Here is a 45714-nt window from a genome sequence, read left to right on the forward strand (position 1 = left end):
CGCGGCGGCAGCCGAAGACAGCTCCGTCAACCCGCCCGAAGGTGAAGCGAAGGAACTGCCCTCCAGCCAGCCGGTGGACCTGCTCGCGGAAATCGAGGCCATGGTCACCGCCGCCAGCCAGCTCGGCGTCAATCAGCCTATGCCGATCGCGCCCATGCCGCCGGCGCCGGTCGCGACTCCATCCGAAACAGCGGCCACCAGCGTCGCCACGACCGTCGCCCTGCCAGCGGACATTGCGACCGCCACGGCCAAGTCCATTACAGCGATGATGCCGACGGCGTCCGATGGCCCGGCCAGATCGATCGGGGCCGACACCAATACCGCGCGTGCCGCCGTGACGACGCCGGTCGCGACGACCTCTACGCCAGCGGCGCCGATCCCGGAAACAGGCAGCCCGGTGGAAACTGCGGAATCTTCTTCCGCCGCGACGCCATCGACGATGGTCGAAGATGGCGGATCGCCACGAACTGGCGACGGCCTCAGGAGCGGCTCCGCTGCGCGAAGCGACATCGCCGCGCTGCTCGCCTCGCTCAAATCGGTCTACCAGCCTGCCAAGCCTCGCGACGCCGTTGCGGCCGAGGCTGCGCCCGTCCCATTGCCGGCCCAAAAGCTGGCTGAGCTTGCGGCCGGCACCGCCCCCGCCGCTGTCGCGGCTGCCATCGTGCCCGCCGCGCAACCAACCACCGCCGCCGTGGTTCAGCCGGTCCTTGCCGCCGTCATGCCAGCGGTGACTACGCCGAAAACCGCGAGGCCCGCCGCAGGCGCGGCCGCTACGTCCATCGTCGATGCGAACGTCCCGAGCGCGACACCGCTGCCCGACACCACGATCAGCCAGGACGGCAACGCACCGCTTCCGCAGGCAAGGACGGCCGAGGCTGATACCTCTACGCCGCCTCCGGCCGACCCGGCAGCCGGCCCTGCGCTTGCCCCGGCCGATACGACACCGGCTCCAATCGCCAGCAGCACGCCCACGACTTCAGCAGCACCCCATGCTGAGGGAGTCCCGGTAGCGACCCAGGCCGAACAGAGCGTCGCCCGGCATCTCGATCTCGCCCGCGACAATCAGTGGCTGGATCGACTGGCGCGGGACATCAGCCAGGCGGCCAGCCAGCAGGGCCACCTGAAGTTCCAGCTCAATCCCGAACATCTCGGCGCGTTGACCGTGGAAATCGCCAACAGCGCGTCGGGGACCGCGATCCGCATGACCGCGGACACCGATCAGGCCCGCACGATCATCGCCGACGCCCAGCCGCGCCTGCTCGCCGAAGTCCGCGCGCAGGGACTGCGCGTCTCGGAGTCGCATGTCGACCTGAGCCAGCAAGGCGGCGGCAGTTCGGCTTCGGCGCAGGGACAGCAGCGCCAGTCGTCAGAAAATCATAAACCTTTTGCCGCTACACAGGCGGCGATCCGTGACGATGCCGGCGAGTCGGCATCGCGCGACGATGGTGAACTTTACGCCTGATCCATAGGATTTGAACGATGAGCAGTGCCGCCGCACCCGCCGCCGAGGCGCCGAAGAAGAAGGGCAAGATGAAGGGCATCCTGATGATGCTCATGATGGCGATCGTCTTCGCGGGCGGTGGCGTCGGCGCGGGCATGTATGCTGCCGGTGCGGGCCTGGCCGGCGAGCACGAGAAAGCGGTGGAGGAAGACCCCAACGCGCCGAAGCTCGTCGTCAAGGAAGGCCTCGAAGAAGGCGGGCATGCCGAGAAGAAGACGCTTCCGCTCGGCATCGAGACGGACCAGTCGCCCGATCCGACCAAGTACAAGGCCACCTATTACACCTTCGAGCAGCCGTTCACCGCCAACCTGCGCGACTCCGACGGCTTCACCCAGATCGGCCTGGGAGCATCGACATTCTACGATCAGAAGGTGCTCGATAATCTCAAGGACAACGAAATGCCGATCCGCTCGGCGATCCTGATGGTCATGTCGCAGCAGGACAGCTTCACCATCTCGACGCCGGAAGGCAAGCTGACGCTCCAGAAGCAGCTCAAGGACGCGATCAACGACGTGCTCAAGCAGCGCACCGGCTTTGGCGGCATAGACAATGTCTATTTCACCTCGATGGTCGTGCAGTAGCGGCAGGGTCGCCGCGTTTCACTCGGCTACGTCGATCGGCGATATATCCGAGGCTCAGGGGCCAGGGTCAGCCGGATTATACTTCTGGACGAAGTCGAGTGCGGCCTGCAGCATCGTCCGACGGGTCACGCTACGTGACATCCAATGATCTTCGGCGGGAAGCGTCACCAGCTCCACCGGTTTCTTCGCTCGCCTCAGCGCGTCTGCCATGCTGGTGCTCTGCTGGTACAGTACCACCGTGTCGTCCTTGCCATGGACCAGCAGGATCGGCGCATCCGCGGCGGCCGCATAGCGAATAGGCGAGATGTCCTGCAGGTCGCGGCCCGATCCGATCTCCGCCTTAAGTGATCGCATCAGCGTGCGGTCGTTGCCGCTTTCGGACATCTCCGTCTGATAGAATCTGCTCACGTCGCTGATCCCCGACACCGACACGGCGCAGCGATAGAGCCCATGCTGAAGCGTAACCCCGGCAAGCGCCGCATATCCGCCATAGCTTGCGCCCATGATGCAGGCTCGCTTCGGATCGACGATGCCCTGTCGGGCGAGCTCTGCCAGACCGTCCGACATGTCGGTCTGCATCTTGCGCCCCCACTCGCCATTGCCGGCCATCCTGAATTCCGCGCCATATCCGGACGAACCACGAAAGTTGGGCTGAACCACAGCATATCCGCGCGACGCAAACGCCTGCGCCCACCAGTCGAATATTGGATAGTCGCGCGCAGTGGGGCCGCCATGCGGCAGCACTATCACCGGAAGATTGGTGGGCTTGCGTCCTGGAGGAAGCGACAGAACAGCATTGAGGTCCAGCCCGTCCGAGGCCTTGTAGCGGACCATTCGAACCAATCCGACCGCAGATTCGGCCAACGGATACGCGGTTCCCAATTCCTTGGCGCTGCGCCCTTTGATGTCGACGATCCACCATGTCTGCGGATCGCCGCTTCCGTCCGTGCGTATGATCAACCGATCGAAATCGTCGTTCCAGTCAACGAGCTGGACCTGACGCCCCGGAAACGCACGACCGACCCTCTCCACCGCCTTTTGCCGCGCGGCATCGTAGAAATAAGCTTCCGGCACGTCGCCCTCGCGCGCATGACCGATCAACAAGCGCGTCCGGCCGTCGAAATAGGGCGCAGAGATATTTTCGCCCGACAAGATCTCGACCGGAGCACCGCCCTTGAGGGAAACCTCCATCCACCGATCAACGCCGGTGACTTCGTCGCTCTCGCTGTAAATGAGCGTATCCGGAGCGCGCCCAAGGCTTAGCAGGCCGATTCCTCCCTGCCGTGCGCGGCCACTCGCGATCGTGGCGCCCTTGCCGTTCCGGATCAGCCAGTTCCCCTTCAGCGGCGAAAAGTCGAGGCTCGCCGCGACGTCACCATGTGCATCGACCAGCCAATCTCGGTCGGTGTCTTGCGTGCTGCGTTGCGCGATCGACCGTGCCTTTCCTGTGTCGAGGTCCACCTGATAGAGATCGGGCCTTATCTTGCCGGACGGTACGCCGTTCTTGGTGTCGAGACCGCCGAAATACCCGTACCGGTGGCCGTCCTTTTCGACCGTGCCGAAATACCCGAAGACGCCACCGGTGATGGTCTGGCTACGCTCGAAAACGGCGAAAGGCGTTCCACCAGGAACCGGCATCACGATCACCGAGGACAGTTCGGCTTTCGACGAGGTGAACTCCTGCCCCAATGCGACAGTGCTGCTCAGCTTGATGAGGAGCTTGCCGTCACCGGCCCAGTCGATCCAGCGCACCTTCTGATCGTCCAGCGGCACCGCTTGGATTACCCGCTGATCCTTATCCAAGACGATCACCCGCCGCCGCCCTTCGACGACGCCGACCAGAGCTATATAGCTTCCGGTGGGCGAGATGGCCGCCATCTCCAGTCCCGGCAAGTTTCCGTATAGCGAAACGGGCGGTGCGCTCGCAGCGTGGATCTTCGCCGTCAGCAACAGCAGCAACAGGGCAGCGATCGACGACCATCGCAATGACTTCAGCGGCAAAACCACAACTCCCCCCGGCCAGGCTCGACCAGGAGAAAGCTATCGTTCCGGCGCCGGTTCAGCCAGCATCAAAGCATCAGATATGGATGGGTTTTCCCGTCACCGCCATCGCCGCTTCCTTGATCGCTTCCGAATGGGTCGGGTGCGCGTGGCAGGTGTAGGCGATGTCTTCGCTGGTCGCGCCGAACTCCATGGCCTGCGCGGCCTGGGCGATCATGGTTCCTGCCAGCGAAGCGATGATGTGGACGCCGAGCACCCGGTCGCTCTTCGCATCGGCGATCACCTTCACGAAGCCGTCTGGCTCATGATTGGTCTTGGCCCGCGAGTTGGCCATCATCGGGAATTTGCCGACCTTGATCTCGCCGCGCTCCCTGGCCTGCTCCTCGGTCAGGCCGACGCTGGCGATCTCGGGCATGGTATAGACCACGCCAGGGATGACATCGTGGTTTACGATCCCGGTCAGACCGGCGATGTTTTCCGCGACAGCAATGCCCTCGTCCTCGGCCTTGTGGGCGAGCATCGGGCCGGGCACCACATCGCCGATCGCCCAGATGCCAGGCACCGCGGTGGCGAAGTCGTGGTGAATTTCGATCTGGCCGCGCTTGTTCGTGATGAGCCCTGCGCGCTCGAGGGCGAGGCCCTCCGTGTTCGGCCGCCGGCCGATCGACACCAGCACCGCATCCGCCTCAATCGTCTCCGACGCGCCGCCGGCAGCAGGCTCCACCGTGACGATCGCCTTGCCGGCCTCGACTGCGACGCTGGTCACCTTGGTCGACAGCTTCAAAGCCATCCCCTGTTTCTTGAACAGCTTCGCGGATTCCTTACGGACCTCCTCGTCCATGCCGGGGAGCAACTGGTCCAGGAACTCGACGACTGTCACTTTCGCCCCGAGCCGCTTCCAGACCGATCCGAGCTCCAGCCCGATGACGCCGCCGCCGATCACGACGAGATGGTTCGGAACCTTGGACAGCTCCAGCGCGCCGGTCGAGGAGACGACCGTCTTCTCGTCGATCTCGACGCCAGGAAGCGGCGTGACGCTCGACCCGGTGGCGATGACGATGTTCTTCGCGCGATAATGTTTGCCGGCGACATCTATGCTGTCCTTGCCGGTGAAGGAGGCCAGCCCCTTCAGCCACTCGACCTTGTTCTTCTTGAACAGATATTCGATCCCGGCGGTCAGGCCCTTGACCGCATCGCGGCGCTGGCCGTGCATCGTCTCCAGGTCGAGCTCGACGGTCGTCTCGATCCCGAGCTTGGCAAGCTTGCCGCTCGCGGCCTCGTCATAGAGCTCCGAGGCGTGGAGCATCGCCTTCGACGGAATGCAGCCGACATTGAGGCAGGTTCCGCCCAGGGTGTCGCGGCTTTCGGCGCAAGCCGTCCGGAGGCCAAGCTGCGCGGCGCGGATCGCGGCGACATAGCCGCCCGGCCCCGCGCCGATGACGATCACATCGAAATCATAGTCGGACATTGGTCACTTCCTCATTCCGTCATCCCGGCAGCGCCGGGATCCGAGGCGATGGATCGCTCTCTCGCCTCCAGAGATCCCGGCTCGGGCAGGGGCGGCGCAGACTTCTACAGGTCGATCAACAGCCGCGTCGGATCCTCGATTGCGTTCTTGAGCGCGACCAGGAAGGTCACTGCCTCGCGACCGTCGATCAGGCGGTGGTCATAGCTCAGCGCCAGATACATCATCGGCCGCGCGACGATCTGGCCATCACGCACCACCGGACGATCCTCGATGCGATGCAGGCCGAGAACGCCCGACTGGGGCGGGTTGATGATCGGGGTCGACATCAGCGATCCGAACACGCCGCCGTTCGAGATGGTGAAGGTACCGCCCTTCATCTCTTCCAGCTTGAGCGTCCCGGCCTTGGCGCGCGCGCCGAAATCGCCGATCGTCTTCTCGATATCGGCGACCGACAGCGTCTGCGCATCGCGGATCACCGGAACGACCAGCCCGTTTGGCGCCGACACCGCAACCGACACGTCGACATAATCGCGATAGACGATCTCATCGCCCTCGATCGAGCCGTTGACCGCGGGCACGTCGCGCAGCGCCATGCAGGCCGCCTTCACGAAGAAGCCCATGAAGCCCAGGCGCACGCCGTGCTTCTTTTCGAACAGGTCCTTGTATTTGTTACGTGCCTCGATCACCGCCGTCATGTCGACGTCGTTGAAGGTGGTGAGCATCGCCGCTGTGTTCTGCGCCTCCTTGAGGCGGCTGGCGACCGTCTGGCGCAGCCGGGTCATGCGAACCCGCTCTTCCTTGCGGCCATTCGCCGGGGCAGCAGCCGGCGCCGACGGCGCAGCCGCAGGCACGGCGGGCTTGGGGGCGTTCCGGGCGGCGGCGATGACGTCGTCCTTGGTCAGCCGGCCATCCTTGCCGGTGCCCCTGATCTTGCTCGGGTCCACGCCATGCTCGAGCACGGCGCGACGCACCGATGGGGACAGGGTGACCGGATCGCCCGATTCGGTGTCCACCGGCGCCGCGGCGGGCTCGTGCGGCGCGGCGGCCTCGGCCTTGCCGACGGCGGTGCGATCCTCGACCGCGGGCGTCGCCGCGGTCGCCGCGGTAGCGCCAGCCTCGATCCGCGCGATGACCGCGCCGACATTCACCGTATCGCCTTCGTCGACGACCAGTTCGCCGATCACCCCGGCGACCGGCGACGGCACTTCGACCGCGACCTTGTCCGTTTCGAGACTGGCGATCGGCTCGTCGACCTTGACCGCGTCACCCGGCTTCTTGAGCCACTGGCCGAGGGTTGCCTCGGTGATCGATTCGCCGAGCGTCGGTACCACCACATCGGTAGCCATCTTACTTACCCTTTAATTCGTGGCCGAGCGCCTCGGCGATCAACATCGCCTGTTGCACGGCATGATTACGAGCGAGGCCGGTTGCGGTCGCTGCCGCTGCCTTACGGCCGGCATAGACGGCACGTGTCACCTTGCCGCCGACTTCGGTCAGCACCTTTTCGACATAAGGCTCGGCGAACGACCAGCTTCCCTGATTTTTGGGCTCCTCCTGAGCCCAGACCACCGTCTCGATATTCGGCATCCGACTGAATGCCGCGATCAGGGCGTCGGCCGGGAATGGGTAGAGCTGCTCCACCCGCAAAATCAGCGTGTTGGCGTCGCCAGCGGCATCGCGCGCCTCGGCAAGCTCGTAGAACAGCTTGCCCGACACCAGCACGACACGGCGCACGTCCTTGTCCGCCGGCGCTCCCGGATCGCGCAACACCCGCTGGAACCGGCTCTCACCGGTGAAGTCCTCGATTGTCGACACGGCCGCCTTGTGGCGGAGCAGCGACTTCGGGGTCATTATGATCAGCGGCTTACGGAACTTGCGCACCATCTGCCGGCGCAGGATGTGGAAGTAATTGGCCGGCGTGGTGCAGTTCGCCACCTGCATATTGTCTTCGGCGCACAGCTGCAGATAACGCTCCAGGCGCGCAGAGCTATGTTCCGGCCCCTGCCCCTCATATCCGTGCGGCAGCAGCATCACGAGCCCGTTCACGCGCAGCCACTTGGCTTCGCCCGACGAGATGAACTGATCGACGATCACCTGCGCGCCGTTGGCGAAATCGCCGAACTGCGCTTCCCACATCACCAGCGTGTTCGGTGCCGCGGAGGCATAGCCATATTCGAAGCCGAGCACGCCGAATTCGGACAGCGGACTGTCGAGCACCTGGAAGCGCCGGTCCATGGCGGAAAGCGGGATATATTTATGACCATCGGTCTGATCGACCCAAACCGCATGCCGCTGGCTGAACGTGCCGCGTCCTGAGTCCTGACCCGACAGGCGAACGGCATAGTCGTCCTTGAGCAGCGAGCCGAAGGCGAGCGCCTCGCCGGTCGCCCAGTCGAAACCGGCGCCGGTCGCGAACATCTCCTTCTTCGCATCGAGGATGCGCCCGAGCGTCTTGTGGATCTTCAGGCCTTCGGGGACGGTGGTGAGGTGCCGGCCGATGTCCGCCACCATGTCAGCCGTGATCCCGGTTTGAGCGGCGCGACGCTCGGTGATCGCCTCGCGCGGCGATGCAAATCCGGTCCAGTCGCCCTCGAACCAGTCGGCCTTGTTGACCTTGTAGCTTTTTGCCGCCGCGAATTCCCCTTCGAGATATTCGACGAATGCGGCTTCCTTCTTGGCGGTATAATCGGCCTCGATCACGCCTTCCTGGATCAGTCGTGCGTTATAGACCGCGCTGATCGGCGGATGTTGGCGGATCGCATCATACATGAGCGGCTGGGTGAAGCCCGGCTCATCGCCTTCATTGTGGCCGAAGCGGCGATAGCACCACATGTCGATCACGACATCGCGCTTGAAGGTGTGGCGGAACTCCGTGGCCACCTTGCATGCGAAGGTCACGGCCTCGGGATCATCGCCGTTCACGTGCAGGATCGGCGCCTGCACCATCTTGGCGATGTCGGACGGATAGGGCGACGAGCGCGCGAACTGCGGCGAGGTCGTGAAGCCGACCTGATTGTTGATCACGAAGTGGATCGTGCCACCGGTATGATAGCCGCGCAGACCGGAGAAGCCGAAGCACTCCATGATGATGCCCTGGCCGGCGAAGGCGGCGTCGCCGTGCAGCAGGATCGGCAGCACCTGCTCGCGCTCCAGATCGTCGAGCTTGGTCTGCTTGGCGCGTGCCTTGCCCAGTACGACCGGATTGACCGCTTCGAGATGCGACGGGTTCGGCGCAAGGCTGAGGTGGACGACGTTGCCGTCGAACTCCCGGTCGGTCGAGGTGCCGAGATGATATTTTACGTCACCCGAGCCGCCGACGTCTTCCGGATTGGACGATCCGCCCGCGAACTCGTTGAAAATCGCGCGATAGGGCTTCGCCATGACGTTCGACAGGATGTTGAGGCGACCGCGATGGGCCATGCCGATCACCACCTCGTGAACACCATAGGCACCGGCATATTTGATCACCGCTTCAAGCGCGGGGATCATGGATTCACCGCCGTCGAGGCCAAAGCGCTTGGTGCCGACATATTTGCGGCCGAGGAACTTCTCCCACTGCTCCGCTTCGATCACCTTGTTGAGGATCGCCAGCTTGCCCTCTGGCGTGAAGGATATCTCGGCATCCTTGCCTTCCATCCGCGCCTGGAGGAAGCGTCGTTCCTCGACATCGCCGATGTGCATATATTCGAGGCCGACATTGCCGCAGTAGTTGCGGCGCAGGATGCCCAGGATCTCCCGCGGCGTGGCGCGTTCGACGCCCAAGAAGCCGCCGACATAGACCTCGCGGTCCATGTCGCTTTCCTTGAAGCCGTGCCATTCCGGAGTGAGGTCCGCGGGCTCGTCGCGCTTGGACAGCCCCAGCGGATCGAGGTTGGCGAGAAGATGGCCGCGCACCCGGTAGGTGCGGATCATCATGATCGCCCGGATCGAATCCAGCGCCCGCTGTTCGATCTCCGCCTGGCTCGTCGCAGCAGCGGCAGGCGCGGCTGCCGGCGCGACCGCTGGCTTGGCAGGCTTTGGCGGCGCGGCCATCTGCATCGGATCGAGGGCGGCGGTCAGCCCGTCGGTGGCGGAGGGTGGCCAATCCGCCCGGGCCCAACTGGGGCCCGAGACGACCGATTCAACACCGGCAAAATAATCCTGCCAGCCCTGATCTAGGCTCGACCTATCCGTACGATATTGACGATAAAGCGATTCCACGAAGGAAGCACTGACTCCCTCCGGCCCGTCGAATCCGACGCCTTCGATACCCATCACACCATCCTTGATGCACCCACCCCGGGACTAAGGCCCGAAGCGCAGCAATTGCGGTTGATAAAAACTAGTTCGTGGTGGCCCGCTTGCTGACGGGCTCACCTCTTACCCTTTAAGCACTTCCGCCAATGTGGTGCCGAGCTCCGAAGGGCTCGCCGCCACCTTGATGCCTGCGGCTTCCATTGCCGCAATCTTGTCTTCGGCGCCGCCCTGACCGCCCGAGACGATCGCCCCGGCATGGCCCATGCGACGGCCCGGAGGCGCCGTACGGCCCGCGATGAAGCCGGCCATCGGCTTCGAGCGGCCGCGCTTGGCCTCGTCGCGCAGGAACTGCGCGGCTTCTTCTTCGGCCGAGCCGCCGATCTCGCCGATCATGATGATCGACTTGGTGGCATCGTCCGCGAGGAACAGTTCGAGCACGTCGATGAAGTTCGTGCCGTTGACCGGATCGCCGCCGATACCGACAGCGGTGGTCTGGCCGAGGCCGATCGCGGTGGTCTGGAAGACCGCCTCATAGGTAAGCGTGCCCGACCGCGAGACAACCCCGACGCTACCCTGCTTGAAGATCGAACCCGGCATGATGCCGATCTTGCACTCGTCCGGAGTCAGCACGCCGGGGCAGTTCGGCCCGATCAGCCGCGACTTGGAGCCTTGAAGCGCGCGCTTGACGCGGATCATGTCGATGACGGGAATGCCTTCGGTGATGCAGACGATCAGCGGCACTTCGGCATCGATCGCTTCAAGGATCGAGTCCGCGGCGAAGGGCGGCGGAACATAGACCACGCTGGCATCCGCTCCCGTGGCGGCCACCGCCTCGTGGACAGTGTCAAAGTTCGGCAGGCCGATATGGGTGGTGCCACCCTTGCCCGGCGTAACGCCGCCGACCATCTTCGTGCCATAAGCGAGCGCCTGCTCGGTATGGAAAGTGCCGGTATTGCCGGTCATACCCTGGGTAATGACCTTGGTGTTCCTGTTGACGAGGATACTCATAGGGCTGTCGAACCTTGTTTAACCGGGGAGGCTGAGTGGGTGGGCGGCCTTAGGCCAGCGAGCTGTCGATGCCCTTGCAGGCGACCAGCAATTCCTTGACCGCGTCGACCGAGACCTGGAGGTTGGCCTTGGCTTCGTCGGAAAGCTCGATCTCGACGACCTTCTCGACACCGTTGGCGCCGATGATCACCGGAACGCCGACATAGAGATTGTCCACGCCATATTGGCCGGTCAGATAGACCGCGGCGGGCAGAACCCGCTTCTTGTCCTTGAGATAGCTCTCCGCCATCGCGATGGCCGAAGTGGCGGGCGCATAGAAGGCGGAACCGGTCTTGAGCAAGGCGACGATCTCGCCGCCGCCGCTGCGGGTGCGCTGGACGATCGCGTCGATCCGCTCCTGGGTGGACCAGCCCATCTTGATCAGGTCGGGGATCGGAATGCCCGCGACGGTCGAATATTCGACGACCGGCACCATCGTATCGCCATGGCCGCCCAGCACGAAGGTGGTGATATCCTGGACAGAGACATTGAACTCTTCGGCGAGGAACGCGGCGAAACGCGACGAGTCCAGCACGCCGGCCATGCCGACCACCTTGTTGTGCGGAAGGCCCGAAAACTCACGCAGCGCCCACACCATCGCATCAAGCGGGTTGGTGATGCAGATGACGAAGGCGTCGGGGGCGTTGGCCTTGATGCCCTCGCCGACCGCCTTCATGACCTTCAGATTGATGCCGAGCAGATCATCGCGGCTCATGCCGGGCTTGCGCGCGACGCCGGCCGTGACGATGATGACATCGGCACCGGCGATATCGGCATAGTCATTCGTGCCCTTGAGCTTGGCATCGAAGCCCTCGACGGGCGCGCATTGCGATAGATCGAGCGCCTTGCCCTGCGGAATGCCTTCGACCACGTCGAACAGTACGACGTCGCCCAGTTCCTTGGATGCCGCGAGATGGGCAAGAGTGCCGCCGATGTTGCCGGCGCCAATCAGCGCAATTTTAGTACGAGCCATTCGACTCCTCCGATATAAATCGCCAGGGAGGACGCCCGCTCCAATGCAGCCGCCCCAAGGTGCGGTGCCCGCTTAGCCTCGCCAAACCCATGGGGCAACCTTATGCTGCAGTGCCCACAGAAGTTTTTTAAGGGCGGCGTGAAGCCGCATTGCTGGATGCCTTTTCGTTTCTTGGCTGCGCACCTCGATGACTCCATCGAATGAAGGCGCGTTCGAAGCGAAAGGTGGAAATATGCGCGGCAACGAATGCGAGCGCGATCGCCAGCGGGCGCTTGCAATAGCGAACCACGGCGTCGCCCTCCCCAAGCCAGCCACGCACCGTGAAGGGATGGATCACATAGAGCGCGTAGGAAATCCGGGCGATATAGCCCATGGGGCGGGACTCCAGCACGGGCCGGATCCGATGCTCGGGCTGATACAGCAGCGCTCCCACCATCATGGCTGCGAGGTACGGACGCGCATATGCCAGCACTCCGGCCTCGGCATGACAGGCGGCGAGCGCCAGCGCGCCCAGAGGCCAGAACGGCACCCTCGCAAGCGCCCTCGCGGGGAAAGAACGCGCTGGGCCGAGATGGATCAGCGCAAGGCATCCGCCGGCCAGGATGTCGTCTACGCGATAAAGCGTGACGATCGTCGTCGGCATCCCGGCCCAGATTCGCAGCAGCGTTATCGCCAGCGCGGCGGGTGGAACGAGCCACAGGCCACGCTGCCCGAACGCCGCAACGACGATGGCGATGCCGAGATAGAATTGCATCTCGACGCCCAGGCTCCAGAAATGGCCCGCATGATCGAGATGCTGGGGCGGCAGGTTCGCGTAGAAGAAGAGATTCGCAAGCCAATCGGCCACCGACGCGCCTTCCAGCGAAAAGACGATCAGGATCGCGAGCCAGGCGAGCGGCACGATCCGCGCGAGCCGGCGGACCAGGAAGCGGCCGACATTCTGGTCGCGCCACAATATGCTCACGATCAGAAATCCGGACAGGACGAAGAAGATGCTCATCCCGAAGCGGGCGACCATGTCGTTGCCCTGCCAGCGGTGCGGCCCGAGCGGCAGGAGATGCCCCGCCAACACTGCCAATATGCTTATCGCCCGCCAGCCGTCGAGGAGCTTCAGCCGCTCCACGCCGCCCTGCATCACATCTCGCTGCCGTGTCCGGTGGCGAGATAGTCCAGGCTCTGCATCTCCATCAGGCGCGAAACCGTGCGCTCGAATTCGAACGCGCCGTCGCCTTCGGGATAGAGGTTCGCCGGATCGGCCTCGGCACTCGCCAGCAGCTTCACCTTATGCTCGTAAAATGCGTCGATCAGCACCTTGAAGCGGGATGCCTCATTGCGGTTCTCGGGACCGAGCAGCGGGATGCCGACGATGATGACGGTGTGGTAGTTGCGGGCGATCGCCAGATAATCGGCGGCGCCCCGCGCCTCTGCGCAGAGCCGCTTGAACGAGAATACCGCGACCCCCWTCAGGCTCTTGGGGACATGAAGGGTGCGGCCGCCCGGGACGGCGAGTTCAGCCGTGGGAACATGCGCCTTATCCTCGGGCGGGTAATCGGTCAGCCGGAAGAACGCCTGCGACAGCGCCTCGCTGGCCGCCGGCCCGTTCGGCGTGTACCAGACGGGATGGCCGCCCAGCCGCTCCAGCCTGTAATCGGTAGGGCCGTTGAGCGACAGCACGTCGAGCTTCGCTTCGATGAGGTCGATGAAGGGCAGGAACAGCTCGCGGTTCAGGCCATCCTTGTAGAGATCGCGCGGTGGACGGTTGGACGTGGTGACGATGGTCACGCCCGCGTCCAGTATCAGGCTGGTGAAGAGGCGGCTCAGAATCGCAGCGTCAGCCATGTTGTTCACGACCATCTCGTCGAACGCCAGCACCTTGGCCTGCGCGGCGATCGCCTCGACGACCGGCGGGATCGGATCACCCTTCTCCTTGAGACGCTCGACACGGAGCCGATCGTGAACCTCCAGCATGAACTCGTGGAAATGCACGCGTCGCTTGGCTTCGATTCGCACGCAATCGTAGAACAGGTCCATCAGCATCGATTTGCCGCGGCCGACCCCACCCCACATATAGAGGCCACGCGGCGGCACCGGCGCCTTGCCGAGCATTCGCCACAGCAGGCTGCCCTTGACCGGCTGCTCGGCAAGCCCGGTGGCCAAGCGGTCGAGACGCTCGACCGTCACGCGCTGGTCGGGATCCGGCCGCAACTCGCCCGAGGCCAGCAGCTCCTCATAGCGGGCGATGACGCTGGTCATCGATCCAGCCCGCGGATGGGCCCGCCGAAACTCGCCATCGTCTTTCCCGGACGAAAGGTCAGAGCTGGCGCTCGACCACCATCTTCTTGATCTCCGCGATCGCCTTGGCCGGGCTCAGGCCCTTTGGACAGACATTCGCGCAGTTCATGATCGTGTGGCAGCGATACAGGCGGAACGGATCCTCGAGTTCATCGAGACGCTCGCCGGTCATCTCGTCGCGGCTGTCGGCGAGCCAGCGATAGGCCTGCAACAGGATCGCCGGTCCGAGGAATTTGTCGCTGTTCCACCAATAGCTCGGGCAAGAGGTCGAGCAGCAGGCGCACAGGATGCACTCGTACAGGCCATCGAGCTTGTTGCGATCGTCAGGCGACTGGAGACGCTCCTTGCCCGACGGGTCGGGCGTCACCGTCTTCAGCCAGGGCTGGATCGAGGCGTATTGCGCATAGAAATGGGTGAAGTCCGGAACCAGGTCCTTGATCACATCCATATGCGGCAGCGGGGTGATGCGAACCTCGCCCTTGCAGTCCTCGATCGCCGTGGTGCAGGCGAGGCCGTTCCTGCCATCCATGTTCATCGAGCATGAACCGCAGATGCCCTCACGGCACGACCGTCGGAAGGTGAGCGTGGGATCCTGCTCGCTCTTGATCTTGATGAGCGCGTCGAGAACCATGGGTCCGCACTCGGCGAGGTCGACCTCGAACGTATCATAACGCGGGTTTTCGCCGCTGTCGGGATCGTAGCGATAGATCTTGAAGGCTTTCGGATCCTTGGCGCCCGAAGCCTTCAGGGTCCTGCCCTTCTTGATCTTGCTGTTTTTGGGAAGCGCGAACTCGGCCATGACTCGAAACCCCCTGCCTTAGTTCGACCGGCGATAGCGAATAGCTGCGCGGGGCTCAACGCCTAAGCGATGATTTATCCGCATGATTCCCTTCCTCTTCCGATCCCTTGAATGGAAGGGGGGATGATCTAAAGCACGCGGATGGCCTCTGCTCCCACCGAACTCCCCCCCGGCGCACGCCAGGTTGCCAAGGGCGCGGGGACGGCACTGCTCGCGCGGGCCGGCGGCGTCATCGAGATCATCTCCCAGCCGCTCTATGTCTGGCTGTTCGGACTGCCCACCTATGGCCTGTACATGGTGCTCTGGTCGGCGGTGAATCTGGTCGAGAATTTCGCGGATCTCGGCATGACCAGCGCGCTCCAGCGGGTGGTACCGCAGGCCAGCGATGACGCCGAACGCGCGATGGCGCTGCGGCAGGCGATGCTGTTCGGCGTCTTGCCGTGCATCCTGATCGCGCTGGCAACCAGTCTCGGCGCGCACTGGATTGCCGGTGTCGTCAATGTCGCCCCGAAGGACCGCGACCAGCTCGCCACCGGCATCGCCCTGTTCGCCTGGGCGCTGCCCTTCTGGGCTTATGTCGAGATCGCCACCTCGGCGCTGCGCGCGCGCAAGGCGTTCGGCCCCGAAATTCGCCTGCGGGTGATGTGGGAGCAGATCATGCGCATGGCGGCGGCGGTCGTGCTCGCCGCGCTTGGCGCCGGCACGCTCGGCCTGCTGATCGCGCACATCTGCTCCTTGGCGATGACCTGCATTTTTTCGACCCGGCTGCTGGCGCGCTTCTACCGTCTCGATCTCGTTCTCAAGACCGCGCCCGTCCCCGGCATGACCCGCAAGACGCTCTACGCGGGCCTGTCCGTCCTCCCCTCCAATATCGTCAACCGATTGTTTTCCGACGCCCCGCCGCTGATCCTCAACCTGCTGATCCCCGGCGCCGCCGGCGCCAGCGCCGCGGGCCTGTTTGCTATCGCGCGCAAGATCGCGAGCGGCGTACAGCTGATCCGCCAGGCCTTCTCCTATGTGATGGCGCCGCTGGCGTCCGAGGCAGTGCGCCACGACATGCGCCACGTCGCCGAGATATACGGCTTCGCGACGCGGCTGACCATCGTCGTCGCCACGCCCGTGGTCTGCACGATCGCCGGCGGCGGCCGCGCGTTGCTGGCGCTGTTCGGGGGGGCCGCGCAAACCGCCTACCTGGCGCTGGCGCTGCTCACCTTCACCCGGCTGATCGAGGCTGTGGCTGGCCAGGCCGCAGCGATCCAGTCGGTCATCAGCCGCTACCACCATCCGCTGGTCGGCAGTGCGCTGGGTCTCATTGTGTCGCTGTCGCTGGGAGCGATGCTGTTGCCGCAGGGCGGGATGGATGGGATGGCGATAGCGGTTTCGGCCGGCATCGCGGTGTCGGTGCTGACGCCGATGGTCCAGCTATGGTCGCATGATCGGCTGCACCCGTTCGCACCGCCTTTCGCTCGTGCCGCTTGTGTCGCAGCCGCCGTCGGAACGACGATTTTCCTGCTGTCCGAGTTGCTCATGCCCTTCCACCACCTGATCCGCATCGGCCTGGGCGCGGTGATGCTGCTTGGCGGGATCTGGCTGTCGGGCCGCTTCGGGCTCTCGCTGGCGGACAAGGGCGCGCTCGGCAAGACAGCATGGAAGCTCCACCTGCTCTGACCTCAGGCGGCGTTGCGCTTCCGCAGGATCGCCTCGGCCATGGCATGATCGGAAGGTTTGTCGACGTCGATGCATGCCTCTGCAAAGGGCAGCACGACGGCGCGTGCGGCAAGGCCGAGCCGCCGCCCTGCCCGCGCGATCGCCTGTTGCAGCGTCAGTAGCCGAGCCGCGATCATCAGCGCCAGGCCCAGACCGAACGCGCCGAGCACCGCCCGCGCCTTCTTGCGCTGCTGCTCGATCCGGCGCCAAGCGGCCAGCCCGTCGAGCGCGGCGGGACTGCCCAGCCAGAACAGATTGGCGCCCGAATAGGCACCCCCGCGAAAGGGCAGCCAGGTGCGCCGATTGCCGGGATAAGCGGCCTCCAGCGTGTTCCGCTCGACCAGCGCCACCGCAAGGTCGGCACCCTGCGATCGCGCGACGAACTGGCCGATCATCGCGTCGTCCAGTAGGACATTATCCGCGGTGGTCAGCAGGAAGGGATAGCCGCCCGGCATCGCCCGCAATGTCGCGCTGATCGCCTCGACGATCGAATCCCCGCAGTCGCGCGCCATCACACGCGGCTCGTCGTCCAGCCACCGGGTCTGCGGATGTTCGAGCAGTGCGGCACTGTTCTGCGCGAGGATCACGATCCGCTTCACGTCGTTCCGCGCGGCGAGCGTCGCTCCCACCCACCCGAGCATCGGTTGGCCGGCGACGTCGACCAGCGCCTTGATGGATTGTCCGAAATGCTCGGCGAGCGGATCCCTGCCCGGCCGCTGGCCGGCAAGCACGATCGCGGTGAAAAGGGTGTCGCTCATCGACCCGCCCTTGCCAGTCCGTCGCCCGATGGGCAAGGAAGCGACCCAAAATCACAACCCCAAGGACGACATGACCGCCGCTTCTCTCGCTGTTCGATCGATCGGCACCAATCCGACCCCGATCTGGGGAATGACCAGCACTGAACGGCTTCGCCGGATCGCCGCCGCGCAGAAGCTGCGTTTCGGGGCGACCAACGGACCGGCGCTTCTCGTCGCGGCCAGCCATGTATTCGAACCCGCCTGGCTGAAGTTCATGGAACAGCGCCCGGGCCAGGTGCTGACGCTCGGCGGCGAGAAGGTGATCGCCCATGTCCCCGATGACCAACATCATGTCGCCGACGGCAGCCACAGCGAATTTCCACAGGAATTGACGGAAGTGCGCGCCGAGGATCATCGGCTGTTCTACAACGAGGCGCTGCGGAAGCGCGAGGAGCCGGTGATCGAACGGCTCGATCCGGCAAGCGTCCGAGCGATCGAGCGCAAGACCTATCTCGGCGCCTATAAGGGCGTGACCGACCTGCTCACCAAATATCTCTGGCCCGAATGGGCATTGGTGCTGACCCGCATCGCCGCGCGGATCGGCATGACGCCGAACCAGGTGACGACGATCGGCGCGATCATGTGCGTTCTCGCTACGGCCGCATTCTGGTACGGGCATTATTGGGCGGGGATGGCAGCGGGACTCGTCTTCATGGTGCTCGACACTGTGGACGGCAAGCTGGCGCGCTGCACGATCACCTCGAGCGCCTGGGGCAACATCTTCGATCATGGCCTGGATCTGGTGCACCCGCCCTTCTGGTGGGCGGCCTGGGCGGTTGGCCTCGGCAGCTGGAACCTAGCGATCTCGGAGGAAACCTTCGGTCTCGTGATGGTTGCGATCGTCGGGGGCTATGTGGTGCAGCGGATCATCGAAGGCCTCTTCATCGGCCGCTTCGGCATGCACATCCACGTGTGGGAAAAGGTCGACAGCGATTTCCGCCTGATCACCGCGAGGCGCAACCCGAACATGGTGATCCTGTTCGTCGCGACCCTGCTCCAGCGGCCCGACATCGGCTTGATCGCCGTCGCCTGGTGGACTGTGCTCTCCTGCGCTTTCCACGCTGTGCGGCTGTTGCAGGCGATGGCGCGACAGGCGCATGGCGCGGCGATAACATCCTGGCTGGCGGTGTAGGAAGGATCGACATGGCTAACACGACGATCGAGAAATTCGGCTATCCCGCGACACTGATCCGTGACTATGGCCACTGGGTCGTGCTGCTTCGCCCGGCTCAGCCCACGCTGGGTTCGCTGGTGCTCGCCGCCAAGTACGACGCTGTCGCCTTCGGCGCGCTGCCGCCCGAGGCCCATGCCGAACTGGCGACGATCACCGCCGAGATCGAGGCAGCACTCGCCGCCGCGGTGTCCTATCAGCGGATCAACTATCTGATGCTGATGATGGTCGACCCGCATGTGCATTTCCACGTCATACCGCGCTACGAAGGCGAACGTGAATGGGGCGAGCTGTCAGTCACCGACGCGGGGTGGTCGGGCCCCCCCGCGCTCGGACAGGCGGTCGCATTGACGAGCGCGCAGATCGAAGCCGTGGCACAATGGCTGAAGGGGGTATGGCCTTCCTGACGATCGCCCGGAAACTCTCAGCCTCGCACCCAGCCGTCGGTCAGCGCGCGCGCAATCGGCAGATCCTCCGGGAAATCGACCTCCGCCCAGGGCAGTCCCTCGATCGATACGGTGCCCACGACCCCCGACGGCGCCAAGGCGTGGATCGCCTTCAGGTACCAGTTGAGCACACCCTCGGGCGTCCGCATCATCGCTTCGACCTGGTTGCGGAAGATGGACGGCCCGTCGCCCTTGAAGGCCAGCATGCCGATCGATTCCGCGTTGCTGTCCTGCGCATCCAGCCGCTTGCCGATCTGCAGCAGGCGATCACCGTCGCGTTGCACCTTCATATCGTCGAGATCGTAACTGTCCTTGACGTCGATCGTCACGGTGATCGGCATGGCCGCGCCCCCGATCAGCCGCCCGACGATCTCCGGCGATACGAGCGTGTCTCCGTTCAGGATGATGAAATCCCGGTCCATCTCCTCGCGGACGATCCAGCAGGAGCCGAGATTATCGGCAACCTTGTAAAAGGGATTGAAACATGTGCGTATTGCGGGGCGGGGCTGCGGGATTGCTGCGAGGGCGGCGTCCAGCTTGTAGTCGCGGAATCCTGTGACGACGGCGATCTCTTCGATCCCGTTCGCGGCAAGGGCTTCGATCTGCCAGGCGATCAGGCTTTTGCCTGCGAAATCGATGAGGCACTTCGGCTGGTCCGCCGTGAGAGGCAGCAGGCGGGAACCCTGACCCGCCGCGAGTATGATGGCCTTTTTCATAGGCGGGGCGGGTAATCGGCAAATATGGCGGGATCGAGGATTTTGGATGACAGGCCGCGAATAGCCTTCGCTTTTGTCGGCGGCATGCACCAGGCGCTGCATATCGCGCCGGTAGCAGCGGCCCTTCATGCCAGCGGAGTCGCGCAGGTGGACGCGTTCGTCCTCGACGAGGATGCGATGCCGAAACTGGCCGGGATGTTCACGGCTTTGGGGGCAGCGGGCGTCCCGATCCTGGCGATGACGCTGCCGCGGCCGATAGCTGCCCTGGCGAACTATTCGGGGCGTTTCGAGGCCATGAAGCTGCCCAAGCTGCTCTGCTGGCAACGCCGACTGCGCCGATATGACGCGATCGTGACGGCCGAACGGACCACGACCCTCCTCAAGCGCCTGCCGGGCCGGCAGCCTTTGCTCGTCCATATCCCACATGGTGCTGGCGATCGCGCCAAGGGCTTCGAGCCGCGGCTGCGGTTGTTCGACCAGGTGATCACCGCCGGCGAAAAGGATCGGCGCCGGATGGTGGCGGAGGGACTGGTCCAGCCCGAGCATTGCCACACATCGGGATATATCAAGCTGGCCGCTGTCGAGCGGCTCTCGCCCGTGCCGGACCTTGGGGCACCGCTTTCGCCGGAGCGGCCCACCATTCTTTACAATCCCCATTTCGCCAGGAAAATGTCGTCCTGGACGCGGTTCGGCGAAGCGCTGGTCGATCGGGTTGTCGCCGAAGGCCGATACAACCTGATCGTCGCGCCCCATGTACGGCTTCGCGAGACGCTGAGCGCGGAGGAGGCCGAAGCCTGGCAGCGCAAGGCGGTGCCAGGGCGCGTGATCGTCGATCTCGGATCCTGGAGGTCGCTCGACATGAGTTACACCCGGGCCGCCGACCTCTATATCGGCGACGTCAGCAGCCAGATCTATGAGTATCTCGTCACACCCAAGCCCTGCCTGTTTCTTGACGCACATGGCGTGAACTGGCGCGGTAATCCCGATTACGCGATGTGGGGCTTCGGAGAGGTCTGCGCCTCCGTGGATGGCGCCATGGCGGCGATCGGCACGGCCGCGACGCGGCATGGCGAGTTCGCGGAGATCCAGCGGGCAGCGGTTGCGGACGCGCTCGGCGACACCGGCGCGCAGGCACCGCATCTCGCGGCGCAGTGGATCATGGCGCGGCTGGCCGGGACGGGCGACGTGCCGGTCGAGATCGACTCAGGCGTACCGGAAATCAGCTCGGCGACGGCTGAATCAGATTTTGCAGCTGCGAAATCGTGAACGGCTTTTGCAGGAACAGTGTTTCTGGCGGGAGATCGTCCGGCATCGGATAACCCGACACGATAACGATCCGCATATAAGCATTTTCGGTCCTGATCTCGTTGGCAAGGGCAAGCCCTGCGACCCGATCATCCTGCAATTTCAGGTCCGTCAGCAGGAACTGGAACTCACGATCTTGGATAGCCCTTCGCGCGTTCTCGGCATCCTCGGCGGAAGTGACCGAATAGCCCATTTCCTCGATCAGTTCGGCGAGCAGCCGTTGCAGCATCGGATCGTCTTCGACGATCAACGCTCGGCCCATGCTCTGCCCCACCGAAAGTCCCCTTGTGCCCTACGCCGATAGCAAAACCGCCCGCTACCTTTGACGTTCCGCCCGAAGCGACGAAACGGCCGGAAACAATGATGATATTAGACTGATCCGCTCCAGAGCCGTAGCCCGCAAATTCACGGGTCGTTTCGAAGCAGCGCGGCCACCCCGCGGCCTATCCAGCCGGCGATTTTGGGAGGCACAAAAAAAGAGGGCTGAAGCCCTCTTTCCTTGTCCCGGAAAGCGGCGCGATCAGTATACGCGCGGCTTGGGCTTCACATATTCGGCCTCGTCGGTGAGCGTATATTCATGCACCGGGCGATAATCGATCGTGACCGCGCCCTTGTCGAACCAGGTGATCGTATGCTTCATCCATTCCGCATCGTCGCGGTTCGGATAATCCTCGTGCATATGCGCGCCGCGGCTTTCCTTGCGGTTGGCGGCCGAGTGCATCGTCACCACCGCCTGCGGCAGCATATTGTCGAGTTCAAGTGTCTCGATCAGGTCGGTGTTCCAGATCAGCGACCGATCGGTGACGCCAACGTCCTGCAGCTCGGCATAGACATTGTCGATCAGGCCCAAGCCCTCGCGCAGCAGTTCGGTGTCGCGGAACACGGCGCAGTGCTTCTGCATGGTATGCTGCATGTTGAGGCGGATCTTCGCCGTGGGCGTCCCACCCTTCGCGTTGCGATAATGATCGAGCCGGCCAAGCGCCTTGTCATCGGCCTCGGCAACCACAGCGCCGTGCTTGCTGTTGGGCTTGATCAGCTCGGCCAGGCGGAAACCGGTGGCACGGCCGAAAACGACAAGATCGATCAGCGAGTTGGAACCCAGGCGGTTTGCGCCATGAACCGAGACGCACGCCGCCTCGCCGACTGCGAACAGGCCGGGGACGACCGTGTCGGGATTGCCGTCCTTCAGGGTCACGACCTCGCCATGATAGTTACACGGCACGCCGCCCATATTGTAGTGGACGGTCGGCGTCACCGGCAGCGGCTGGCGAGTCAGATCGACATTGGCGAAGATCTTGCCGGTCTCGGTGATACCCGGAAGCCGCTCCGCCAGCACCTTGGGATCGATATGATCGAGGTGCAGGTAGATATGATCGCCGTTCTTGCCGACGCCGCGGCCTTCGCGCATCTCCATCGCCATCGAACGCGACACCACGTCGCGGCTGGCGAGATCCTTGGCGGACGGCGCATAGCGCTCCATGAAGCGCTCACCCTGCGAGTTGGTTAGATAGCCGCCCTCGCCTCGCGCGCCCTCGGTGATGAGCACGCCCGCACCGTAGATACCGGTCGGATGGAACTGGACGAATTCCATATCCTGCAGCGGCAGGCCCGCGCGCAGCACCATGCCGCCGCCGTCGCCGGTGCAGGTGTGCGCCGACGTTGCCGAGAAATAGGTGCGGCCCGAACCGCCGGTGGCGAGCACCACGGCATGGCTGCGGAAGCGATGAATCGATCCATCTTCCATGCACAGCGCAATCACGCCCTTGCACTCGCCGCCCTCCATGATGAGGTCGAGCGCGAAATATTCAATGTAGAAGTCGGCGTCATACTTCAGGCTCTGCTGGTAGAGCGCATGCAGCATGGCGTGGCCGGTGCGGTCGGCGGCAGCGCAGGTCCGCTGCACTGGCGGCCCCGCGCCCATATTCTGCATATGGCCACCGAACGGGCGCTGATAGATCTTGCCTTCGTTGGTCCGACTGAACGGCACGCCGGCATGTTCAAGCTCGATCACCGCGGCGGGCGCTTCGCGCACCATATATTCGATCGCGTCCTGGTCGCCCAGCCAGTCAGACCCCTTGACGGTGTCGTACATATGCCAGGTCCAGTGATCCGGACCCATGTTGCCGAGCGAGGCGGCGATGCCACCCTGCGCCGCGACGGTGTGGCTGCGCGTCGGGAACACCTTCGTGATGCAGGCGGTCTTGAGACCGGCACCGGCAGCGCCCATGGTGGCGCGCAGGCCCGATCCGCCTGCGCCGACGACCACCGCATCATAGAGGTGGTCAATGATTTTGTAAGCCGAGCCGGCTGGAGAATTAGGCATCAGGCGGGCACTCCCCCGAATGCGATCTTGAGGATCGAGAAAATCGACAGCGCAGCGCCTGCGATCGCATAGAAATTGAGCAACAGCACGAAGAAGATCTTGCCCCCCTCTTCATGCACATAGTCCTCCATGATCACCTGCAAGCCGAGCCGCAGATGATAGAAGACGGATATGGTCATCAGGATCAGCGGCACCGCGACGATCGGCGCACCGATCCACTGCACCATCGCGGCATGCTCATAGGACGGCAGCCGGAACAGCGAGAAGACAAACCAGGTGACGAGCAGCAGGTTACTGACTGCCGTCACCCGCTGCCGCCACCAGTGCATCGAACCATGTTTGGCCGAGCCGAGGCCGCGGACGCGGCCGATACCCGTTCCCGAACCCATTATAGCGCTCCCGTAGCTGGGCGAGCCAGGATCACGCCCCAAATCAGCAGCGTGACGAGAATGGATCCCGCCATGGTCGCAATCGCGGCCATCTTGTTCGTTTTCAGTTCATAGCCCGCGCCGACATCCATCACGAAGTGGCGCAGCCCCGAGAACATGTGCTGGAAGAACGCCCAGGTCAGCCCGATCGCGACCAGATATCCGAGCGGGGATGTCGCCGCCCACAGGAAAGTGGCGTAGGCCTCTGGCCCGCTCGCAGCGGAAACCAGCCACCAGATGAAGCCGAGTCCGGCCACTATGGCCATCCCGGCACCGGTGGCGCGGTGAAGAATCGAGACCAGCATGTGCGGGCCCCACTTCCAAATGGTGAGGTGTGGCGATAGCGGACGCCCTGGATTGCGCGACATGATGCCCTCCCTCTGTCGACGGCCCGTTCTTAGCCTATGCGCCACGCCATGCAAGGCGCTTGGCAGCCTTCGATCGCAATAAGCCCCCTGATTTACGAGCAGCCTAAACGGGGTGTTTACCATTGCCGTCTAAAACTGCGCTGGTTCGCCGAAACACAAGGACTGCGCAGAAGCCATGATGAACGCTCATGAGGTGGAGGCGATCGGCCTTACCGATCAGGAAATCGCCCGCAGGTTGGCGATCTACGATCCCAATGACACGCTCGACGCGCGCCTCAAGGCGATCGGCGCGAAAATCGGCGGCGTCATGGACATCCTCCGCCCGGTCTATGAAGCGAAGCTCGCGTTGACGGGACAGCACAGTTCTGTCGCCACGCTTGTCGCCATCTGGCAATCGGTGCTGACCGAGGGGCTTTCGCTATCCCATCTGCGCGCGTCGATCGAAAGCGCATCCCGACAGGTTACCGAGGGGAGCGACCATGTGGCGATCGCGCAGCTGAGGACAGAGGCGGTCTCGGCCCTGTGCAGTTCCATCATCGAGCGGTTCGTCGGCGAGCCCGGTTTCGTATCGGACAGCTGCCAGGCGCTGCTGACGATCAATTCGATCTTCTACGATCTCACCTTCACCGTCGCGGGGGCGCATAATCGTGCGGCGCGACACAAGGGCCTCGTCGACCAGGGACGCGAGTTTCGCACCAACATCTCCGAGACTCTGACCCGAGCTCTGGGCGATTCGCGGGGGCTGCGCGAACGGACGGGCCATACGTCGCATGCCGCCCGCGGCATGCTCGGCAAGACATCCGAAGTGGCCGCTGCCGCCGAGCAGTCCGCCCTCGCGATGCGCGAAGCCGCGCACACCGCGGCCGGGCTGATCCGAGCGATCGAGGAAAGCCGTTCCGAAGTCGAAGTTGCCGCTCAGATAGCTACGCGCGCCGCGGACCGCTCGATCCACGCCGTCGCGATCTCCGAAGTCCTGTCGGAACATGCTCAGGCGATCGAATCGATCCTCGGCCTGATCCGCGACATCGCCGGCCAGACCAACCTCCTCGCGCTCAACGCGACCATTGAGGCAGCCCGGGCCGGCGACGCCGGCCGCGGCTTCGCTGTCGTCGCACAAGAGGTGAAGAGCCTCGCGAGCCAGACCGCCCGCGCCACCGACGACATTGCGGCCAAGATCGCCGCGATCCAGGCCGCGACCCGCCAGACCGTGGAGGCCAACGGAGCGATCCGCGACATTGTCGGCGAAGTCCAGACCTCGGCCGAACGCATCCGGCTGACCATGGAAACCCAGGCGCAGACGGTTACCATGATCACCGCCGCCGTCGACGAGACAGCTTTGGCGGCCGACACGATGTCGACCACGATCTCCGCCATCCGCGTCGACACAGAGAATGTCGCCGGTGAGATCGACCATCTCGAGGCAAGCTTCCGCCGGGTGGACGGCGAGCTTTCCAAGCTGGAGACGATCACCGGCGAGTTCGTGAACCGCATCGCCGCCTAATCGCGACCGCGCAGCCCACATTCGCGCCACTCCTAGACCTTTCGGATCAGCCTGAATCAGCCTGATCCGAAAGGTCTAAACCATTGACAGAGCATGATTCACGCTTTCGGCGGAAGCGCCACGCGCTTCCACCTCAAACGGTCATGCCCTAATCGCGGAGCGATGCCGGCACCTTGCCGCCATTTTCGGCGAGTTTTCTCATGACGGCCTTGTGCAGCGCGATGTTCTGCGCGGCCGTGCCATCGGCACCGGCATGGACGTCGAGCTCGGCGGCAAGCTCCCTGCGAGCCCCCAGGCTTGAATCGAGATCGAGCAGTTGGAGCAGGTCGACGATCGATTGCCGCCAGTTGCTCTGGCGGTCCTTCGCCGCCGCGATCTGGGTCAGCACCGCCTCGACATCGACCGGCTGCGCGGGCGCAGGTGCCCCAGCCGCCGGCGTCGCTGCCGCGGGAGGCGCTACCGCAGGACGCGGCGTTGCGGCAGGCCGTGGAGCTGCAGGTGCCGCTTGCGCGGGAGTCTTGGCCTGGGCTTCGTGGTGGCCGAATATCTTGCCGATTATGTTGCCGAATATGCTCATGTCGCTCTCCTGACGCAAATCGGCAGAACGTGTGAGCCCAGGCGCGTATCCCCATGAAGACGGAAGCCGCGCCATCTCGTGGAGATAGCGCGGCATGTTCGGTCAATTCGGGATGCTAGGCAGATCAGGCAGGCTGGGGATCGGCCCAGCCGCTCGAGCCGCTGCCCGGCCGCTTGCTCTTGGGGATCGAAGATCCACCGGTGCCGAGCGCGGCAGGATTACGGGAGTTGCCGTCATCACGGCCGATATCCTCGCCCTTGATGACGCGCTTGGCTTCCTCGCCCGATAGCGTCTCATATTCGAGCAGCGCCGAACCCAGCCGGTGGAGCTGATCGAGATTGTCGGTCAGGACCTTGCGGGCGGTGTGCTCGGCTTCCTCGATCAGGCGGCGGACCTCCTGGTCGATCATCTGGGCGGTGGCCTCCGACACACTCTGATTGCGTGACACCGAATGGCCGAGGAACACCTCGTCCTGGTTGTCGCGGTAGCGCAGCCAGCCGAGTTTTTCAGACATGCCATATTCCATCACCATCGAGCGGGCCATGTCGGTGGCCTGCTGGATGTCGTTGGAGGCACCGGTGTTGAGTTCGTCATTGCCGTAGATGATCTGCTCGGCGATGCGGCCGCCGAAGCAGAGCGCAAGCCGCGCCTTCATCTGCTTCATCGTCATCGAATAGCGATCGCGCTCGGGCAGGTTCCACGTCACGCCCAGCGCGCGTCCCCGCGGGATGATCGTGACCTTGTGGAGCGGATCGCAGCCGGGAACATGGAGCGAGACGAGGGCGTGGCCCGCCTCATGATAGGCGGTCGCCTTCTTCTCGTCCTCGGTCATGACCATGGACTTCCTCTCGGCGCCCATCATGACCTTGTCCTTGGCTTCCTCGAACTCCTTCATCGCCACGAGGCGCTTGCCCTTGCGCGCGGCAAGCAGTGCGGCCTCGTTTACGAGATTGGCTAAATCGGCACCCGAAAAGCCCGGCGTGCCGCGCGCGATGGTGCGGGCGTTGACGTCGGGCGCCAGCGGCACCTTTTTCATATGGACGGCCAGAATCTTCTCGCGACCCTCGATATCCGGACGTGGGACGACCACCTGACGGTCGAAGCGGCCCGGACGCAGCAACGCAGGATCGAGCACGTCGGGGCGGTTGGTCGCCGCGACGATGATGATGCCCTCATTGGCCTCGAAGCCGTCCATCTCGACCAGCAGCTGGTTCAGCGTCTGCTCGCGCTCGTCATTGCCATTGCCCAGGCCCGCGCCGCGATGGCGTCCGACCGCGTCGATTTCGTCGATGAAGACGATGCAGGGCGCGTTCTTCTTCGCTTGCTCGAACATGTCGCGGACACGGCTGGCGCCGACGCCGACGAACATCTCGACGAAGTCCGAACCCGAAATGGTGAAGAAAGGCACGTTCGCCTCACCGGCGATGGCACGGGCGAGCAGCGTTTTGCCGGTGCCAGGCGAGCCGACCAGCAATGCCCCCTTCGGAATTTTGCCACCAAGACGAGCAAATTTGGTAGGATCCTTCAGGAAATCGACGATCTCCTGCAGTTCCTCGCGAGCCTCGTCGATCCCGGCGACATCGTCGAACGTAACCTTGCCGTGCTTCTCGGTGAGCATGCGCGCGCGCGACTTGCCGAAGCCCATCGCTCCGGAGCCGGCGTTCTTCTGCATCTGGCGCATCACGAAGAAGGCGATGCCCAGGATCAGCAGGAACGGCAGCGACTGATATAGCATGATCATCCAGAAGCTGGTCTGCTCAGCCGGCTTCGCACGGAAGGTGACATTCTTGCTCGCCAGCCGCTGGATCAGCATCGGATCATTGGGCGCATTCGTGGAGAAGGCGCTGCCGTTGGTATATTTGCCGTTGATGACGCCTTCGCCGATATCGGCTTCGCGCACCGTGCCTTCATCGACACGCGCGAGAAACTCGGAATAGGCGATCTGGTCGCCGGCGGCACCGCGCGACGAACTCTCGAACATCGATACGAAGACGACCAGGGCCAAGAGGATGCCCATCCAAATAGCGAGGCTCTTCATCCAGGGATTGGGCTGCTTCGGCTCTTTATCGTCACTCATGCGTCTGTTCCGCCTTTCACGGGCCAAGATAGGCACCGTCGAATTAATAACAATGGAACAGACCGCCAAAGCCCGCGCTTTCAGCGTCGCGGGCGCGCTTTTTCGATCAGGATGCGACGCCCGGGCGACAAGGTCAGTCGGCCAACGCTCGCATTCAGCCCCGCGTCGAGCCGCACCATCGCGGTCTCCAAGGTGGGGCCATCCACCGGCGAATCGGCATCGCCGATCAGCCGCGACAATATCCGACGCCGCGCCTCGCGCGGCAAGCCCTCCAAATCGACGGCCACCCGCCCCTCTTCAAGCCGATCGACCCGCGAACGGATCCCCTCTCCCGCAAGCCAATCGAGCGCCGCATCGGCGTCGGCAAGATGTGCCGCAGCTGCGGCCAGCCGCAGCGGATCGAGCTGATCGCCCGCGGTCGCCAGCAGGATGCGGACCTGGGTGCGATCATAATGCGGGTCGGCGTTGCTCGGGTCGGTCACAGTCTCAATATCTGCGACAATGGCGGCCAGATCAGCGCGTCGCCAGCCGAGGAGCGGGCGAACGAGCAGGACGCCGCCAAGATCGCGGCGTTGGCGGATGCCGGAGAGCCCGGACAATCCGGCGCCGCGGGCGAGGCGCATCAGCAGCGTCTCGGCCTGATCATCGGCATGGTGGGCGGTGAGGAGCGCGCCCAGATCATGATCGCGGGCCCAGCCGGCAAGCGCCTCATATCGGGCGCGGCGCGCCGCAGCCTGAACGCTGGCCTCCCCCCCAACAGTCACGCTGAGCATATGATGCGCGACGCCCAGCGCGACGCAGGCACGAGCGACGAGATGCGCCTCGGCAGCGGCCTCGGGCCGCAGGCCGTGGTCGACCGTTGCGGCCTGGATGCGGCCCGGAAAAGCAGCGGCGGCGAGGTACAGGAGCGCCATGCTGTCCGGCCCCCCGGAAACAGCGAGCCCCAGCCTGATGTCATCCGATTGCAGCAGGCGCGCGAGATCGTTCCGGAAGCGTTCGACCAGGGACGGAGTGGCCGACCCTTCGCACGGCAACGAACCAGAAACCGATCCTGCTACCCCATCCTTATTGGCACTTGGCATCGGCCTTTCCCTTGGCGACGAGGTCGGCAAGTCCGCCGGTCACCTTGTCGGGATATTTGGCCATGAGCACCTCATAGGCCTGACAGGCCTTGTCGGGCAGAGGCGGTTTCCGCTTCATCAGAGCCTGTGCCATATAGACGTAGCTGTGCGGAGCACGCTCGCCGGCCTCATCCTTCGTGTTGTCGAAAAACTCCCGGATCGCCTCATTATACTGGCCATTGTCGAGATAGGCGCGACCGGCGAGATTGCGGGCATAGCTGGCATATTTGTGCTTCGGATATTTGGCGACCATCGCCTTCAGCGCGGCGACGGCCTCGGGATATTTCTTCTGCTCCCACAGCGCATAGCCGGCCATGTAAGCGTCCTTGCCCGGATCGCCGCTCGGGGCAGCCGCTGCCGCCGCGGGTGCGGGCGCAGCGGCGCTCGTACCGCCGGCCGGCGCCTTGGTTGCGGGCGGCACGACATATGGCAGGGTTGCGCTCGCCGCGCCGCCGGCGACCGGGGCGCCACCCTTGCCTTCGAGCGCGTTGAGGCGGAACTCCGCATCGCCCTTCATCCTGGCGAACTGATCCTCGAGCTTGCGCAGATTATAGCTGTTCTGCTCGACCTGGCCGGTCAAGCCGGCAAGCGCCCTTTCGAGGGCATCGACGCGGCGCGAGAGATCGGCAACTGGCGTCTCCGCAGGCGCGCCGGCCGGCGCAGGCGCCGGTGTCTCCGCCTTTATCTCCGGTTCGAAATATTGCTGCGCGCCGCCGGGAAAGACCTTGCGCTGCACGGCCTTCATTTCCTTCTCGAGCTTGCCGACACGGCCCTCGATCGGCAGCTGCGGTTCGGCGGCCAGCAACGGGAAAGACGTGCCGGACAGAAGCAGGAGGGCGACGATCGCCTTCTTCATGATGGTGGATCTCCGTGGGATCGGTTCGATAGCATGATGCAGCGCGAGTACAGCCCGGATCAAGGCTAAGGAAGCTGATTGGAGTCGCTTATAGGCCGAGCCGGGTCCGGACGGCTACCCGTCGGATCATCGCCCGGCGGCACAGGCCGCACAAGGCGGCGCGCCGGCGCGCCGACGGTCGCGGCAGCGGGGACTTCGGCCGCTGCATTGCTTGCGGAGACGACACCATCCTGGGGACCGGCTGGCGGCGTGGTGGCGATCGCCACCAGCGCGTCGCGCTTCAGGCTATAGTCGCGCACGATCCGGTCCGGCGCGCCGACCGGCGGCAGTGCCGTTTCGCCTATCAGCACCTTCACCGACTGGGGCCGGCCGGTACGCAGGATCGCATCGACGGCGGTGTCCGGAATTGCGACGCTCTGCCCGGCCTTCAGCACGTCCATATAATAGATCTTGCTGCCGTCACGTTCGGATATCTTCAGCCAGACATCCTCGGCAGCGGCGATGCTGATGGGACCGCTAGGCGCCGCAGGTTGGACCGGAAGGCTGGTCGGCGGCGGCGCGACGGGTCGTGGCACGACCGGACGTGCGTCCGGCACGGTATCGGCAGCAAGCTTGGCCAAGTCGCTATTGTCGCCCTCGAAGCGAAGCAGGAGATAGCCCATGCCGAGAAGCAAGGCGACGCCTAGCGCGATCATGGCAAGCAGTCGCGACGGCACCCGGGAGGGATCGACCGGCTCATAAGCCTCCGGCTCGAAATAGGCGCGGCGCGCGTCGCCGATCTCGTCGCGAAACGCCCGCGAAAGCGCCTGGCCATCAAGCCCCAGCATCGTTGCATAGCTTTTGACGAAGCCGGCCGAATAGGGAATGGCAGGGAGCCCACCGTGATCGCCGCTCTCGATCGCTAGGAGATGACGCAACGGAATGCGGGTGCGTGCGGCAACCTCGCTCAGTTCGAGCTTCTGGCGCAACCGCTCGGCAGCGAGTTGCTCACCCACATTCTGTGGGAACAAGCCCCGTTCGTCCGCGCTTTCGCCCATCGAGCTCTCCTTCACGCTTCGGCACGATCACGCAAGCGACCAAACATCGGCCCGCAAACGCGCCATCGGCGTCACCATCCCCCTGGCGACGCACGGTTTGCCGCGCAAATCAGGTGATCGCAACCCCATTGCGTTCGGCCCAGCCGGTCAGGTCATCACGAAGGCTGCGCGAAGGACGCGCGAGGAAGCCATCCATCTCCGCTCGCAGTGCCGCGGCGTCCAGCGAGCGGATCATCGCCTTGACCGGTCCAATCGCCGCCGGCGTGATCGAAAGCCGATCGATGCCGATACCGATCAGGGCCATCGCTTCCAGCGGACGACCACCCATTTCCCCGCAGACGCCGATCGGAACGCCAGCGGCGCGGGTCTGCTTCGCCACGCGGGCGATGAAGCGCAGAATCGCAGGGCTCAGCCAGTCATAGCGCTCTGCCAGCTTCGGGTTCGAGCGATCCGCGGCGAACAGGAACTGGGTCAGGTCGTTGGTGCCGATCGACAGGAAATCGAGTCGCGGCAGGATCATGTCGAGACTCTCGGCAAGCGCCGGCACTTCCAGCATCGTTCCGTAGCGGATGATGTTGGGCACCGCACGATTGCGATCGTGGATCCATTTGCGCTGGGCTTCGAACAGGGCAACCGCCTCGTCATACTCCCACGGCTCCGACACCATGGGGAACATGACGTTGAGCGTGCGTCCCGCTGCCGCCTCCAGCAGCGCGCGCGCCTGCACCTTCATCAATGCGTCGCGTTCCAGCGCGAGGCGGATCGCGCGCCAGCCGAGCGCCGGGTTCTCCTCGGACGCGTCGCCATCGGTGTTCATATAGGGAAGCGCCTTGTCGCCGCCGATGTCGACGGTGCGGAACACCACCGGCCGGTCGCCGGCGGCGTCGAGCACTTCCTTGTACAGCCGCTGCTGGCGCTCGCGCTGCGGCAGCGTTGCCGAAACGAGGAACTGGAACTCAGTACGGAAGAGGCCGACGCCATCGGCGCCGGTGACGTCCAGAGCCGCCATGTCGTCGCGCAGGCCAGCATTGACCATCAATTCCAGGCGCAGCCCGTCCTTCGTCTGGGCAGGCAGGTCGCGCATCGCGGCGAATTCCGCGCGGCGTTTCTGCCCCACCATCATTCTCGCCTCGAACGCCTCGTCCATCGTCGGGTTGGGGCGCACCACGACCGATCCCATGGTTCCGTCCAGCAGCATCGGATCGCCCTCGGCGACAAGGCGGCGGATATCCTTGACGCGGCCAAGCACCGGTACGCCCATGGCGCGGGCGACGATCGTGACATGCGCGGTGAGGGAACCCTCTTCGAGCACGACCCCCTTCAGGCGCCGACGATCATATTCGAGCAGTTCGGCAGGGCCGAGATTGCGCGCAACAAGGATGGAATCCTGCCGAAGCCCTAGTTGCGCCGCGGTCCCGAGCTGCCCGGACACGATTCGCAGCAACCGGTTCGACAGGTCCTCGAGGTCGTGCATGCGATCGGCGAGCAGCGGATCGCCAATCTCCCGCATCCGCATGCGGGTTCGCTGCTGGACGCGCTCGATCGCCGCTTCGGCGGTCAGGCCGCTTTCGATGGCCTCATTGATGCGGCGTATCCAACCCTCGTCATAGGCGAACATCTTGTACATCGCGAGGATGTCCTGATGCTCGCCGGCGACGCCGAAGTCGGCCTCCCTCGTCATCCGCTCGATCTGGTCGCGCATTTTCGCGAAGGCCGATTTGACGCGGTGCCGCTCGACTTCGATGTCCTCGGCGACGGTATGCTCGATCTCGACCCGCGGCTGGTGATAGACCGCCCTGCCCCGAGCCATGCCCTCGACAAGCTTGAGTCCCGCCAGCCGAACCGGGCCGGTGTCGCGGGTGCCGATCGCTCCGGTGCTGCTGTCATCGATCAGCCCGGCGCCGGCGATCAGTTCGGCCAGCACCATGGCGACGGTCTGCAGCGCCTCGATCTCCACTTCGTCGAACTTGCGCTGTTCGCGATGCTGCACGGCGAGGACGCCCACGGCCTGTTCACGTCGTACGATCGGCACGCCTGCAAAGCTGTGGAACAGCTCCTCGCCCGTTTCCGGCTTGTAGGCGAAATCAGGATGGCTGGTGGCTTCGTCGAGATTGAGCGTCTCAACATCCTCCGCAATCGTGCCGACCAGTCCCTCGCCAAGCGCCATCTTGGTGACGTGGACAGCTTCCTGCTTCAGGCCGCGGGTTGCGAACAGCTCGAGGACGCCGTCGCGCAACAGGTAGATCGAGCAGACTTCGGTGCCCAGCGCCTCGCCAATGATCTGCACCACCCGGTTGAGCTTCGCCTGGGCAGCCGAGCGCGACGCCATAACATCGTGCAGGCGGGTCAGAATTTCGCGCGCAGCGGAGGTTGCGGTCAGCGGTGCCATCATGGCCCGCTATCAGAAAGCGAGTGCGGTTTCCAATGATGGAATCTGCCGGGGTGCCGACGCACCCCCGAGATCCATCAGGCGGCGCGCCGCTCCAGCGCCGTCGCCGCCTCTTCGAGCAGCGTCGCCACGATTTCCGAAAGCGGTTCCTCCTTCGTCACCATGCCGACCGACTGGCCCGCCATCAGCGAACCATGTTCCACATCGCCTTCGATAACCGCGCGGCGCAAGGCGCCAGCCCAATAATGCTCGATCTGAAGCTGGGCCTCCATCATCTCGACTTTGCCCTCGTCGAGCAGCTGCGCAACCTCGCGCTGCTTGGCGGTGAACAGCTCGCTCGACGCGTTCTTGAGCGCGCGAACGGGGATCACCGGCAACCGCGGATCGATCTGGACGCTGGCGACGGCGTCCCGCGCTGAAGCGCGGATGAAGGCCTTCTTGAAATTGGGATGCGCGATCGACTCATGGGCACAGACGAAACGAGTGCCAAGCTGGACGCCCGCAGCGCCCATTTCGAGATAGCCCGCAATCGCCTCGCCGCGGCCGATGCCGCCTGCAACGAAGACCGGCAGCTGATCGGCGATGGTCGGCAGGATTTCCTGCGCGAGTACCGAGGTAGAGACCGGGCCGATATGGCCGCCGGCTTCCATCCCCTCGACGACCAGCGCGTCCACACCAGAACGGATCAGTTTCTTCGCCAGCGCGAGCGCTGGGGCGAAGCAGATCACTTTGGCGCCCGACGCTTTGATCTTCTCGATCGCCCCGCCCGGCGGCAGGCCGCCGGCGAGCACGACATGGCTAACCTGATGCCGCGCGCAGACATCGATCAGCGCATCAAGATCGGGATGCATGGTGATGAGGTTTACGCCGAACGGCTTGGCGGTCAGCGTCTTGGTCCCGGCGATCTCGGCATCGAGCAACGCCGGAGTCATCGCCCCGCAGGCAATGACGCCGAAGCAGCCCGCATTGGACATGGCGGCAACGAGGTTGCGCTCGGACACCCAACTCATCGCCCCGGCGAGGATCGCATGCTCACAGCCGAAAAAGGCCGCACCGCGCGCCATCAACGAGGAAAGGCGCCCGTGACCGGTCAAGCGGCATCCTCCGCATCGAGGCCATAGGCGGTGTGAAGGACGCGAACCGCGAGCTCGGTGTAGTCCTCATGGATCAGCACCGAGACCTTGATCTCCGAGGTGGTGATCGCGAGCACGTTTATTCCGCGCGCGGCGAGGGCACTGAACATCTTCGATGCGACGCCCGCATGGCTGCGCATGCCGACGCCGACCACCGAAATCTTGGCGACGCTGGCGTCGTGGATCAACCGCTCATAGCCGATCGCGCCGCGCTCGCGCTCGAGAACGTCGAGGGAACGGGCGAGTTCGGCGGATGGCACAGTGAAGGTGACGTCGGTGGAGCCGCTGTCATGCGCGACATTCTGGACGATCATGTCGACATTGATGCTGGCGTCGGCGAGCGGCGCGAAGATCGAGGCGACTGCACCCGGGCGATCCGGCACCGCGATCAGCGTGACCTTGGTTTCGTTCTTGTCATAGGCGATGCCGGTGATGAGCTGACGTTCCATGGCGCTTCCTTCAAGTTCTTCCTCGCCGACGATCATCGTGCCGGGGGTGGGATTATCTGTCGGCTGGTCGAACGAAGAGAGCACCTGGACGCGCACCTTCTCCTTCATCGCCAGGCCTACCGAGCGGGTCTGCAACACCTTGGCGCCGACCGAGGCGAGCTCGAGCATTTCCTCATAGGTGACCTTGGCGAGCTTGCGCGCCTTGGGCACGATGCGCGGGTCGGTCGTGTAGACGCCATCGACATCGGTATAGATGTCGCAGCGATCCGCCTTCATCGCCGCAGCGACCGCCACCGCGGAGGTGTCCGACCCGCCGCGGCCCAGCGTGGTGATCCGTTCGTCCTCGGTGAGGCCCTGGAAGCCGGGGATCACCGCCACCTCGCCCGCCGCCATCGCCAGGCCGATCGCCTCCGAATTGATCACCTCGATTCGGGCGGAGGCGTGGGCGTCGCTGGTGCGGATCGGCAGCTGCCAGCCCAGCCAGCTGCGGGCATTGACGCCCAGCGACTGGAGCACGATCGCCAACAGTCCGCTGGTCACCTGCTCGCCGGACGACACCACCACGTCATATTCGCGCGGATCGTATAGCGGGGACGCCTCGCGGCAGAAATTCACCAGCCGATCGGTTTCGCCCGACATCGCGGAAACAACGACGGCCACTTCGTTGCCGAGATCGACCTCATGCTTGACGCGGCTCGCCACGTTGCGAATTCGCTCGATCCCCGCCATCGAGGTTCCGCCGAATTTCATAACGATGCGCGCCATGTGGAAAGTCTGTCCTCAGCAGGGCCCGAAAGGCCGGAAAAGCCCTTGGGTTCGAGGGCGCGGTCCTGATAGAGAGGGGCCGCAATGAACGCAAGCGCACAACAGAACGGCTCGATCGTCGCGGATGAAGCCGCCCATTTCGGCAAATTGGCGGTCGACTGGTGGGATCCGAAGGGATCCTCGGCGATGCTGCACAAGCTCAACCCACCACGGCTCCGCCACATCAGGGCAACGATCGATGCGCATTGGGGAAGCGACCCCGCAGCCTTGAAGCCGCTTGCCGGCCGCAGCGCGGTCGATGTCGGATGCGGCGCGGGGTTGCTCGCCGAGCCGCTGGCGCGGCTAGGCGCCAGGGTTACGGCGATCGATGCAGCCCCCGAGAATGTCATGGTGGCCAGGGCTCATGCGGAGCGGCAGGGTCTCGCGATCGACTATCGCATCGGCGGCGTCGAAGGGCTGGTCGGCGAGACGTTCGATCTGGTCACCTCGATGGAGGTGATCGAGCATGTCGCCGATCCCGCGGCCTTCGTCAAAGGACTGGCCGCGCTGCTCGCGCCGGGCGGGATCATGATCCTGTCGACGCCGAACCGAACCCCGCTCTCGAGGATGGCGATGATCCAGGCCGGGGAAGGCCTGGGCCTCGTCCCCAAGGGCACCCATGACTGGAACAAGTTCCTAACCCCCGACGAGCTGACGAGCCATCTCGAGGAGGCCGGGCTGCATGTCGTCGAACGCATGGGCCTGAGCTTTTCGCCTGCGAAGGGTTTTCACCTCAGCGATAACCTGACTCTCGATTACTTCCTGACCGCGGTCCGGTGATCGCGTTCGCCGACCATTTTTCGTCGCATGCCGCCGCCTATGCCGCCCACCGGCCGCGACTGGCCGAGACCTGGGGCGAACCGGCTTCCTTCCGGACGATCCGCTGGCCACTCACGATCCTCCCCGGCCGAAACTGACGAAAGCGCCATGACCAACGCCATCCCAGCCGCCACCCTGATCCTGCTGCGCGACGTGCCCGGCGGTGCGCCCGAAATACCGATGGTAGGACGAGGCGCGCACCTGGCCTTCGCAGCCAGCCGAATGGTCTTTCCGGGCGGGCGGGTGGACTCGGACGACTATCTGCTTGCGACGCGCGCGGATCTGCTCGTCGGTGGCGAGGCGATCGATCCCGACGACCTCGCCCATCGGATCGCGGCGGTCCGCGAGACGATCGAGGAGATCGGCCTTGCGCCGGGCATCGACGACCTGCGCGATGTCGAAACGCTCGGTGCGATCCGTGCCGAGCTCCATGCAGGGCAGCCGTTGAGCGGGAGTCTCGCGCAACGATCGCTGCGCATCGACCCCCGTGCCATCCATCCCTTCGCGCGGTGGCGTCCGGACCATGCGATGTCGCGGCGGTTCGACACCCGCTTCTACATCGCGCGCGCACCCGCGATCGGCGAGGCGATGGCGGATGGCGTGGAAAGCAGCCACTGCGTCTGGGGCACCGCCGAAGCGCATCTCGCTTCGGGAAGCCTGATCTTCCCGACGATGTGCAACCTGGAGCGAATCGCGCTCGCCGAGGACTTCGACAACGCCGTCGAACTCACCCGCCGGCATAGCGTCGAGGTGATCACGCCCTGGATCGAACGGCGGGACGAGATCGACTGGCTGTGCATCCCCGAAGGGCTGGGATATCCGGTGACGACTCAGTCGCTCAGCAGGGCGGATCGCGGATCCGGCCCGAGCAGGCCAGCGATGACGGACAGCCCAGGATAGGCCACGTACACGGTGCTGCCCGGGGCGATGTCGATAGCGATAGCGGCAGCCCCCTCGACGATGATGGCGTCGCCAAGCGCAGCGGGCTTGCCGTCCAGAACGACCTGCCCCTCGACCGGGAGCACCCAGACGGTAGCGGCACCCGCGGCGATCAGAAAGTTTCCGCCCATCGTCCAGCGCTCGAGGACGAATTTCTGCCGCTCGGCCAGGATGATGCGGCCAGGGCTGATCTCCCGCGGCGCCGGATTGCCCGCGAAAGGACCGAAGTCTGACACCGACATCGCCTCGTCGAGATGCAGTTCCCGGTCCGAGCCATAATCGTAGAAACGGTAAGTGAGGTCGAGATTCTGCTGGATCTCGACGACCCTGAGGCCCTTGCCGATCGCGTGGATGGTGCCCGCGGGCGAATAGATGACCTCGCCGGCCGTGACCGGCTTCCAGTGAAGCATCTGCTCGATCGAGCCGTCGAGCGCCGCCGCCCGCACGCTATCCCCGTCCATCTTCCCGGTCAGGCCCAGCGCGATCGTCGAATCGGGTTCGGCCGACAGGATGATCCACGCCTCGTCCTTGCCGCGCGGGAAGCCGCAGGCCTGGGCGGCGGCATCATCGGGATGGACCTGGACCGAGAGGCGTTCGCTGGTGAACAGATATTTGACGAGCAGTTCGCGCGGCGTGCCGGCCGGATCGTCGTACCAGATTTCGCCGATCGCCGGCCGGTCGGCGGGCTGGTCCTCGAACAGCGGGGCGAGATCGTGGCGACCCCAGGGCTTTTCGACACGGTGGTTGGTGAGCTTAATGGCCGGCAATATCATTCTCCCCGCAGCCGTCGGCACAATTTGGGATGCGAGGATTTGTTCCGCATGTCCAACCGAAAAGCCCGGGATTTCGCCCGCGATGACCCGCCGCGTCGCGCGCGGCGACGGTCATTTCGAGCAGGCCGCCTCAGTTGGGAAGGCGGACTTCGACCTTGTCGACCCACTCCGGATAGAAGACCGGCTCGCGGTTCGACCAGCCCGGCGCGGTCGCCGCGGCCTCGCTGATCGACTGCAGCAGGACGCGCCGCTTCTCGGGATGGAGATGGGGCAGCGCCGCGGCCGCGCAGAAGGCGCCGGGAAGCCACGGCCGCACATTCGCGCCGATCAGCCGCTCGTAGAGGAAGCGATAGGCGCCGAAGCTGATGAGGCGATCCTGGCCGAGATCGAAAGCCGAAATCGTCACCAGCGGCGCGAGGAACGGCTCGACGGCGTCGAGGCCGCTGTCGTCGGGGACGAGATCGCGGATATGATCGAGGCGATGATAGATCCGCGCCTGCGCCATGATGCTGGCCGACTCGATGACATCGCGCGACCAGCGCGTGAGTGCATCGTCGCGGCCGAGCCCTATGTCGAGTGACCGGCGGATGTATCGCTGCGTGGCGGCCGGGAAGCTGGCGAACTCTTTCATTTCCGCCAGCGTCATTGCGCCGTCTGCAGGTTTCATATGCGTGCCCATACCAAACCCCCTTCAAATGGAAGCCTAGTCAGGGATCATGCACCCATATGGTTTATGGACGCTTAAGCCCTTTGAAGGCCTCTGTTCAGGATCGGAACATTTTTCTTGCTGCAATGCAACAAAGAATAAGGCGTAAGGGTTCCGAGCAGCCGATTATTCTGTGGATAAATGCCTACTCCCATTGCGCCCCGCCGCAGCGGCGCGGCGTGCAGCAGAGCGCTCGAGGCATTCGCCTCTCCTCATTCGCGCCCCTCATTCGCCTCCCTTCATGCGGGCCTTCTCGGCCTCGACGTCATAGCCGGAGGATGGCGCCGGATCCTTGCCCTTGCCCGGCTGGGTGTTGGACGGCGGATCGGAGGTGGGAAAGCTCTCGTCCAGCGCGACATCGAGCTTGGCATCCTCGTCGCCTGGATTGCGCGCCAGCTTGGGATCTTCCGACGCGTCATGGGCGGTGCGGATATGCGGCGTCGTCCTGTCCTTGCCGGATATGTCGGTGTCGGTCGATATGTCGGTGGTCATGCCCTGGCTCCTTCGCAGGTATCGGACTTCACCAACGTCCCGCGATGAGCGCTGTTCCGGGCTGGAATCGGTGCTAGAAAGCTGAACTTTCGATGAACGCCATGGCCGGTTCGACCAACGCCACCGGGCGGCAGCAGCATACTTACATGCGTGAATATATATAGGATGCATGACTTTGAACTCTGAAGGTCCGCGCGGTTCGACCGTGAGCCCGCGCGTGGCGCTGCTGTCGATCCTGTGCTTCTGGCTGGTCTATTTCGCGGTCGCCACGGTCCGGTCGCTGATGATCGACTGGGGTCACCAGACCGAGATGCTCGCGGCGCGCGCCTTCGTGACCGCCGGCTCGATGGTCGCGACCTATATCGTCTATCTCGCCATGCGGCCGCTGGCCGGCAAGTCGCTCGTCGCCAATGTCACCGCGGTCGCGCTGCTCGCGATCCCGGCGGCGGTGGCCTACAGCTCGATGAACTGGATGGCGTTCCGGCAGGTCGACAAGCAGATCGAGGCCGAGAAGGCGCGCGACGCCGCGATGTTCAAGACGACGATCACCGACCGCAGCGTCGCGGAGGCGCGCCGGCAGGCGCAGATCGCGATCGCCGCCGCCCGCGACGCCATCCGCGAGGCCTCCGAACAGGCGCAGGACGCCGCCGAGGCCAAGGCCGAGGCGCAGCGCGAGGCCGCCGCGGCGAAGCAGGAGATCGCGCGGAAAAAGGTCGAGATGCAGCGCGAGAAGGTCGCCGCGCAGCCTGGCTGGAGCGAGGACAGGGCCGCCGCGCTGCGCGAGGCCGAGGAGGCGAAGCGCGAAGCTGCCCGCGAAGCCTATCAGGCGCAGCAGGAGGCCTATCAGGAGCGGCGCGAAGCCTATCGCGAAGCCTATGACAGCTACAGGGAAAGCATAGCGGAAGCGCGCGCCGCGGCCGAGGAAGCCAAGCGGCACGGCGTCAACATCGACATAGGCAGCATCGTGGCGAGCATTCCCCCGCCGCCCACGCCCCCCGCCCCGCCGGCCCCGCCCGGCGCCGGCACGCCCGGCTGGCCCTTCAAGCCCGCATCCCCGGCTCCCGCAGCGCCGGCGGAGCCCGCGCCGAAAGCCGTGTCCGCTCCGAAGGCCGCGCCCGCCCCGGCCCCGCCGAAGCCGATCGTGGTCCCGACCCCGGTGATCAGCGAACCGACGCCCGGCACGGTGATGATCCAGGTCGGCGAGCCGCCGGACAAGCACAAGGACCTGTCCGTCATGGGGCAGATCGGCGACCAGGCGCTCAACGGCTATTTCTTCTTCGCGGCGTGGGGCGCGCTGTTCCTGGCGCTGTCCTATGCCGCGGCGGTCCGCGCCGCCGAGCGCGAGGCGGCGGGCTACCGCGCCGCGGCCCGCGACGCCGAGCTGCGCGCGCTGCGCTACCAGGTCAACCCGCACTTCCTGTTCAACACGCTCAACTCGCTGTCGACGCTGATCCTCAAGGACCGGCGCGACGACGCGGAGTCGATGATCCTCAACCTGTCGACCTTCTTCCGGACCAGCCTCACCGCCGACCCGACCGAGGATGTCGTCCTGTCCGAGGAAATCCGGCTGCAGCGGCTCTATCTCGACATCGAGGCGGTGCGCTTTCCGGAGCGGCTGATCGTCGACATCAGCGTGCCGCCGGCGCTGGCCAATGCCTGCGTGCCCTGCCTGATCCTGCAGCCGCTGGTCGAGAATGCGATCAAATATGGCGTGTCGCGGGCCAAGCGCCCTGTGACGATCCGGATCGGCGCGCGCGAGGATTCGCTTGGGCTGGTGCTCACCGTCGAGGATGACGGCGAGCCGCTGGGCGAGGATGCGAAGCTGCGCGGCGCCGGCGTCGGCCTGAAGAACGTGACCGACCGGCTCAAGGCGCGCTTCGGCGACGAGGCCGCCTGCCGCTATGGTCCGCTGGCCAATGGTGGTTTTGGCGTGACGCTTTTCATGCCATTGATCAGGCATGGTATCTGACTCGCCGATAAGAACTGACTCGCCGATAAGAACGCTGGTCGTCGACGATGAGCCGCTCGCGATCGAGCGGCTCCAGATCCTGTGCGCGCGCGAGCCGATGATCGACCTGGTCGGCACCGCCTCGGACGGCGAAGCGGCGCTGCGGCTGCTCGAGGCGCTCGAGCCCGAGATGCTGCTGCTCGACATCGCCATGCCGGGGCTGGACGGCATCGGCGTCGCCAGGGCGATCGACCAGCTAGCCAAGAAGCCCGCCATCGTCTTCTGCACCGCCTTCGACCAATATGCGGTGGCCGCCTTCGACCTGGCGGCGACCGACTATCTGCTGAAGCCGGTCGCGCAGGACCGGCTCGGCCGCGCGGTGGGGCGCGTGGTCGAGCGGCGGCGGGCGCCGGCGGAGGAGGCCGAGACGTCCGAGCATGCCCAGGAATTCTGGGTGCCGCACCGCTCGGAGATGATCCGCATCGCCGCGCAGGACATCGACCGGATCGAGGCCGAGCGCGACTATATGCGGCTCCATGTCGGCACGCGCAGCTTCCTGCTGCACCAGACCATCAGCGAGCTGGAGCGGCGGCTCGACCCCGCCCAGTTCATCCGCCTCCACCGCTCGACGATCGTGCGGCGCGACCGGATCGCCAAGCTCAGCCATGACGGCATGGGCGTGTGGCACGCGGTGATGACCGACGAGGAGCGCATCCGGATCGGCCGGACCTACCTGCCGGCGGCACGGACGCTGATGGGGCGGTGAAGCCCGTTTCATATCGATCGCCCCGCTCCGTTCGCTTTCCAGACACCCGCTCACCCTGAGGTGCCACTGAGCTTGCCGAAGCGGCGCATCGAAGGGCCCCGCGCAGGCTCGACCGACAGCCGGTAGCCGAGCGCCGTCATCACCCGGGCCAGCGTATCGAGCGTCGGATTGCCGTCCGGCCCAAGCGCGCGATAGAGCTGCTGGCGCTTCATGCCCGTCGCGGCCGCCAGCCCGGACATGCCCCGCGCCCGCGCGACCAGCCCGAGCGCGCCGGCGATCGTGCCGGCATGGCCGCTCGCGAGCGCATCGTTCAGCACCTCCCGCTGCACCGCCTCGCTCTCGAACAAGGCGGCAAGGTCGACGGGAAAGCTGTCGAGCCCCATCCCCGTCAGGCGACCGCGCCGGAGGGCAGATCGTCAACATGAAAGTGACATCTTCCCGGGTGCATGGGGTTGTTCGCTCGTTTTTTCATTTTTTGTTTCTTGCCCACCTTCCGCTGCGGGCGCGCACGCCCGGTTTTTCCAGGGCGAGCGGTAGCAAAAAGGGGCCGAACAAGCAAGAACATATCAAGAACATAGAATAGATGAGTTAGCCGTGTGCCCTGTAAAAATTGCGCTGCCGGATTGCCTTGACGAGCTTTGTATACCTGCGGCAGCTCGGGTGCACCTTGCACTCGACAGCAAAATTGGGCCAACTCCTGGTTGGCAGGCTCTCGGCATGTATCATCCCGTAAAACAAGGTGTGACTGTACGCGCTATCAGGCACTTATCGCTGAGCCCCCGATGCTCATGCCATCGAGTGTGATGCTCAAAAGAGCCTGATGCTCTGCGGTCGATGCCGTCTTCGCGAGCGACGTGGACGCCGTGATGGCAAATCGGATGAAACTGGCGGTGGGAAATTCGGTCGACCTGAGATACATCGCGCAAAAGGGAGCATGGGCCGTGAGGCGGTAGGGGGCTGATTGAGCAAGACGATACATCCATTCCCAGCGAGAATGGCACCTGGACTTGCCCTTGATAGTCTTTCCTCACTGAAGGAAGGTAGCATTGTGCTCGACCCCATGAGCGGATCGGGCACTGTGGTTCGGCAGGCGATCGATCTGGGGCTCAATGCCCAAGGGTTCGACCTTGATCCCCTGGCAGTGTTGATGTCGAGGGTGTGGACTACACCCGTTTCCGACCACAAGATTAAGGCCGCCTACGGCGACCTGATGGCGCGCGCCTCCTTCGAGGCTGATTGGTCCGAACTGGACTGGATCAACCGAGATGACGAGACCAGAAAATTTGTCGAGTACTGGTTCGAGGAACCTCAGCTATCTGACTTGATGCGGCTGGCATCCGCGCTGGCCTCAATGGCAGCAGAAGGAATTTCTGAGCAGGAAAGCGCGGCGGTCGATATTTTGCGACTTAATCTCAGCCGAATTATCGTGACTAAGGAGCAGGCCGCCTCTCTTGCCCGTGATACATCGCATAGTCGTCCGCACCGAGTTCCGAGGGCATCGAAGTACGATGTTTTTACCGGGTATGATCGGTCGCTTATCACTTTGCGACGCCGCCTCATGGAAGCCCCGCCGCAGGGGGGAGCGTCGATCGGTTTGGGCGATGCGAGAAAACTCATATACGTAGCCGACAAATCGATTGATGCCGTCGTTACGTCGCCACCATATCTTAACGCAATTGATTATCTGCGCGGCCACAGGATGGCCCTTGTATGGCTGGGTTGGACCATTTCACAACTTCGTTCAATTCGCTCAACCAGTATTGGAGCTGAGCGCAGTATTGATGCAGGGGCGGCAACGGAGATAACCGCTGCGATTGTCAATGCTATTGTATCGGACCCTGGGCTTCATAGCCGTCACCGGAACATGATCGAGCGCTATGCCAACGACCTCTGGCACATGGTTTCCGAAATCGTGAGAGTCCTAAAAAGTGGTAGCCGAGCGACATTTGTTGTCGGCAATTCGTGCTTGAAAGGGACATTCATTAAGAACGCGGAAGGGGTCGCAATGGCTGCGACAATGCTCGGCATGTGCGAAATTGCACGCTCGGAACGCGATCTGCCTGCTGCAAGCCGTTATCTCCCGACGACTGGAGTATCGCTTGCCAAACGAATGAGGACAGAAACTGTTCTGACGTTCGCCGCCTGCTGAATTTCTACGCGACTTTCAATTTTCGGTCAGGTTGCAATCGATCCAGCAGCACGTCCAAGCCGTTTGGCTTTTTATGCGAAAGGGCACCTTTCGCGCCAGAAACTGTGAACGATTTTCCCCGAGGTCTGTCGATCCTTATCCATGCCTGACCGGAATCTCCCGCATCGAGGATCGAAACCAGCTCCTCGATTGTCAGGCAGGCCATGCCCATCATACTGCCGACGAACACCACGAAAACGTCGGTGCATCGTGTTCTTAAGTCCAGCAGCTCTATGACGTTTGGCTTCGTGAACGTGAACGCCCAAGGGCGAAGTCGTTGGGTGGAATGTTTGATTTGAACCCCGATTTGGCCGTTGAGAACATATGACGAAAGACGGCCGCTCTCATCCAGTTCGTCAATCGAAACCGGGGAGGAGAGTTCGTGGACGATCTCGGCCAGAACGGCTCCATGATATAGTTTGTATTCTGCAATCACTTCGCGTTATTCTTTATAAATTGGATCGATCCTTCAAATTTATAGAGTAGCCGAGCCTTTCCTTCGGAATTGCAGAGTATAAGGATATGGTGTGTCGCATTTGGAAAGCGAACTCGCTGCGACTTACCAAAAAAGCCGCGCTTACGAGAAATCGCTGATTTATCGATGTCCGGACCGTCTGCATATCCCGATATATCCGCAACCGGATGAACCCCGATTGATGACGACGTTTTTGACGTTCGGCGAATGTATCGCAGCAGGTATTCTGGAAATGCTGCCTTTCCTACGAGTTCGGAAAGCTCATCTAGCTTTTCAAATGCGTCTGTGTTTTTGCCGATAACAGCATCTATGGCCGAATCGTAGTCGAATAGGGCAAACGACATTTCGCCACGATCAAGATCGACTGTGGACATGTCGATGCTAGAGCTTGCTGCAGCGGAAATGCGTTGATCGCTTAGCCACACGAGAGAGCCCAAGCCCTCCTTAATAGCCGCCAGAGCCAACCTATGRAAAACAAAGCAGCGATGCCAATCTAAATATAGAC

41 protein-coding genes (1 of these 41 only partly in view) are annotated in these 45714 nt (G+C 64.1%); 12 read left to right on the forward strand and 29 right to left on the reverse strand.

The features are described 5' to 3' along the window. Positions 1-1462 carry the 3' portion of a flagellar hook-length control protein FliK gene (locus AC1DPF_RS10755; protein ID WP_477867578.1) on the forward strand. Its footprint begins 212 nt before the window's first position, so the window shows 1462 of its 1674 coding nt (coding positions 213-1674); the start codon falls outside the window, past its left edge; it ends in the stop codon at positions 1460-1462. Positions 1463-1479: 17 nt separating this feature from the next. Beyond that, positions 1480-2082, forward strand: coding sequence for a flagellar basal body-associated FliL family protein (locus AC1DPF_RS10760; RefSeq protein ID WP_477961199.1), 603 nt, complete (start codon positions 1480-1482; stop codon positions 2080-2082). A gap of 54 nt (positions 2083-2136) precedes the next feature. Here AC1DPF_RS10760 and AC1DPF_RS10765 read toward each other — a convergent pair whose 3' ends face one another. From AC1DPF_RS10765 to AC1DPF_RS10805, 9 genes are all read right to left on the reverse strand, one after another. Beyond that, positions 2137-4083 carry a S9 family peptidase gene (locus AC1DPF_RS10765; protein WP_477961201.1) on the reverse strand — a complete coding sequence of 649 codons (1947 nt, stop codon included), beginning with the start codon at positions 4081-4083 and terminating at the stop codon, positions 2137-2139. Between the two features lie 76 nt (positions 4084-4159). Beyond that, the gene (gene lpdA / locus AC1DPF_RS10770; protein WP_477961203.1) at positions 4160-5551 is read right to left on the reverse strand and encodes a dihydrolipoyl dehydrogenase; all 1392 of its coding nucleotides are present in this window, start codon (positions 5549-5551) and stop codon (positions 4160-4162) included. A 104-nt stretch (positions 5552-5655) separates the two neighbouring features. Continuing rightward, positions 5656-6897 (reverse strand): 2-oxoglutarate dehydrogenase complex dihydrolipoyllysine-residue succinyltransferase, encoded by a 1242-nt coding sequence (odhB, locus tag AC1DPF_RS10775; RefSeq protein ID WP_477961205.1) that lies wholly within the window; start codon positions 6895-6897, stop codon positions 5656-5658. Position 6898: 1 nt separating this feature from the next. Then, the gene (locus AC1DPF_RS10780) at positions 6899-9805 is read right to left on the reverse strand and encodes a 2-oxoglutarate dehydrogenase E1 component (RefSeq protein WP_477867587.1); all 2907 of its coding nucleotides are present in this window, start codon (positions 9803-9805) and stop codon (positions 6899-6901) included. A 105-nt stretch (positions 9806-9910) separates the two neighbouring features. Further along, a complete protein-coding gene (gene sucD, locus AC1DPF_RS10785) occupies positions 9911-10795 on the reverse strand; it encodes a succinate--CoA ligase subunit alpha (protein WP_477867589.1) in 885 nt (294 codons plus the stop codon). Positions 10796-10844: 49 nt separating this feature from the next. Then, entirely contained in the window at positions 10845-11807 is a 963-nt protein-coding gene (mdh, locus tag AC1DPF_RS10790) for a malate dehydrogenase (protein WP_477867591.1), read from the reverse strand. A 127-nt stretch (positions 11808-11934) separates the two neighbouring features. Further along, complete coding sequence (locus AC1DPF_RS10795; protein ID WP_477867593.1) at positions 11935-12942, reverse strand: acyltransferase family protein; 1008 nt, start codon at positions 12940-12942, stop codon at positions 11935-11937. After that, positions 12942-14060, reverse strand: coding sequence for a cell division protein ZapE (zapE, locus tag AC1DPF_RS10800; RefSeq protein ID WP_477961207.1), 1119 nt, complete (start codon positions 14058-14060; stop codon positions 12942-12944). Before zapE ends, AC1DPF_RS10795 begins: the two co-directional genes overlap by 1 nt. A gap of 58 nt (positions 14061-14118) precedes the next feature. Continuing rightward, the gene (locus AC1DPF_RS10805; protein ID WP_477961209.1) at positions 14119-14898 is read right to left on the reverse strand and encodes a succinate dehydrogenase iron-sulfur subunit; all 780 of its coding nucleotides are present in this window, start codon (positions 14896-14898) and stop codon (positions 14119-14121) included. 141 nt (positions 14899-15039) lie between these two features. Here AC1DPF_RS10805 and AC1DPF_RS10810 point away from each other — a divergent pair, with 141 nt between their 5' ends. Beyond that, complete coding sequence (locus tag AC1DPF_RS10810) at positions 15040-16566, forward strand: lipopolysaccharide biosynthesis protein (protein WP_477961211.1); 1527 nt, start codon at positions 15040-15042, stop codon at positions 16564-16566. A gap of 2 nt (positions 16567-16568) precedes the next feature. Here AC1DPF_RS10810 and AC1DPF_RS10815 read toward each other — a convergent pair whose 3' ends face one another. Then, positions 16569-17363, reverse strand: coding sequence for an NTP transferase domain-containing protein (locus tag AC1DPF_RS10815; RefSeq protein ID WP_477867601.1), 795 nt, complete (start codon positions 17361-17363; stop codon positions 16569-16571). 28 nt (positions 17364-17391) lie between these two features. Between AC1DPF_RS10815 and AC1DPF_RS10820 the strand changes: the two genes are divergently transcribed. Next, positions 17392-18534: a CDP-alcohol phosphatidyltransferase family protein gene (locus AC1DPF_RS10820; RefSeq protein ID WP_477867603.1), complete on the forward strand. Its 1143-nt coding sequence runs from the start codon at positions 17392-17394 to the stop codon at positions 18532-18534. Positions 18535-18545: 11 nt separating this feature from the next. Then, positions 18546-18980, forward strand: a complete 435-nt coding sequence (locus AC1DPF_RS10825) for an HIT domain-containing protein (protein WP_477867605.1) — start codon at positions 18546-18548, stop codon at positions 18978-18980. Between the two features lie 17 nt (positions 18981-18997). Here the strand turns inward: AC1DPF_RS10825 and AC1DPF_RS10830 are convergent, their stop codons facing one another. Continuing rightward, positions 18998-19735 (reverse strand): phosphocholine cytidylyltransferase family protein, encoded by a 738-nt coding sequence (locus tag AC1DPF_RS10830; protein ID WP_477867607.1) that lies wholly within the window; start codon positions 19733-19735, stop codon positions 18998-19000. 84 nt (positions 19736-19819) lie between these two features. On the opposite strand from AC1DPF_RS10830, the gene AC1DPF_RS10835 reads away from it, so the two are divergent. Then, entirely contained in the window at positions 19820-21001 is a 1182-nt protein-coding gene (locus AC1DPF_RS10835) for a glycosyl transferase (protein WP_477867609.1), read from the forward strand. Here AC1DPF_RS10835 and AC1DPF_RS10840 read toward each other — a convergent pair. The 4 genes from AC1DPF_RS10840 to sdhC all read right to left on the reverse strand — a co-directional run bounded on the left by AC1DPF_RS10840 (position 20955) and on the right by sdhC (position 24159). After that, complete coding sequence (locus AC1DPF_RS10840; RefSeq protein ID WP_477961213.1) at positions 20955-21314, reverse strand: response regulator; 360 nt, start codon at positions 21312-21314, stop codon at positions 20955-20957. The two genes, AC1DPF_RS10835 and AC1DPF_RS10840, sit on opposite strands and share 47 nt — an antisense overlap. 246 nt (positions 21315-21560) lie before the next feature. Continuing rightward, complete coding sequence (sdhA, locus tag AC1DPF_RS10845; protein ID WP_477867613.1) at positions 21561-23363, reverse strand: succinate dehydrogenase flavoprotein subunit; 1803 nt, start codon at positions 23361-23363, stop codon at positions 21561-21563. Next, on the reverse strand, positions 23363-23752 hold the full coding sequence (sdhD, locus tag AC1DPF_RS10850; RefSeq protein ID WP_477867615.1) for a succinate dehydrogenase, hydrophobic membrane anchor protein: 390 nt from the start codon (positions 23750-23752) through the stop codon (positions 23363-23365). The genes sdhA and sdhD overlap by 1 nt, the downstream gene beginning before the upstream one ends. Further along, positions 23752-24159 (reverse strand): succinate dehydrogenase, cytochrome b556 subunit, encoded by a 408-nt coding sequence (gene sdhC, locus AC1DPF_RS10855; RefSeq protein ID WP_477867617.1) that lies wholly within the window; start codon positions 24157-24159, stop codon positions 23752-23754. Before sdhC ends, sdhD begins: the two co-directional genes overlap by 1 nt. Before the next feature lie 175 nt (positions 24160-24334). Here sdhC and AC1DPF_RS10860 point away from each other — a divergent pair, with 175 nt between their 5' ends. Beyond that, positions 24335-25660, forward strand: coding sequence for a methyl-accepting chemotaxis protein (locus AC1DPF_RS10860; protein ID WP_477867619.1), 1326 nt, complete (start codon positions 24335-24337; stop codon positions 25658-25660). Positions 25661-25808: 148 nt separating this feature from the next. On the opposite strand, the gene AC1DPF_RS10865 is transcribed toward AC1DPF_RS10860, so the two are convergent. The 8 genes from AC1DPF_RS10865 to AC1DPF_RS10900 all read right to left on the reverse strand — a co-directional run bounded on the left by AC1DPF_RS10865 (position 25809) and on the right by AC1DPF_RS10900 (position 36064). Beyond that, positions 25809-26237 (reverse strand): DUF3597 domain-containing protein, encoded by a 429-nt coding sequence (locus tag AC1DPF_RS10865; protein WP_477867621.1) that lies wholly within the window; start codon positions 26235-26237, stop codon positions 25809-25811. Between the two features lie 124 nt (positions 26238-26361). Then, positions 26362-28314, reverse strand: coding sequence for an ATP-dependent zinc metalloprotease FtsH (ftsH, locus tag AC1DPF_RS10870; RefSeq protein ID WP_477867623.1), 1953 nt, complete (start codon positions 28312-28314; stop codon positions 26362-26364). A gap of 80 nt (positions 28315-28394) precedes the next feature. Further along, positions 28395-29396, reverse strand: a complete 1002-nt coding sequence (gene tilS, locus AC1DPF_RS10875) for a tRNA lysidine(34) synthetase TilS (RefSeq protein ID WP_477961215.1) — start codon at positions 29394-29396, stop codon at positions 28395-28397. Then, the gene (locus tag AC1DPF_RS10880) at positions 29380-30291 is read right to left on the reverse strand and encodes a tetratricopeptide repeat protein (protein ID WP_477867627.1); all 912 of its coding nucleotides are present in this window, start codon (positions 30289-30291) and stop codon (positions 29380-29382) included. Before AC1DPF_RS10880 ends, tilS begins: the two co-directional genes overlap by 17 nt. A 65-nt stretch (positions 30292-30356) precedes the next feature. After that, the gene (locus tag AC1DPF_RS10885; protein WP_477867629.1) at positions 30357-31328 is read right to left on the reverse strand and encodes a RodZ domain-containing protein; all 972 of its coding nucleotides are present in this window, start codon (positions 31326-31328) and stop codon (positions 30357-30359) included. A 109-nt stretch (positions 31329-31437) separates the two neighbouring features. Then, the gene (gene ptsP, locus AC1DPF_RS10890) at positions 31438-33717 is read right to left on the reverse strand and encodes a phosphoenolpyruvate--protein phosphotransferase (RefSeq protein ID WP_477867733.1); all 2280 of its coding nucleotides are present in this window, start codon (positions 33715-33717) and stop codon (positions 31438-31440) included. Positions 33718-33794: 77 nt separating this feature from the next. Further along, positions 33795-34781, reverse strand: coding sequence for an NAD(P)H-dependent flavin oxidoreductase (locus AC1DPF_RS10895; protein ID WP_477961241.1), 987 nt, complete (start codon positions 34779-34781; stop codon positions 33795-33797). Between the two features lie 26 nt (positions 34782-34807). Then, entirely contained in the window at positions 34808-36064 is a 1257-nt protein-coding gene (locus AC1DPF_RS10900) for an aspartate kinase (RefSeq protein ID WP_477867633.1), read from the reverse strand. Between the two features lie 84 nt (positions 36065-36148). On the opposite strand from AC1DPF_RS10900, the gene ubiG reads away from it, so the two are divergent. Further along, the gene (gene ubiG / locus AC1DPF_RS10905; protein ID WP_477961217.1) at positions 36149-36883 is read left to right on the forward strand and encodes a bifunctional 2-polyprenyl-6-hydroxyphenol methylase/3-demethylubiquinol 3-O-methyltransferase UbiG; all 735 of its coding nucleotides are present in this window, start codon (positions 36149-36151) and stop codon (positions 36881-36883) included. 147 nt (positions 36884-37030) lie between these two features. Beyond that, the gene (locus AC1DPF_RS10910; protein WP_477961219.1) at positions 37031-37822 is read left to right on the forward strand and encodes an NUDIX hydrolase; all 792 of its coding nucleotides are present in this window, start codon (positions 37031-37033) and stop codon (positions 37820-37822) included. Here AC1DPF_RS10910 and AC1DPF_RS10915 read toward each other — a convergent pair. The 3 genes from AC1DPF_RS10915 to AC1DPF_RS10925 all read right to left on the reverse strand — a co-directional run bounded on the left by AC1DPF_RS10915 (position 37753) and on the right by AC1DPF_RS10925 (position 39832). After that, a complete protein-coding gene (locus AC1DPF_RS10915) occupies positions 37753-38628 on the reverse strand; it encodes a class I mannose-6-phosphate isomerase (protein WP_477961221.1) in 876 nt (291 codons plus the stop codon). The genes AC1DPF_RS10910 and AC1DPF_RS10915 overlap by 70 nt on opposite strands. A gap of 136 nt (positions 38629-38764) precedes the next feature. Further along, positions 38765-39313, reverse strand: coding sequence for a hypothetical protein (locus AC1DPF_RS10920; protein ID WP_477867641.1), 549 nt, complete (start codon positions 39311-39313; stop codon positions 38765-38767). A 252-nt stretch (positions 39314-39565) separates the two neighbouring features. Further along, on the reverse strand, positions 39566-39832 hold the full coding sequence (locus AC1DPF_RS10925; RefSeq protein WP_477867643.1) for a hypothetical protein: 267 nt from the start codon (positions 39830-39832) through the stop codon (positions 39566-39568). Positions 39833-40037: 205 nt separating this feature from the next. Here AC1DPF_RS10925 and AC1DPF_RS10930 point away from each other — a divergent pair, with 205 nt between their 5' ends. After that, entirely contained in the window at positions 40038-41801 is a 1764-nt protein-coding gene (locus AC1DPF_RS10930; protein WP_477961222.1) for a sensor histidine kinase, read from the forward strand. After that, the gene (locus tag AC1DPF_RS10935; protein ID WP_477961225.1) at positions 41791-42546 is read left to right on the forward strand and encodes a LytR/AlgR family response regulator transcription factor; all 756 of its coding nucleotides are present in this window, start codon (positions 41791-41793) and stop codon (positions 42544-42546) included. The genes AC1DPF_RS10930 and AC1DPF_RS10935 overlap by 11 nt, the downstream gene beginning before the upstream one ends. 50 nt (positions 42547-42596) lie before the next feature. Here the strand turns inward: AC1DPF_RS10935 and AC1DPF_RS10940 are convergent, their stop codons facing one another. After that, a complete protein-coding gene (locus tag AC1DPF_RS10940; RefSeq protein ID WP_477961227.1) occupies positions 42597-42929 on the reverse strand; it encodes an addiction module antidote protein in 333 nt (110 codons plus the stop codon). 611 nt (positions 42930-43540) lie between these two features. Between AC1DPF_RS10940 and AC1DPF_RS10945 the strand changes: the two genes are divergently transcribed. Continuing rightward, complete coding sequence (locus tag AC1DPF_RS10945; protein ID WP_477961229.1) at positions 43541-44695, forward strand: hypothetical protein; 1155 nt, start codon at positions 43541-43543, stop codon at positions 44693-44695. Between the two features lie 4 nt (positions 44696-44699). Here AC1DPF_RS10945 and AC1DPF_RS10950 read toward each other — a convergent pair whose 3' ends face one another. Continuing rightward, the gene (locus tag AC1DPF_RS10950; protein ID WP_477961231.1) at positions 44700-45170 is read right to left on the reverse strand and encodes a hypothetical protein; all 471 of its coding nucleotides are present in this window, start codon (positions 45168-45170) and stop codon (positions 44700-44702) included. After that, positions 45167-45714, reverse strand: a 548-nt coding sequence (locus tag AC1DPF_RS10955) for a hypothetical protein (protein WP_477961233.1), incomplete at its 5' end; no start/stop codon positions are given. The genes AC1DPF_RS10955 and AC1DPF_RS10950, both read right to left, overlap by 4 nt.

It is taken from the genome of Rhizorhabdus sp. P4_G6 (assembly GCF_056401045.1).

What these genes read in the sequence shown, in the direction of transcription:
- AC1DPF_RS10760 (WP_477961199.1), top strand. Translation starts at nt 1,480, where the DNA reads ATGAGCAGTGCCGCCGCACCCGCCGCCGAGGCGCCGAAGAAGAAGGGC.
- lpdA (WP_477961203.1), bottom strand. Translation starts at nt 5,551, where the DNA reads ATGTCCGACTATGATTTCGATGTGATCGTCATCGGCGCGGGGCCGGGC.
- odhB (WP_477961205.1), bottom strand. Translation starts at nt 6,897, where the DNA reads ATGGCTACCGATGTGGTGGTACCGACGCTCGGCGAATCGATCACCGAG.
- AC1DPF_RS10780 (WP_477867587.1), bottom strand. Translation starts at nt 9,805, where the DNA reads ATGGGTATCGAAGGCGTCGGATTCGACGGGCCGGAGGGAGTCAGTGCT.
- sucD (WP_477867589.1), bottom strand. Translation starts at nt 10,795, where the DNA reads ATGAGTATCCTCGTCAACAGGAACACCAAGGTCATTACCCAGGGTATG.
- mdh (WP_477867591.1), bottom strand. Translation starts at nt 11,807, where the DNA reads ATGGCTCGTACTAAAATTGCGCTGATTGGCGCCGGCAACATCGGCGGC.
- AC1DPF_RS10795 (WP_477867593.1), bottom strand. Translation starts at nt 12,942, where the DNA reads ATGCAGGGCGGCGTGGAGCGGCTGAAGCTCCTCGACGGCTGGCGGGCG.
- AC1DPF_RS10805 (WP_477961209.1), bottom strand. Translation starts at nt 14,898, where the DNA reads ATGGCCGAGTTCGCGCTTCCCAAAAACAGCAAGATCAAGAAGGGCAGG.
- AC1DPF_RS10810 (WP_477961211.1), top strand. Translation starts at nt 15,040, where the DNA reads ATGGCCTCTGCTCCCACCGAACTCCCCCCCGGCGCACGCCAGGTTGCC.
- AC1DPF_RS10815 (WP_477867601.1), bottom strand. Translation starts at nt 17,363, where the DNA reads ATGAGCGACACCCTTTTCACCGCGATCGTGCTTGCCGGCCAGCGGCCG.
- AC1DPF_RS10820 (WP_477867603.1), top strand. Translation starts at nt 17,392, where the DNA reads ATGGGCAAGGAAGCGACCCAAAATCACAACCCCAAGGACGACATGACC.
- AC1DPF_RS10825 (WP_477867605.1), top strand. Translation starts at nt 18,546, where the DNA reads ATGGCTAACACGACGATCGAGAAATTCGGCTATCCCGCGACACTGATC.
- AC1DPF_RS10830 (WP_477867607.1), bottom strand. Translation starts at nt 19,735, where the DNA reads ATGAAAAAGGCCATCATACTCGCGGCGGGTCAGGGTTCCCGCCTGCTG.
- AC1DPF_RS10835 (WP_477867609.1), top strand. Translation starts at nt 19,820, where the DNA reads ATGCACCAGGCGCTGCATATCGCGCCGGTAGCAGCGGCCCTTCATGCC.
- sdhA (WP_477867613.1), bottom strand. Translation starts at nt 23,363, where the DNA reads ATGCCTAATTCTCCAGCCGGCTCGGCTTACAAAATCATTGACCACCTC.
- sdhD (WP_477867615.1), bottom strand. Translation starts at nt 23,752, where the DNA reads ATGGGTTCGGGAACGGGTATCGGCCGCGTCCGCGGCCTCGGCTCGGCC.
- sdhC (WP_477867617.1), bottom strand. Translation starts at nt 24,159, where the DNA reads ATGTCGCGCAATCCAGGGCGTCCGCTATCGCCACACCTCACCATTTGG.
- AC1DPF_RS10860 (WP_477867619.1), top strand. Translation starts at nt 24,335, where the DNA reads ATGATGAACGCTCATGAGGTGGAGGCGATCGGCCTTACCGATCAGGAA.
- AC1DPF_RS10865 (WP_477867621.1), bottom strand. Translation starts at nt 26,237, where the DNA reads ATGAGCATATTCGGCAACATAATCGGCAAGATATTCGGCCACCACGAA.
- ftsH (WP_477867623.1), bottom strand. Translation starts at nt 28,314, where the DNA reads ATGAGTGACGATAAAGAGCCGAAGCAGCCCAATCCCTGGATGAAGAGC.
- tilS (WP_477961215.1), bottom strand. Translation starts at nt 29,396, where the DNA reads ATGCCAAGTGCCAATAAGGATGGGGTAGCAGGATCGGTTTCTGGTTCG.
- AC1DPF_RS10880 (WP_477867627.1), bottom strand. Translation starts at nt 30,291, where the DNA reads ATGAAGAAGGCGATCGTCGCCCTCCTGCTTCTGTCCGGCACGTCTTTC.
- AC1DPF_RS10885 (WP_477867629.1), bottom strand. Translation starts at nt 31,328, where the DNA reads ATGGGCGAAAGCGCGGACGAACGGGGCTTGTTCCCACAGAATGTGGGT.
- ptsP (WP_477867733.1), bottom strand. Translation starts at nt 33,717, where the DNA reads ATGGCACCGCTGACCGCAACCTCCGCTGCGCGCGAAATTCTGACCCGC.
- AC1DPF_RS10895 (WP_477961241.1), bottom strand. Translation starts at nt 34,781, where the DNA reads ATGGCGCGCGGTGCGGCCTTTTTCGGCTGTGAGCATGCGATCCTCGCC.
- AC1DPF_RS10900 (WP_477867633.1), bottom strand. Translation starts at nt 36,064, where the DNA reads ATGGCGCGCATCGTTATGAAATTCGGCGGAACCTCGATGGCGGGGATC.
- ubiG (WP_477961217.1), top strand. Translation starts at nt 36,149, where the DNA reads ATGAACGCAAGCGCACAACAGAACGGCTCGATCGTCGCGGATGAAGCC.
- AC1DPF_RS10910 (WP_477961219.1), top strand. Translation starts at nt 37,031, where the DNA reads ATGACCAACGCCATCCCAGCCGCCACCCTGATCCTGCTGCGCGACGTG.
- AC1DPF_RS10920 (WP_477867641.1), bottom strand. Translation starts at nt 39,313, where the DNA reads ATGGGCACGCATATGAAACCTGCAGACGGCGCAATGACGCTGGCGGAA.
- AC1DPF_RS10925 (WP_477867643.1), bottom strand. Translation starts at nt 39,832, where the DNA reads ATGACCACCGACATATCGACCGACACCGACATATCCGGCAAGGACAGG.
- AC1DPF_RS10935 (WP_477961225.1), top strand. Translation starts at nt 41,791, where the DNA reads ATGGTATCTGACTCGCCGATAAGAACTGACTCGCCGATAAGAACGCTG.
- AC1DPF_RS10940 (WP_477961227.1), bottom strand. Translation starts at nt 42,929, where the DNA reads ATGGGGCTCGACAGCTTTCCCGTCGACCTTGCCGCCTTGTTCGAGAGC.
- AC1DPF_RS10945 (WP_477961229.1), top strand. Translation starts at nt 43,541, where the DNA reads ATGGCACCTGGACTTGCCCTTGATAGTCTTTCCTCACTGAAGGAAGGT.